Raw genomic sequence first — 55113 nt, forward strand, 5'->3', positions numbered from 1 at the left:
GCGCTGACACAGCGCCCGATGGCGATGTATCACTCTTGGGGCACCCAAAACGCATGGCTCCGCCAGATCCACGGCCATAATCCGCTTTATCTGCCAACCAAGCTCTGGGAGAAACATGGGTTTAGCGAAGGCGATTGGGCGTGTGTCACCTCTGCCCATGGCGAGATTACCGTGCCGGTGGCCCATATGGCAGCACTCAATGAGAACACGGTCTGGACTTGGAACGCTATCGGCAAGCGCAAGGGCGCTTGGGCGCTCTCTGACGATGCCCCCGAGGCGACGCGCGGCTTCCTGCTCAACCATCTCATCCACGAGCTTTTGCCACCCAAGGGTGATGGCCTCAGATGGTCCAACTCTGACCCGATCACCGGACAGGCGGCGTGGTTCGACCTGCGCGTCAAGATCGCCAAGGCCGCCGCGCCATCAGAGGCGCAGCCCGCCTTTGCCCCGATCAAATCGCCGGTCGGACACGGCCCGGACCATCTGGAATGGAAGGTCGGGAAATGAGCGGCAAAACCCTGACATTGCTGGCCATTCTGGCCTTTGTCGCCTTCAGTGTCGGTTCGTTCATCTGGTTCATCGCCACATGGGACAAGAGCCGCGAAGAACCGGTGAGCATCCGGCCCCATATCAATGAGGAGCGCCGCGCATGACAACGCTTCCTGCATCCACCACCCGCAAACTGGGCCTTGTGATTGATCTTGACACCTGCGTCGGCTGTCACGCCTGCGTGGTGTCCTGCAAGGGCTGGAACACCGAAAACTACGGTGCGCCACTGTCGGATCAGCAGCCCTACGGTGCCGATCCGTCCGGCACCTTCTTGAACCGCGTTCACAGCTATGAGGTGCAGCCGCTGGCAACCTCTGCCATGCCGCACCCCGCCGCACAACTGATACATTTCCCCAAATCCTGCTTGCATTGCGACGATGCGCCCTGCGTCACCGTCTGCCCCACCGGGGCCAGCTACAAGCGGGTGGAGGATGGGATCGTTCTGGTCAACGAGACCGATTGCATCGGCTGTGGTCTCTGTGCCTGGGCCTGCCCCTACGGCGCGCGAGAGATGGATCAAGCCGAGGGTGTCATGAAGAAATGCACCCTTTGCGTGGATCGCATCTATAACGAGAACCTTCCAGAGGTAGACCGCGTTCCCGCCTGCGTGCGCACTTGCCCCGCCGGTGCGCGCCATTTCGGCGATTTTGCCGATCCCGAAAGCAATGTCTCAAAGCTGACCGCCGAACGCGGCGGCCTAGACCTTATGCCGGAACAGGGCACCAAACCCGTCAACAAATACCTGCCGCCGCGCCCCAAGGACCGGCTCGATCAACCCAAACCAGTGGGCGAGATCGACATTCTGGCACCGTTCCTGGCCCCCGTGATTGAGGAACCCAAGGGCTTCCTTGGCTGGCTCGACAAGACCTTGGAGAAGCTCTGATGCATCCCGCCCCTTCCGTCATCGTCTTCACCACGCTTTCAGGTTTGGGTTTCGGCCTGCTTTTCTGGCTGGGTCTTGGCCTGCCTGCGGTCACGGGCTGGGTTGCCTTTGCCTTTTTCGCCATCGGCTATGCACTGGCTGTGGGCGGGCTCATGGCTTCGACCTTTCACCTCGGGCATCCCGAACGCGCATGGAAGGCGTTTAGCCAATGGCGGTCAAGCTGGCTCAGCCGCGAAGGCGTGTGCGCGGTTGCTGCACTTGTGTTGATGGCGCTCTATGGTGCGGGGCTCGTGTTTTTCGATGAGCGCTTGGCGCTCCTCGGCTGGCTTGGTTCAGCGCTCTCGCTTGCTACCGTGTTCACGACCTCGATGATTTATGCCCAACTCAAAACCGTGCCACGCTGGAAGACCCCGCTCACCCCCGCGCTCTTGATCGCGATTTCCTTGGCTGGGGGCGCACTTCTGGCGGGACAGGTCAGCACAGCGCTCATCCTGATCCCGATTGCGGGCGTTCTGCAAATCCTCTGGTGGGTGCGGGGCGATGGTGCGTTTAAAGCCTCGGGCACGGATATGGCGACAGCAACGGGCCTCGGGCATATCGGCGCGGTCCGCGCCTTCGAGCCACCCCATACCGGGCCGAATTACCTTTTGCGTGAACTGGTCTTTCAGGTCGGGCGCAAACATGCTCTGAAACTCCGCGGCATTGCCTTTGGTCTTGGCTATGCCTCGCCTGTCCTGCTGTTGCTGGTGCCGTTCAGCCATGCATTGGCTGTGATCGCAGTCATCGCCCATGTCGCCGGGATTGCCGCCTCACGCTGGCTGTTCTTTGCCGAGGCAGAGCATGTCGTGGGCCTCTACTACGGCAAACGCTGAAACGTTGGGGCGCGGTTTTCACCCGCGCCCGACGCTCCATTCGGTGTCATCCTTTTCCTGTCGTCCTTGCCAAAACCGCCGCCAACGCACCCGGATCGCCCATGCCGCAGCAGCGAGCATCAGAAGAACCACGATCTTGACCCAAGGAATGATCCGCACATCCGGCCCCTCGACGGGCCAAATGCTGATTGCATTGGGAAAAATCGAAAAGAACTCAATCCTCCAGCCATAATGGCGCACGACGACCCATTGAGCATTCCCGGCAGCTTTCTTCGACATCATATCCGAGGCTTCGGCCTGTAGGTTCGAGGTGTCGAACTTGAAATAGGGCGGCCAGCCCCAACCCGTATCCTCGTTGCGATAGATCATCGGCTTTTCATTGGCCCGGAACGTCTGGATGAAGAACACATCACGCTCGGTCGCCGAAGGATCCTCGCCGGTATTGGCATTCGACCAGAACAGCGCATTGTCACCCGGATTGACCCGCTTTTCATAGGTATCCGTAATCCGCACCACGTCATGCTGCGGCAATGTGTAATGCAGAAACGCAATTACACCGGACCAGAACAGCCCCCAGAAAACCCATTTGACATAGACCATCGCGCGGCCCCCTTACATGAAGTTCGTCAGATATATAATGACCACCACCGCCGTCACCGGAACAATATAGACCAGCCAGATCAGCCGTTTGCGCAAAGAGCGCTCATACTGCACCATCCCAGCCTCTATATAGGTAGTCCTGTCGCCGGGACGACCCGCTTCTTCCCAATCAAGTTCCATTTTCCGCCGCCGGGCAGAGCGCGAATACCACGAAATCGCGAGATAGATCACCGTCAGGGCGATCAATCCAAAGATCAGCAACCGCATCAGTGCCACCATGGCATGCCCCTGTTTCCTCTTTGCGACCAAAGCCGCCCCTTGCATAGCGCAGAATCATGCTAGGCTGCACCCCATATGCGCCAAAACCCGAAAGGACATGCCATGTGTGACGCCTGCATCATCAACGCGGTCAAGGACAGGATGCTGTCGCGCCGTAACTTTTTCACCGCTGCAGCGGGGGCCGGTGCGGCTGCTGCCTTCTCGCCTCTCGGCGGCACGCCTGCTCTGGCGCATGGCCATGCCAAGGTCGAGGACCTGACCCATACCTATGACGCCGATTTCCCCACCTATTTCGGCGCACCCGGCATTTCGACCGAGCAGAATTTCAACTTTGCCGAAAACGGCTTTAACCTGATGACGCTGACGGTCAACGAACACACCGGCACCCATGTGGATGCGCCCCTGCATTTCTCTGCGGATGGCGCATCAGTGGATGAAATCGCTGTGGGTGATCTGGTGGCGCCGCTCTGTGTCGTGGATATCGCTGCCCGCGCCGCACAGGATGCCGATACAATGCTGACCCCCGATGACCTCAAGGCTTGGATTGCCGCCCATGGCCCGATCCCCGACGGGGCCTGCGTCGCACTCCATTCCGGCTGGGGTTCCAAGACTGGCACAGAGGCGTTTCGCGGCTTTGACGGCGAGAAACAGCACTATCCCGGCTTTCACATCGAGGCAGCGCAAATGCTGATCGAGGAAACCGGCGCCCGCTCGATTGCCAGCGATACGCTGTCACTCGATCATGGCCCATCGGCCGATTTCGCCACGCATTACGCTTGGTTGCCCACGGGCCGCTTCGGCATCGAATGTCTGGCCAATCTCGACAAGGTGCCCGCCTCTGGCGCGACCATCGTTATCGGCGCGCCCAAACATCGGGGCGGCTCTGGCGGGCCTGCCCGTATCTTTGCGCTGATCTAACCTATAAGGCCCCGGTGCGTTGGAACCGGGGCTCATTCTGACACCTTTGTGAGATGACATCTCAGGCACGGTGGTTAGGCTGACCGCAAGGTATGAGCAGGCGTAGTATGCGTTATTTGGTGGTGATCCTGTGTATGTTCTGGGCTGATCTGGCAGTCGCAACCGAGGGCGCAATTGGCCAATGTCATGCCGAGGTACCCTGTATGCTTGGGGATCGATCATATCATGTGCTCGAGCCGGATGGGTGGGACGGCAAGACACCACTGCCAGTAGTTTTGCATTTTCACGGCTGGATGCGGCAAGGCACGGTCGTGGTGAAACATCCCCGCGTCGCAGGGGCCACCCGACGCCGAGGCGTGCTGTTACTGGCCCCCAATGGCGAGGGCAAAACATGGGATTTCTGGACGTCCCAAACGGATGACGTCGCCTTTGCCACTGCCGTGATCGAGGATGCCGCCCTGCGTTATCCGATAGACCGCGAGCGTCTCTTTGTTTCTGGCTATTCCTTCGGGTCTGCAATGGCTTGGCGCTACGTGTGCGAGAACGGCAACCGCGTTGCTGCCCTGCTGGCGATATCAGGAACACTTCGGCAATCAGAAACCTGTCACCAAGCCCCGCAAGAGATTCGCCACGTGCATGGGACCGCTGATACCGTCATGGACTTTCCGTTTGGCCCCAACGGCGAGAGCACATGGCCGGTCAAACTCTGGCGGGACAGGCTGGGATGTGCCGAACCGGGTGAGGAGCGCGGAGACTGGAGCGTGACAGAGATTTTAAGCTTTCAGCGCATCGCGTGGGAGGACTGCACCGAAGGTCGCGTTCTGCTTGATGTGCATAACCGCGGCCATTTCATCCCGCGCGGCTGGATTGGCAGACAGCTGGACGAGCTTTTGGCCCTGCCATCATCCTATCCTTAAAACAGCAAAAAACGGGCACTTATGCCCGTTTTCTGTATTACGTGTCTCACAACCAGCCAGAAAAGCTGGAATGATCTTAGTTTGTGGTCGTCGTGGAGGACGAGCCGTCGCCGCCCGATGCAGCAACTGCACCCACGATGACTGCGCCCGCGACCACAGCAACCGCTGTGCCGGTGGTAATACCCAGACCCAGACCAGCGCCCGCACCTTGTGTCGAGACAAACGGATCAGCATTCGTTTTGGCCTCTTCTGCAAGCACAGGAGCAGCAGCAGAAACAGCCAGAGCGGCAGCGGCGACAAAAGTCGTAATCTTGTTCATTTTATTCTCCTATCCATTATGGACCATGACATCCCAAAAGGACTTAGGGTTGCTTATGCCATAGCTCAAGGCTCAATGGAACCTGAAATTTCGCCATGCGCCTAATCTCGCCCGTAAGAGATATAGTTGCAACGGCAAGATTAATTTTTGTGCAATTTCAGGAAAGTGCCGTGCTCATTGCAGCGATTTCCGCCTCTGCACCTTCGGCAGCAGCGGCATCACCACGCGAATCGAGCCAGAGACAATAGGCGGCCATGCGCCAGTGATAGAAGGCCGCTAGCGACTGGTAACGCTGGATGATCCCCTGCTCTGGATAGGCCGCGATAAACCTCTGGCGTTCGCTCTCTGATAACGAGGAACCGCGATAGGCCATTTGCATCGCGGGGGACAGAAACAGGGCGATATCCTCACATGGATCGCCATATGCCGGGCATTGCCAGTCTATCAATCGCCAGTCACCCGGATGTCCCACGATATTTCCGGGCACCGGATCGCCATGCAGAAAACAGGAGCGACCCAAAGGCGCAATCACGCCAGAGGGACGAAGGCTCATAAAAGATTTGGCTTTGCCCGGGGGACAGCGGGACAGGATATCTTCTGTTTGACGTAGAAGAGCGTCACTCCCATCAGGTACCGCGCGCAGATGCACAGGCCCGCCCATGCCGTGAACCCGGTGCAAAAGCGTGGCAATCTCTGCCACGCCCGTCTGCCAGGTTTGGCCAGGAACATGGTCGTAGATCACACAATGTCCCTCAGCCAAGGCAAAGTCATCCAACCATCTTGGGGCAAGGTTCAGACTGTCCAGATACCGAAGACTGGCCACCTCAGCGCTTGCATCATTGGGGAACAAGGGATTGTCAGAGCTCTTCCCAAAAAGTTTGACAACGAGAGAGAGGCCCCCGGCCTCGACCTTCCAACTCTGATTGGTGCGCCCGCCCAAAAGGCGCGTCCACAAGGCATCGGATACGGCAAACCCGCGCTGCAAGAGCGCGGCACGCAACCCGGATTGCATCATCTTTGCCGAGTCACTTTTCAAAGGTTGCCACCGTGTCGCCAAGGAAATTTACGCGAAGCTAGAAGGAAGCGGGTGATCCCACAAGAGACGGAGTTTTGAACACCTAGCAAGATAGGAATAGCCATCGCTCTGCCGTTGATGGCCACGGAACGGAATCACAACTTCTCAGGAAAGAGCCAGCCGGACACAGGAACAATGGCGCGCGTGACCACCGGGATCAGTGCAAGGCCAGCCGCTAGCCCGACTATTCCGTCCAGCCCCGCCGTCACACCCCAAGTGACAAAGCCGGGCATCGCCCCGACCGCATCTGCCGCCCATGTCGCGGCATGTTTGATCTGCTCATAGGGCAGATGCCAGCCAAGGTCATGCAAACCGTGCACAAGAATGCTCCCCCCGACCCACAGCATCGCAACCGTACCGATAGCCCCGATTCCCGCCAATACACCCGGCATAGACCGGACAATTCCACGCCCTAACGCGCGTGTTGGGGCAAAGTGCCCGGTCGTGCTGAGATGCAGGCCGACATCATCGGCCTTCACAAGCAAAGCCACGGCCCCATAAACCAAGATGGTGATGCCGATGGCCACCAAGGCCAAGGCAGCAGCCTGTATCCAAAAGGTACCAATGTCGATCTGTGACAAGGCGATGGTCATGATCTCTGCGGACAGGATGAAATCGGTTTTGATCGCCCCTTTGACACGCTGTTCTTCAAGATGCGCGGCCTCAAGGGTTTCGGCCTCCTGCGGGCCATGGTCCTTGTGTGGCACTATCAAATGCCAGACCTTCTCGGCGCCTTCGAAACACAGATAGGCACCGCCAATCATCAAAAGCGGCGTCAACATCCACGGCAGAAACGCATTCAACAAAAGCGCTGCGGGCAGTAGGATCACCAGCTTGTTGAAAAACGAGGCCCGCGCGATTTTCCAGACAATAGGCAATTCCCGCGCGGCAGGCAGACCAGTTGCATATTTCGGTGTGACAGCGGCATCGTCGATGATCACACCTGCGGCCTTTGTCCCTGCCTTGCTCGCCTGCGCCGCAACATCATCGAGTTGCGTCGCAGCCAGCTTGGCGATGGCAGCCACATCGTCGAACAAAGCCAGTAATCCGCTCATGACTTTCTCCGCCTTGGTTTGGGCCGCTCACCCTAGACCTCTAGCAAGGAAACCACCCCATATTCAACGATCTCTCGCCAAGACTTGGTTGGCACACGACGATCACCGTCGTTTTTTGAGCAAAAGATGTTGCAATAGGACGACGGGGCGCGGATATGCGCGATACACTCTACAGGGCTTGCGCGGCGCGGCGCGATGACCAATGGCAACCCGGTGGCAAGGGGTTTTAATGGGATGAAACGGCTTGGGCTTGATGCAACGGATATCCGCATTCTCAATGCCGTCCAACAGCATGGCCCCCTGAGCAAGACACGGCTGGCCGAAATTGCCAACATCTCTCCGACACCCTGTTGGGCACGGCTGGACAGGCTCAAAGCGGCTGGATTTATTCGTGGTTATCACGCTGACATTGTTCTCGAAAAGATCTGTGATTTCACCGAAGTGGTCGTGACCGTCTCGCTCACGCATCACCGCAAAGTGGATTTCGATCGGTTCGAGGGGTTCGTGCGTGGCCGGAACGAAATCACAGAATGCATCGCGACCGGCGGCGGAATGGATTATGTGATGCGGGTCATCTGCCCCAGCCTTGCGCGGTTCCAGACCGTGATGGAGGCCATGCTTGCCGCTGAGTTGGGCATCGACCGTTACATGACCTATATCGCCACGCGACGGGTCAAATCCGGTCAGCCGAACCTCGCGATTCTCACGGCCAAAGACGGCAAGTGATCGTTACGACTGCGCAGTCCATACCCGCCCAAAAATCAGGCTGTTCAGCCTGCGCGGATCGTTTTTTCAGACCAAATTGCAGCACTGAATGGCCCTAGAAGATCGCCAGTTTCAGACAGTCCGCCGCTTGTGGCGCGACGGGACAGCAAGGGCGAAAACCATGATGCAAGCAGACGACTTCGGCTTCGGCACCCAGATCCGCAAATCCCCTTATTTCGACGCCACCGTGCGGTGGGGCGCCAAGGGATTTTCGGTTTACAATCATATGTATATCCCCCGCGATTTTGGTGATCCCGAACAGAATTTCTGGAACCTCGTGAATGATGCCATCCTCTGCGATGTGGCGGTTGAGCGTCAGGTCGAAATCACGGGACCGGACGCCGCGCGCTTCGTGCAAATGCTAACCCCGCGCGACCTGTCCAAGATGGCGGTAGGCCAGTGCAAATACATCCTGATCACCAATGCGGAAGGTGGCATTCTCAACGATCCGATCCTGCTGCGTCTGGCCGAAAACCACTTTTGGATTTCGCTGGCAGATAGCGACATTCTTCTGTGGGCGCAGGGCGTGGCGGTACATTCCGGTATGGACGTCACCATTGGCGAACCTGATGTGTCGCCGCTGCAATTGCAGGGGCCGAAATCGGGCCTGATCATGCAAGAGCTTTTTGGCGAGAGCATCATGGAGTTGAAATACTACTGGCTGCGTGAGCTTGAACTGGATGGCATTCCCCTGCTTGTGTCGCGCACCGGCTGGTCAAGCGAGTTGGGCTACGAGATTTACCTGCGGGACAGCGCCCATGGCGATGCTCTGTGGGAGCGGATCATGGCGGCAGGTATGCCGTTTGGCCTCAAGCCCGGTCACACCTCTTCTATCCGCCGGATCGAGGGCGGGATGCTTTCCTATCATGCTGATGCCGACATCAAAACCAACCCCTATGAGTTGGGGCTGGACCGTCTGGTCAACGTCGATATTGAGGCCGAATTCATCGGCAAGGCCGCGCTGCGTCATATCAAGGCGCAAGGGCCGAGCCGCAAACAGATCGGCCTGATCATTGACGGCGCACCGCTCAAGGGGCCGAACACCACTTTCTGGGCGATAAATGTCGCGGGTGTGCAGGTGGGCAAGGTCACATCAGCCGTCTATTCGCCGCGTCTGGAGCGCAATATCGCACTGGCCATGGTCGCGGCAGAGCATGCCAACATCGGTGCCGAGGTCGAGGTCGTGACCAGCCAAGGGCCAGTGCGCGCCGTGATGGTGGAACGCCCCTTCTACGACCCCAACAAGAAAATTGCCGCTGCCTGAGCGCGCCCAACCAAACGAGACCTGATAGATGTCTGACCTCGCAATCGAGCTGCATTGGCAGCGCGCCGAACCTGTGCTGCACACCGGCAAATATTCCAACGCCCATACCGTGCAGTTCAACAACCACCATGATGTGCAAGTGGATGCCGCCCCGGATTGGGGCGGCGATCCCGCCCACACCAATCCTGAACAGGCGCTCGCCTCGGCGCTGTCCAGTTGCCACATGATGACCTTTCTGGCGCTCGCGGCCAAGGCGGGCTGGCCAGTCGCGAGCTATCATGACTATGCCGTGGCCCATCTGGGCAAAAATCCCAAGGGACAGATGTCGGTCACGCGCATTGATTTGCATCCGGTGGTTCGGTTCGACACCGGCTTTACTGTGGATGACACGCACTTGGCCGAAATGCAGGACCGCGCGCACCGCTACTGCTTTATCGCCAACACGCTCGCCGAAAGCGTGGAGATCAACATTCTCTGACCTCTGAAAGGACGAGACCCCATGCAGAAAAGCGACATCCTTCTTTGTGACCTCGACGGCGCAGGTATCCTGCGCCTGACGCTCAATGACGTGGGACGGCGCAATGCGCTGTCCGAGGCGATGCTGGCGGAACTGGGTCGGGTCTTTCGAGAGGCCGGGAATGATCCTGCGGTGCGGGTCATCATTTTGGCGGCAAACGGGCCCGCGTTCTGCGCGGGCCACGATCTCAAGGAAATGACGGCTGGGCGCGCCAACCCTGACCGGGGGCGCGCCTATTTCACCACGGTGATGGCACTTTGTTCCGGCGTGATGCAAGCCATCGTCACTTGCCCCAAGCCGGTGATTGCCGAGGTGACAGGCATCGCCACCGCTGCGGGATGTCAGTTGGTCGCAAGCTGCGATCTGGCGGTTGCGGCGGAAACCGCCCAATTCAGCACGCCCGGTGTGCATATCGGGCTTTTCTGCTCGACGCCGATGGTGGCCTTGTCGCGCAATGTGGCGGGCAAACATGCGATGGAACTGTTGCTCACCGGCGATATGATCCCGGCACCGCGGGCGGCGGAAATGGGCCTCATCAACCATGCGGTTTCCCCTGAGGACCTGCAGTCCGCTACGATGGCCATGGCCCGCAAGATCGCGTCGAAATCAAGCATGACCCTCGCGACCGGCAAGCGCGCCTTTTACGCACAGCGCGAGATGACCCTTTCGGATGCCTATGCCTATGCCTCTGCCGTGATGGTGGACAATATGCTGGCGCACGACGCCCAAGGGGGCATCGGTGCCTTTATCGAGAAACGCGCGCCCCAATGGCAGGATGCCTGACCCATGACACCGAACCCCTATAACTCTGATCTCGACCGCAACCCCGCAAACCACCAACCCTTGACGCCACTCAGTTTTCTGGAGCGTGCGGCGACCGTGTTCCCGGATCATACCGCGATTGTGCATGGGCCCCTGCGGCGCAGCTATGCGGCCTTCTATAACCGTTCACGCCAATTGGCCTCGGCGCTAGGCGCACATGGATTGGGGCGCGGTGATACTGTCTCGGTGATGCTGGCAAACACACCCGCGATGCTGGAATGTCATTACGGCGTGCCGATGTGCGGCGCGGTGCTGCATTCGATCAACACCCGGCTTGATGCTGGGATCATCGCGTTTCAACTTGATCACGCGATGGCGCGGGTGGTGATCGTGGACCGCGAATTCATGCCGCTGATGCAAGAGGCCCTATCGCTCGCCAAAGTCACCCCACTCCTGATCCAATATGACGATTCCGAATTCAGCGGGCCAGAAATCGCAGCCACAGCACAAGATTACGAAGCGTTCCTGTCAGCGGGCGATCCATCGTTCGACTGGCTGATGCCAGAGGATGAATGGGACGCGATTTCCATCAATTACACATCCGGCACCACCGGCGACCCCAAGGGAGTGGTGTCACATCACCGCGGGGCGTATCTTTTGGCGCAGGGCAATGCCCTGACGACGTCGATGGCCAAGCATGCGGTCTATCTCTGGACCCTGCCGATGTTTCACTGCAATGGCTGGTGTTTCCCCTGGACGCTCTCTGCCATCATCGGCACACACATTTGCCTGCGCCAAGTGCGGGCAGAACCAATCTGGGAGGCGCTTGCGCAAGAGCGGGTAACACATCTCTGCGGCGCGCCGATTGTGATGTCGCTTATGATCTCTGCCCCCGAGACGGTTAAACGTTCCTTGGATCACACGGTGCAATTCTTTACCGCTGCGGCACCACCGCCTGAAAAGCTATTGGCGGATATGAAGGATGCCGGTTTTGACGTGACCCATCTTTATGGGCTGACAGAAACCTATGGGCCTGCCGTGGTGAATGACTGGCATGACAGTTGGTCGACGTTGCCCGCCTCAGAGCAAGCCCGCCTGAAATCACGTCAGGGGGTGCGCTATCTGGCACTTGAGGGGCTCGATGTTCTGGACCCGGAGACCATGAACCCTGTGCCCCGCGACGGCACGACCATGGGCGAGGTTATGTTTCGCGGCAATGTCGTGATGAAGGGCTATTTCCGCAATCCCAAGGCCACGCAAGAGGCCTTTGCGGGGGGCTGGTTTCATTCCGGCGATCTCGGCGTGCGGCACCCGGACGGATACATCCAGCTCAAGGACCGCTCCAAGGATGTGATCATTTCAGGGGGCGAGAATATATCGTCTATCGAGGTTGAAGAGGCGCTCTATCGGCACCCGGCGGTGGCTGTTACAGCCGTTGTCGCCATGCCTCACGAAAAATGGGGAGAAACCCCTTGCGCCTTTGTCGAACTGGCTGACGGGCAGGCGGCGGATGCGGAAACCCTGCGGGCGTGGTGCCGCGATCATCTGGCACCCTACAAGGTGCCGGGGCGGTTCGTCTTTACAGAAATACCACGCACGTCGACCGGCAAGATCCAGAAATTCCTGTTGCGCACACGCGCCAAGGAAATGACGGAACCCGAGGCCGTTTAACCCTGCCTTGCGGCCTGACGCCGCGCGACACGCGCGCGGATAGCCGCGACATCGGTGATAGGTGTCGCGGCGAACAAGGCACGGGTATAGGGGTGCTGCGGATCAGCAAAAAGCGCCTCTCGGCTGCCCTGCTCGACCGCCTCACCTTTTGAGATCACCATCACATCGTCAGCAATGTATCGCACAACCGAAAGATCGTGGCTGACAAAGACGTAAGTTAGCTCAAACTCTTCCTGCAAATCCGCCAGAAGGTTGAGCACCTGTGCTTGCACCGAGAGATCAAGCGCCGACACCGGTTCATCAAGCACCAGCAGCGAAGGATTGAGCATGAGCGCGCGCGCAATCGCGATACGCTGCCGCTGCCCACCCGAAAACATATGCGGATAGCGGTTAAAATGCTCGGGCTGCAAGCCGACCTTCTTGATCATCGCCTCGGCGCGGTCGCGGCGCTCGGATGCGGGCATATCGGTGTTGATCACCAGCGGTTCCATCAGCACATTGCCGATTTTCTGGCGGGGATTGAGGCTACCGTAGGGGTTCTGAAACACCATCTGCACCTTGGAACGCAGGGCCGGGCTGGGGCGTTTGCGGGCAATATCAACGGGGTGATCGTCAATCCGCAATTCGCCGCTCGAGGGGGCATCAATCAGCGCGATAATCCGCGCGAGGGTAGACTTGCCAGAACCGCTTTCACCAACGATGGCCAGGGTCTTGCCCTTCTCGACAGCAAAGTCGATGCCATTGAGCGCGCGCACCTTGCCCGCACGGGCAAAAAGGCTGCCCGGCACTGCGTAGTCCTGAACAATGACCCGACCTTCGACAACGGGAGAGTGGGCGTCAGCGGTCATCGTGCTGCCTCCTGCGCGAAGAAGTCAGAGACAGTGGGCAGCCGGTCGCCGGTTGCATTCTCGGGCAGGGCCGAAAGCAGAGCGCGAGTATAGGGATGCTGCGGTGCCTCGAAGAGCGAAAGGACGTCAGCCTCTTCCATCTTTTTCCCCTGATATTGCACCACCACCCGGTCGGCGGTTTCGGCCACGACGCCCATGTCATGGGTGATCAGGATCAGCGCCATGCCGTAATCCTCTTGCAGTTTCATCAACAGATCGAGGATCTGTTTCTGTATTGTCACATCAAGGGCTGTTGTCGGTTCATCCGCGATCAAAAGGCGCGGGTTCGACGCAATAGCAATGGCGATCATCACCCGCTGGCATTGGCCGCCTGACATCTGATGCGGATAGGCGTTGATCTTGGTCTCGGGCTCGGGGATGCCGACGGCCCGAAAGAGATCAAGCGCACGGGCGCGGGCATCGTCCCGCGAGAGCCCAAGGTTGAGACGCAGCACCTCTTCAATCTGAAATCCCACGGTGAACGAGGGGTTGAGCGACGCCACCGGTTCTTGGAAAATCATGGTAATCTCGCGGCCAATCAGGTGGCGACGCTCCGACGCAGAGAGGTTCGAGATGTCGCGCCCGTCATAGGTCATCTCATCAGCGGTGATGGTGGCGGTATCAGGCAAGAGACCCATAACCGCCAGCATCGACACCGATTTGCCAGAGCCGCTCTCACCCACGATGGCCAATACCTCACCTCGGTCGACATGCACGTCGATCCCGTCCACGGCGGTAAAGCTACCGGTGGCGGTGGCGAATTTGACGGTCAGGTTCTTGATGTTCAAAAGTGCCATATCGTCAACTCCGCTTCAGCTTGGGGTCAAGCGCATCGCGCAGCCCGTCGCCCATCAAGTTGATGGCCAGCACCGAAACCAGAATGGCAAGGCCGGGAAAGGTAACAACCCACCACGCGCGCAATATGAACTCGCGCGCCTCTGCCAGCATGGTCCCCCATTCGGGTGCAGGTGGCTGTGCACCCATGCCGAGAAAGCCCAAAGCGGCGGAATCTAGCACCGCCGAGGAAAACGACAGCGTGGCCTGCACAATCAGCGGCCCAAGGCAATTGGGCAGGATCGTCTTAAACATCAGGCGCAGGTTACCCGCCCCCGCCACGCGAGCAGCAGTGACATATTCGCGCTTCATCTCGGTCATCACGGCAGCGCGGGTCAGGCGGGCGAAATGCGGCTGATAGACAATGGCAATCGCGATCATCGCATTGGTCAGCCCCGGCCCAAGCACTGCCACCAGCACAAGCGCCAAGAGAAGCGACGGAAAGGCAAGGATCACATCCATCATCCGCATGATGACATTGTCGATCCAACCGCCAAAAAACCCAGCCAAGAGCCCAATGATGATCCCGCCCACAAGCGCAATAGAGACCACGACAATGCCGATAAAGAGCGAATACTGCGCCCCAAAGATCAGACGCGAAAGCATATCGCGCCCAACCGCATCCGTGCCCAGCAGGAATTGCGCACTGCCGCCTTCGGCCCAGACGGGGGGCACAAGCAACGCTTCGCGGTATTGCGTGGTTGGGTCGTGCGGGGCGATAATTCCGGCAAAGACCGCTGTTAGGACCAGCAGCACGAAGACAACCAGACCGATCACAGCGCCCCGGTTCTGGCTGAAGTAGAACCAGAATTCGGCCAGCATACGGCGGCGGATTGCGGCGTCGGACAGCTTTACCGGGGCAGCAAGGTTGGATGTATCGCTCATTTCACACGAATCCTCGGGTTGATGAGGCCATAGGTCAGATCAACCAACAGGTTGACGATCATCACCAGCGCCGCGATGAGGAGAAGGCCAGACTGCACGACGGGATAGTCGCGCCGGGAAATGGAATCGATCATCCATTTCCCGATACCGGGCCACGAAAAGATAGTTTCCGTCAGGATTGCACCCGCCATCAGCACGCCAATTTGCAGGCCGATAGTCGTGACCACCGGCACCATGGCGTTGCGCAGCGCGTGAATGCCGATGACGCGGTATTGTGGCATGCCCTTTGCCCGGGCGGTGCGAACGTAATCCTCGCCCATCACTTCGAGCATGGCAGACCGGGTCTGGCGGGCGATAACCGCAAGCGGGATAGTGGCCAATACCAAAGAGGGCAGGATGAGATGGCTCAGCGCCGAGGTGAACGCCCCCTTTTGCCCCGAGAGCAGGCTGTCGATTAACATGAAGCCCGTCACATTGGGGAAATAATAAAGCAGGCTGATACGCCCCGACACCGGCGTCCAGCCCAGAATGCCCGAGAAAAAGATGATAAGCAGCAGCCCCCACCAAAAGATCGGCATGGAAAAACCCACAAGGGCAAGCGTCATGGAAATCTGATCAAACCAACTACCGCGACGGATGGCGGCAAACACGCCCACGGTGACGCCAATAACCGTGGCGATGATGATGGCGCAAAGACCCAATTCCACGGTCGCGGGAAAGAGGGTCAGGAATTCGTCCAGCACAGGCTTCTTGGTCACAAGCGAATTGCCCATATCGCCCTGCAAAAGGCGCCCGAGAAAATCGAAATACTGAAGCACAATAGGCTGGTCATAGCCCAGTTGGGCGCTGAGTTCGGCATGCCGTTCCGGGGTAACGCCACGCTCTCCGGCCATCAGCAGCACCGGATCACCGGGCAGGATACGCACAAAGCTGAAGGCAATGATCGTGATCCCGATAAAGGTCGGGACCAAGTAGAGCAGTTTGGACAGGATAAATCGGATCATGCGCCGCTTTCCTTTGAAAACGCGCGAGGGCTGTGCCCCCGCGCGTCCGGTTTCATACCAAGGCGATCTGGTTATTCGGCAATGTCGACAGTCTCAAAGGTGAAGTCGCCCAAGGGGCTCATCACAAACCCCGAAACCTTGTTCGACATCGGCACGTATTGGGTGGAATGCGCGATGGTGAACCAGGGGGCCTGATCCTTGAAGATCACTTGCGCCTGCTCGTACAGCGCAGTCCGCTCTGCCGGGTCGGCAGTGATTTTGGCATCCTTTAGCAGCTTAGAAAAATCCTCGTTGCACCAGAAGGCACGGTTGGCACCGCCTTCACCAGCAGAATCGCAGGACAAGAGCACCGACAGGAAGTTGTCGGGATCACCATTATCCCCGGTCCAGCCCAGCATCACCGCGCCGTCACGGCCTGCTTCCATCGACTTTTGCAGATACTCACCCCACTCGTAGGACACGATCTCGACCGAAACACCAACCTTGGACAGATCCTCTTGCATCAACTCCGCCGAGCGGCGGGCATTGGGCATATAGGGGCGCTGTACCGGCATGGCCCAGATTTTCATCGAGAGGTCAGTCACGCCCTCTTCCTCCAGCATCTTCTTAGAGGCCTCGGGATCATAGGGATCATCGACGATCGACTCGTTATAGGACCACATCGTTGGCGGGATCGGGTTCTTGGCGGGTGCGGCAGCCCCTTGGAACACAGCCTCAACGATAGCGTCCTTGTTGATCGCCATGTTCAGCGCCTTGCGGACGCGGGTGTTGTCAAACGGTGCGACGGTGGTGTTATAGGCCAGATAGCCCACGTTCAGACCGGCCTGCTCATCAAGTTTTAGGTTGGGATCAGCTTTGATCGTCTCAATGTCAGCAGGGGCCGGATAGGGCATCAGGTGGCATTCGCCCGCCTTCAGTTTTTGCAGGCGCACGGCCGCATCGGGGGTGATGGCAAAGACCAGATCGTCAATGATTGCCCCATCGCCCCAATAGTCGGCATTCTTGGTGTAGCGGATCACCGCGTCCTTTTGATAGGCCAAGAACTTGAACGGGCCGGTGCCGATGGGCAGGTTGTTGAGATCTTCTTTGGTGCCTGCCGCATCCAGCGTATCGGCATATTCCTTGGACACGATCGAGGCAAAGGGCATGGCGATATTGGCAAGGAACGGGGCCTCGGGCTGGTTCAGGGTGAACTTGACCGTGTAGTCGTCGATCTTTTCGATGGATTTGATCAGCTCGGGCATCGCCATCGAGGTGTAGTATTCATAGGTCACACCGGCGATATACTGGTGCCACGGATGATCGGCCGAACCCTGACGCTCGTAGGAAAAGATCACGTCATCGGCGTTAAAATCGCGGCTTGGCGTGAAGTTGTCGTTGGAGTGCCATTTGACACCCTCGCGCAGATGAAACGTGTATTCGGTCCCATCCTCGGACACATCCCAGCTTGTCGCAAGACCTGGCTCGACCTCGGTCGTACCCTTCTTGAATTCAGTCAGGCGGTTGTAGATTGGATGCGCAGAGGCATCAAAGGTGCCACCCGCAGTAAAGGGGGCGGGATCAAAACCCTCGGGCGAGGCTTCGGAGCAGTAAACAAAGGTTTTGGCCTCAGACATCGTGGCGGTCAGCGCCAGTGCCGAAGCGCAGAGCAGTAGGTGTTTCACGGGTTATTCTCCTTGTTGGATTTGGAAAGGTGCGCCGGTTAACCCGGCTGATACCTGCGCGACATGCTGTGGCGTCGTTCAGGGGATGTCAGGTTGTTGGGTCTCCGCGCCTGTGCGCGGCACATAGGAAGAAGGGGTTGCCCCATGCAGCATCTTGCCTGTCCATAGCAGGCGCGCCCAACGTTCGCTAACGTTGGACCAAGAATGCGGGTGCTGACCGAGGTAATGCATACTATCGCCGGTCCGCAGTAGAAACTGTTGACCGTTCACCACTTGCAGCACCTCACCATCGAGCACGAAAATCAACTCTTCGCCGGAATGTTGCACGGTTTCAGATTCGTAGCCGGGCGGGACATTGAGGATAAACGATGTGAGCTCATGCCCCGGAAATTCGGCGCCGATCTGTTCGTAGATGATCGAGGTGCCCGAAATTGAAAACTGCGGGCGCGTCTCTGCGCGTGTCACGCTATCTGCCTGTCGCGGGGTCGCGATAAAGTGGTCGATGCTGACATCGAGCGCCGCCGCAATCTCGGCTAGGGTGCCCAAGGTGGGCACCGCATTATCGCGCTCGATTTGGCTAAGATAGCTCACAGATACTCCACATCCGTTGCTGAGATCCTGCAAGGTCATCGACATGAGCTGCCGGCGTTTTCTTATGCGGCGCCCCAAGGCGAGCGGCGCGCCGGCAGGTGTATGAGTCATCGGCATCCTTGGGTCAGAAGGCTTTCGTGAGGCCCACATCAGACGAAATGGAAAAGCATTGCAACAAAAATTTTTCCATCTGGAAAATTTTTTGTCACCGAAGCGGACCTATATTGCCCCGCACGCATAGGATGTTTCCACCTGATCACCCAACCAATGGGCGCACGATCAAATCACGTGGCATGTTGGAAAACACCTCTGGACCTTGGGGCCGTAGGATCACGATTTCCTCAAGCCGCAGCCCAAAGCGACCCTCGAGATAGATGCCCGGCTCGATGGAAAAGACATTGCCAACCGAAAGCGGCGTCTCAGACGTCGCGGTAATGTAGGGAGGCTCGTGGATATCGATGCCAAGCCCGTGACCAGTGCGGTGCAAGAAACGGTCGCCATATCCAGCGGCGGTGATCACATCGCGCGCCGCCTTGTCGACGTCACGCGCCAATGCGCCGGGGCGCGCCGCAGCGAGAGCGGCCCGCACAGCCTGATCCACCACCGCGAATACCTCAGTATAGGTGGCATCGGGCGTTCCAAAATAGCCGCATCGCGTCATATCAGATGGATACCCATTGAGACGGCAGCCCGTATCGAGCAACACGGGCATGTCGCGCTCCAACCGCGTCGCGCCGGGCGTATGGTGCGGAAAGGACCCCGATGGGCCAAAGCAGACCGAGCAGAATTCCAGCGTCGCGCCATTCGCCCCATAGAAATCCTGAATAATCTGAACCAACTCGCGCTCGGTCATGCCCAAGCGGAGCGCATCAAAAGCGGCCTCAACCGCCCGATCATTGAGCAGGTGCGCAGCCTTGATCGCGTCGAATTCTGCGGCGTCTTTGCAGGCTCGCAGCGCACCGACCGTATCGTCGGTAAAACGTCGGTTCGGGGCCTGAAGATGATCCAGCAGCAACAGCGAAAAATCCGTACGCATGGTTTCATCGAGCACGACCGATAGGCCCGGGCGGTTTGCCTGACAGGCGCTCAGGATGTCTTGGAGCGCCGCATGCGGACCTTCGTCATCCCGCCACAAATGAAATGGTAAATCCGTTGATTGCCGCGCTGAGGCGGCATTGAGTGAGGGCATGAGAAACCCGGCATAATCGCGCGTGACCAACAGCATCACGGGCCGCTCGTCGCCATGCGGATGCACGCCCGAGAGCCATGCCATATGGCTCGACGGTCCAAGTGCCACAAGATCAGTCCCCGTAGCTTCCATACGGGTGCGTAGGTCTGCAAGGCGGGATTGGAGACGGGGAAAGGCGGTCATGACGGCTCCTGCCGATTAAAGGTTCCGGTCGACAGGTGGAGTCGCGGACACCATGCCCGGCGAATCGTCGCGGTTGACCTTGACCATAGAAGACAATTTGAGGCCTCACACCCGTCTTCTGGGGGCGATCACTGAAGGCGGGCGCGCAATTTGTCTGTGCAAACTTCCATCAGCAGAACAATCACAAAGATCGCCAGAATGATCATCGAGGCATTGCGATACTGAAAAAGATCAAAGGCAACCTTGAGTTCCTGACCAATGCCCCCTGCCCCGACCAGCCCCAACACGACGGAAGAACGGACCGCCTTTTCCAATGCAAACAGCGAGGAGTTGATCAGTGACGGCATGATATCGGGCAGGATGGCCCCGATCAGGATCGACGGTCTGTTTGCACCGATGGCCGCGAGCGCCTCTTGCGGCTCCTTCTCGGCATCCTCCATCGCCTCGGCAAAGAAACGCCCGCAAAACCCGATGGTATCGACCATGATGGTCATCGTGCCCGCCACAGCCCCAAGCCCGATCGAAGCCACGAAGATTAGCGCCCAGACCAGATCAGGCACCGTGCGCAAAAACGAGATGCCCGCCTTGACCAAAACATTGCCGCGCCCGAGCGGGGACACACCCCGCGCTGCGCACCACGCAATAGGCAGGCTGAGGGCAATACCGATGGCCGCGCCGACCAAGGCAATCTGAAAGGTTTCGACCATCCTCACCGCGATACGCGCCAGAAAATCCGGTTCTGTGTTGGGTGGCAGCATCCGCCCGACCAAGTTTGCCATACCGGGCAACCCGTCAGCCAGCTGCTTGGGCGAGGGGGCGACTTGCCCCATGGAGGCAAGGAGGATCGCCGCAAGTGCGACGATCAAGACAAAGTTCAGCGTTGAAAACCGTCGAAACCTGTCAGGGGCCTGAACCCGGCGATCAATCATCGAACGTGTCCTTGAGATCAGCAGGCGCAACCTTGGTCACGGGTCGGTCAAAGAATACCTTTCCGCGCTTTAGCGCGACAATCCGGTCAGCATAATCCATGGCATGCGCCATATCATGCGAGGTATAAATCAACGTAATGCCCTGCGTGCGGCACAGATGGGTAAAAAGCTCCATCACGTTGTGGCCGGACAGCGGATCAAGGCTGGCTGCTGGTTCATCGGCAATCAGCAGCCGCGGTCTGCGCACAATCGCGCGGGCGATGGCAACACGCTGTTGCTGTCCACCTGAGAGGGCATCCGCACGGTGCAACGCCTTATGCTCTAGATCAACATCTGCAAGCGCCTGCATGGCGCGGTTGCGCCACTCGAGCGGCGCAAGGCTATGAGAAAAAGCGCGCCAACTTCCCGGCTCGCCGAACAGGCCATGGATCACATTCGACAGCACAGAGCGGCGTCGCACGAGGCAATGTTTCTGAAAAACAAAGCCGGTCTGACGCCGCATGCGCAATCGCTGAGCACGCCCTGCCTCTGGGCCGACCGGATGACCAAAACAGCTAAGCGTACCATCAGAAATCGAATGTAGCCCAATCAAGCTCTTGAGGAGGGTGGATTTCCCCGAACCGTTGGCACCGATCAGGGCGACACGCTCGCCCTCTTGGATTTCGAGATCAATTCCCTGAAGCACGGTTGCGCGCGTGTCATAGGCCTTGGTCAAGCCACGCGCGACGATCAGCGGTGCGACATCAGCCGCACGACCCTCGGGCGCGCTTGTCGTGGTCCGCTCTAGAACCTGCATCATCAGTCTCCGGAGTGCGTAAGGTCGTGGGCACACACCCCGGCCTTGTGGAATGAAGCCCTGTCAGTTTCCGACAAAGGATTTGGTATCCACGCCAATGGTGCCATACATCGAGCGGACATAGTCATAGTCGCTGTCCTGCACATTGGTCAGAAAGAACCCACCCTTGAATTTCTGGTTGTCCTCTCCGGTCAGGATCGCCGACATCAACTCTTCTGCGTGGTCCACAAACGCTGATTTGACGGCGGCAACAGCGTCCGCGTCGATGCCAGACCGTGCAACAAGAATATCATTGGGCAGATCTCGACCACGGGCGACGACGGTAAAGGACACATCTGGAAAGGCTTCGCGAATGCGACCAAGGTGGCTTTCGTTCATGCCGACCGCCGCAACATCCCCCCGGATCAGCGCCTCGATCGCCGTGTTACGGGAAATGATCTGTGGCTGGTAATCCTTGTTATACACAAGACCGAAATCAGCCAGAACCTGCGCAGGCCCAAGGTGCTGCGATGTCGAACCGACAGACCCAAAGGTCACGACCTTATACTTGAGGTCCTGCACCGATTTGATCGGCCCGTCCGAAAGGGTGACGATCTGCGCAAAGTAATTCGGGCGCTGCCATGCGGTTACGATCTGTGCATCCGTCAACTCCTTGATGACGACATATTCAGCCGGGCCAGTTAGAACCAGATCCACCTGTTCCTGATTGAGCGCTTCTACGGCCGCAGTGCGCGAACTGACCGGGAAAAGCTCGATTTCCTGTCCTGTCATCTCTTCGAGTTTTGCCTCGAACGCACCAAACTCCTGTTGCAGGGCTTCGAGCCCCTCAATGTCAGTCACGGCGAATTTCAGCGGCTCTGCAAAGGCAGGCAAAGTGCTGGCAAGGGATACCGCAGCAGCGGCGAGCAGGGAACGGATCATGAGAGGTCTCCGGTGGGTTCGGGGCAAATCAGGGTTGCTGTGTATACAGGATCGTCACACAACCGAGGCATACGGGATTCGGTTGACACTTTCGTGACATGGAGATTTGCGACGACATGACGAATAACTGGACACTCACCGGCGGTCAGATGCTCTTGGGCGGAACTTTTGCGGCGCAGCCCCTGCATGTGACCAACGGTCGGATCACGCAAGAACCGGCACCAGAGGCCGAATCCTACAACGCAGCCGGCCGGTTGATCCTGCCCGGTATCATTGACCTGCACGGCGATGGGTTCGAGGCCCTGGTTCAGCCGCGTCCGGGGGTGCATTTTCCCTACGATCTTGCGTATCGCGAGGCGGATGCGCAGCTCATCTCCAACGGCATCACAACCGCCTATCACGGGCTGACGGTGTCGTGGGAGCCGGGATTGCGTGACATAGAGATCACGCGCGCCCTCCTATCGGCGCTGGAGCGCGTCGCGCCGACGCTCGACTGCGACACTCGGCTGAATATCCGGTGGGAGACTTTTGCACTCGACCATATAGACGAAGTTCTGGGTTGGTTGGCACGGCGGTCGGGCGACATCCTATCGCTCAATGATCACACAAGTGCCAATCACAAGCTGAGCGAGGAGAGCGCCAAACTCAAGCGGGTGGCGGTGCGCATGGGCCTTGCGCCCACCGATGCCAAGGCTGCGATTAAGGCGGTTCTCGCCCGTCGGGATGAGGTGCCCGAAGCGATAGATCGGATATGCGCAGAGGCCGTCCGACTGGGCCGCCCGGTGCTGTCGCATGATGATCTGACGCAAGAGGATCGTCGCACGGGACGCGCGCGCGGCGTGACATTGGCAGAGTTCCCGATGACCCAAGAGGCGGCGCAAGAGGCGCGCATCGCGGATGAGCCAGTGATCCTGGGCGGCCCCAACGCGCTGCGCGGCGAAAGTCACAATGGCGCACTCTGTGCGACCGAGGCGGTTCGGGCAGGTCTTTGCACGGTATTGGCGTCTGACTATTATTATCCCGCACCATTTCATGCCGTTTGGCGGCTGCACGATGCTGATGTTCTGCCACTTGCACAGGCTTGGGCGTTGGTCTCGGCCAATCCTGCTGCGGCTGTCGGGCTGCGGGACCGCGGCACATTGGACGTTGGCAAACGAGCGGATATCCTTGTGGTAAACCCGGACACACGTAGGATCGAGGCGGTGTTCGTCCAAGGTAGAAAGGTGTTAGCCCGTGGCTGACCTGTCTGATCTCTCACGCGCCGAGGCCGGACTCGCGGCGCTTGCGTGCACGGCCTATGATGCCCGGTCCACACGCCCAATCTGGCTGCAAATCTATGATCGTCTGGCTCAAGCGATTGAGGGGGCTGTCGTGACCCCCGGCAGCCGCCTACCCGGTGAAGTCCAGCTGGCCGATATGTTTCAGGTTAACCGTGTCACCATGCGCCGCGCTCTGGCGCTCTTGCAAAGCGAGGGCAAATTGCAGGCGCGTAAGGGTGTAGGCATTTTCGTACGACAGGTGCCACGCGCCTTTGTGATCCGCAACGATATGCGCTTTGCCGACTCGCTGATTGATTGCGACGCCGAGGTGACATCGCGCACCCTCCGATTGGAACGCGCCCACCCCAGCCCCGAGGCCGCGCGTCTCTTTGATCTGGAACCAACCGATCGGGTGATCGTGTTGCACCGGATGCGCCTTCTGGACGGCGCGCCGATCTATTTCACGCGCAAGGAATTACCCGCACACCGCTTCCCGGAGTTTGAGAAGATCTACCAAATCGGCCAATCGGTCAGCGCGGTTTACAAAGCGGCAGGCATCCCTTGGTTTCGCCGCGCCGAAACCCGCGTAAGCGGTGGGTTCGCGCAACCCGATGAGGCCGAAATCTTGTGCCTGAACGAAAACACCCCGGTGCAATATGTCACCGCCATTAACCGCGCCCCGGATGGAACGGCAATCGAGTTCAACAGGGGCTGCTGGCCAATGACCGGCGTGGAATTCGTGTTTCAGTCACCCATCGAGTGAACCGCGCGCGACGTGCCGCGCACGATGCATTCAAGCGGACAACGGATGCGGAAGTGATCTTCGCTTGCTCCGGTGATCAGGTCTGTGAACCGCTCACCTGCAATTTCGCCGATGCTGCGGGCGGGAATACGGATGGTGGTCAGGCCTGGCTCCATCTCGCTTGAGCCTTTGAAATCGCCGATTCCGATCACCGAGAGATCTTCGGGAACCCGCAAGCCACAGCTTTGCGCGCCATAGATCACCCCTTGGGCAATCACGTCATTGCCACACAAAAGCGCAGTGGGACGATGGGCGCGGCGCAAGAGATCCTGCGCCACCTGCTTGGCCTGCGCAATGCTATAGGGTGCCTCCCATTGCCAATCCGCAATCAGCGGCACGCCGGCCGCCAAGAGCCGGTCACGCGCGCCAGAGAGCCGGGCACTTGCACGGTCATTGCCCTCGGGGCGGGGGAAAACCAACCCGATATCCCGATGACCAAGGCTGAGAAGATGATCAGCAGCACTGCGTCCCGCCTCGTGGTTGTCTGCCCCGACACAGGGCAAGGCTGAATCAGCAGCGTAGTTCCAAAGCGCCATCGCCGGGGTGCGATGGTGCTCCAAAAGTCGCAGGCTGGCATCTGAGTGTTCCAACCCAACAAGAGCAATGCCATCGACGCGATGCTCCATCAGTTTGCGCATCATCGCATATTCACGATCAAGGTCATAGGAATGCGACGCGATGAGCAGGGTGAAACCCGCCCGGTCGATAGAATCGGAAAAGGATTGAATCACCTCGGCAAAGATTGCGTGATCAATTGTCGGCACAATCAAACCGATGGTCGCGTTACGCCGTCCGTGCATCGACTGCGCTGCGCGATTGCGGATATAGCCCAGCTTTTCCACCGCACGGGTGATGCGTTTGCGGGTAGCTGGGCTGACAAGGCTGGGATGATTGAAACTGCGTGACACGGTCGATGGCGACACGCGCGCAGCCTTTGCAACAGCCACAATATCCACTTTTTCATTATATTTATCAGACACCTAAACCACCATTTCGGGGATTTTATGAAAACATTTGTATTACTATTTTCATCACTTACCGTAGAAGATCAACCGGCGTTTTCGTCGGAGACCGCAACGGGAGGTGCGCGTTGGAATTCATCTACTACTTCGGAGAGGTCTTTACGCCTATGGCCTTCATGCTGCTTTTGGGCGGCACGATCGGCGGGCTGATCCTCGGGGCCACTCCGGGCCTCTCGCCGACCATGGCGGTAGCCTTGCTCATTCCGTTCACCTTTCGACTTGAGCCAGCTCATGGTCTCATTCTGCTTGGGGCGGCCTATACCTCAACCGTTGCGGGCGGTGCGGTCAGTGCCATCCTGCTCAAGATCCCCGGTGCGCCCGCCAATATCGCAACGACACTGGACGGGCATACAATGGCTACGCAGGGCCGTGGGGCAGAAGCGTTGCAACTTTCGTTTTTATCCTCGGCGGCGGGCGGCATTTTTGGTGTTCTACTGCTGATCTTTCTCACGCCGATGCTGGCGAAATGGGCGCTCGCCTTTGGGCCATCGCATCTCTTTTGGCTGGCCATACTCGGCGTGACCGTGATCGGCACGCTGGATACCAACTCGGTCGTCAAAGGGCTGCTTTCGGGCTGCATGGGCATGTGGCTCGCGACCATCGGCTTTGACGATATCATGGGCGCACAGCGCTTTATCGTTCACCCTTCGCTGGCAGGTGGGATCAGCATTGTGCCCGCGCTGATCGGGCTCTTTGCCATTCCACAGGTGCTGGCGATGTTCGCGAGAGGGCGACAGCCAGCCGGGAGCGATGTGATCGCTGTACAAAAACACCCCATCGGCAAGGCAATGCGTGAAGTCATCCGCCGTTGGCGCGCGCTGAGCATCGGGACAGCTATCGGGTCTATAATCGGCCTCATTCCGGGTATCGGAGGACAGATTGCCGGGCTGGTGGCCTATGATCAGGCCAAGAAGTTTAGCCCGGAGCGGCAGAAGTTCGGCAAGGGTCACTCTGAAGGCGTGATCGCCGCAGAAAGCGCCAACAACGCGATGGTCGGACCATCGCTGGTGCCACTCCTGACGCTCTCCGTGCCCGGTAGCCCGACAGCGGCGGTGCTCTTGGGGGGCTTGCTTATCCACGGGATTTTTCCGGGTAGCGACCTTTTCGACAATCACCCGGATGTGGCCTGGACCTTTATCAACTCGATGCTCATCGGGCAGGTGTTGATGTGCATCTTTGGCCTTTACGTGGCAGGTCTTGCCGCGCGGGTGGCGCAGGTGCCGCAATATGTCATGGCCGCAGTGGTGCTGGGATTGGCTGTCTTTGGCTCTTACTCAGTTCAAAACTCGATGGGCGATGTCTATGTGATGGCCGCATTGGGCATTGGCATGTTCTTTCTAGAGCGGTTCGGCTTTACCGCCGCACCGCTTGTGCTGGGTCTTATTCTGGGACCAATCGCCGAGGCCAATTTCACGCAAGGTTCGATGATCGCCGACGCGACCGATGGACGGTTCAGTTACTTCTTTGGCGGAACGCTGAATATCGCGCTGATCCTGATCGTGATCGCCTCTGTCGCCTATTCGGCCTGGATGGAGGTTCTGCAACGTCGTCAGGACCGCGCCGATCAGACCAAGGAGGCAAAGGCATGAGACAGTGGCAACATGTCATCCCGTCCGGGGCTATCGCCGCACTTGGCCTCTGGGTCTGCTATGTCAGCTTTACGCAGCAACCGGCACAGGCGTTCCTGTTTCCAAGGCTGATTTCAAGCGTTTTTGTCGTGCTGGCACTCTGGACATTTGGTCGTGCGGTTATGGGCCTGTCGCGCGCCGGAACAGGAATTGGCCGCACGATGTTTCTCAACATCCTGCCGGGGCTGGTCGTGGCAAGTGTCTATATCTTCTGGGCCGCTGAAACGCTCGGATTTTACAGCGGCAGCGCACTGGCCTTCTTTGCACTGCTCAGCCTCTACGATCCCGCCCCGCATCGCGAAATCAAAAGCTGGATGCGCCGGGCGGTAATCACATCGGGGTTCATTCTCGTGATGTATCTGCTCTTTGCAAAGCTGCTCAGCGTGTTCACGCCACGCGGCCTGTTTTTCTAGAACTGCCGGAGCGATCCGGAAAATCAAAACCAAGGGAGGAGAAGACCATGACCAAGATACTCAAAGGGTTGGCAACGGCCCTATTGCTCGCGGCGTCCCCCGCCGTGGCACAGGACTATCCAGACCGCCCCGTGATGATGATGGTGAGTTATGGTGCCGGGGGAGCCACCGATTTTCAGGCCCGAATCGTGACGATGACGGCGGGAAATGAAGACACGCTTGGCCAACCTATCGCCATCATAAACAAACCCGGCGCAGGCGGGCGTGTCGGCTGGAATTGGCTGGCAACGCAGGCAGAGGCGGATGGTTACGCGCTTGGCGTTTACAACATCCCGCATTTCATCGCGCAGTCCATCGAAGGTGGGGTCGAATACAGCGCCGACAGTTTTGAGCCGATTGCCAATTGGGGTGCTGATCCGGCAGTTTTCATCGTGGGCGCCGACAGTGAATTCAACTCGATGCAAGACGTGGTGGCCTGGGCCAAAGAGAACCCTGGCAAACTGACCTTTTCGGGGGCAGGCCTGTTTGTGGGGCACCATATCGCAGCGCTCCAACTCGAAGCAGCCGCCGAGGTCAAACTGGCCTATATTCCCAACAATTCTGGCGGTGCCGGTGCCATGAAGGCCGTGATCGCCGGAGAGGTCATGGGCGGCATCAACAACCTGTCGGACGCCTTTCGTGCCGCCGATGCGGGCAGTGTGAAGATTTTGGGTGTATTCGACACCGAGCGCAGCAGCTTCCTGCCCGATGTGCCCACCTTGCAAGAGGCGGGCTATGACATCGACGATTCCAGCGTGAACTATCGTGGCATCATGGCCCCCAAAGGCACCCCTCAAGAGGCAATAGACAAGCTGGCTGCCGTGATGCCAGCCATGTTCGCCGATCCCAATGTCATGAAACAAATGGAGGCGGGCGGATCGCCGATCAAGATCATGACGCGGCAAGAGGTGATCGAGATGTGGGCTGCCCGTCAGAAGACACTCGAGAAACTCTTGGCCGGGCTTTGATCCCGACGCAAAGCCTACCTAAGCAGGGCAGCCCCCGGCATGCCCTGCATCCACCCCAATAAGGAACACCAAATGAGCGCTGAAGGTGATATCGCCGCTGTCGAAAACGTTATGGCCAAGGCTCGGGCCGCGCAAAGTTCCTATGAGGCGGGCGGGTCGCAAGAGCGCTATGACCGCGCCGCGCAAGCCGCAGCCTGGGCGATCATGGAACCGACCCGCAACCGTGCCTTGGCGGAATTGTCAGTGGCCACCACCGGCATCGGCAATGTGCCGGACAAGATCACCAAAAACCACCGCAAGACGCTTGGGCTCATGCGCGACATTTCCGGGGTTAAGACCTTCGGTGTGATCCGTGACGATCCGACAACAGGGATTACTGAAATCGCGCGTCCCATCGGGGTCGTCGGTGCCGTGGTGCCCTCGACCAATCCGGGGGCCACCCCGGCCAACAACATCATCAATGCGCTCAAATGTGGCAATGCCATAGTGCTGTCGCCCTCACCCAAAGGGGTGCCGACCTGCGAGCGCTTGCTAGAGCATATCCATGCCGAGTTTGCCAAGATCGGGGCAAACCCCGATCTGGTGCAGATGGTGCCCGCTCCGGGCTCCAAGGCCAAAACACAGCGGATGCTGGAATTGTCCGATCTGGTGGTTGTGACCGGAAGTCAGGACAATGTGCGCCGCGCCTATACCTGCGGCACGCCTGCAATTGGCGTCGGAGCTGGCAATGTATGTGTCATCGTGGATGAAACCGCCGATCTGACGGCAGCGGCAGCCAAGATTGCAGCCTCCAAGACGTTTGACAACGCAACCTCCTGTTCCTCGGAAAATGCGGTGGTGGTGGTGGATGCGGTCTATGACGCCTTTGTCGCAGCTTTGGCACGCGAAGGCGGCGCATTGATCCCCGAAAGCAATTCGCATGAAATCGTTGCGCGTCTCTGGCCCGATGGCCATCTCAACCGCGCAGTGATTGCACAGGACGCCCCCCGCATGATTGAGGCGCTTGGCCTTTCGGGGCGGGTACCAGAGGGAACCCGCTTTGTTGCGGTGGAAACACGGGATATCGGGCCCGATCACCCCCTTTCGGGCGAGAAGCTGAGCCTTGTTCTCGCGCTGTATCGCGCCTCGGATTTCGAAGATGCGGCCACTCTTGTTGAGCGCATCCTTACCCATCAGGGAGCGGGTCATTCCGTTGGCCTGCACAGCGCTGATGACAGCCGCGCACGCCATCTTGGGGCCACGCTGCCCACCTGCCGGGTGATCGTCAATCAGGCGCATTGCTTTGCAACAGGTGGTGCCTTTAACAACGGCATGCCCTTCTCACTCTCGATGGGCTGTGGAGGCTGGGGCGGCAATTCCATCGACGACAACCTCAACTGGCGACATTTCCTGCAAACCACCAAGATCGTGCGTGAAATCCCCCCAAGAGAGCCGACACTCGACGAGATTTTCGCTGATTACTGGCGGGTGGCAGGCCAATGAGGCTGTGCCGCGACACACCGCCCGAGGGCACGCTACGGGACTGGGTCGATGCCCGCGCCGAGGCGGGCGGCCCGGCACTGTCCTTTCCTGATGAAGGCACGGCGCTGGATTGGCCCGGTCTGCGTGACCGGGCCCGCGCCATCGCTGGCATGTTGACCACACAGGGCATCGCCAAGGGCGAAAGCGTTGCGATCATGCAGCCCAACGGACAGGCGGCGATCGAAGCGATCTATGGTGCCCTCTACGGCGGATTTCGCGCCACGATGATAAACCTCGTCGCCGGGGCAGAGGCGATTGGCTATGCGCTCGACCACTCCGGGGCGCGGGTGGCTCTGGTGCATCCCTCCCAACAGGCGGTATTCCAGAGCGTCAATCCCGGCGGGCGCATTGCCGCCCTCAGCCTGACTGCGGCCGCGCCAGACACTGTCCTGCATCCCGTCACACCCGACGACCACGCCTTGCTTATGTATACTTCGGGTACGACCGGGCGCCCCAAAGGGGTCGTGCACACCCAAGCCAGCCTTTTGGCCGGGGGATGGACCACCGCCATCGCCCATAATCTCGGGCCAGAGGATACTGGGCTATGTGTCTTGCCTGTCTATCATATCAACGGCCTCTGCGTATCGGTGATGGGATCGCTTGTGTCGGGGGGACAGTTGGCCATGTGCGCCCGGTTCTCTGCAAGCCGGTTCTGGGCGCAGGCAGCCGAGACACGGGCCACTTGGTTTTCGGTCGTGCCCACCATTGTATCGCATCTGTTGCATGGGGAAACAGGACCAGACCCAGAGACGCGCAAACGGCTTCGGTTCGGGCGCTCTGCCTCCTCTCCGCTTCCGGTCGAGGTACATACGGCTTTTGAAGCTCGGTTCGATGTGCCCATTGTCGAGACGATGGGCCTCACAGAGACGGCGGCGCAAATCCTGTCAAACCCCCTTCCACCCGGCACGCGCAAGATTGGCTCTCCGGGTATCGCCTATGGCAATCAGGCCGAGGTCGCGGGCCCGGATATGCGCCCGCTTCCCCCCGGGCAAGAGGGTGAAATCATCGTCAAAGGCCCCAATGTGATGCTGGAATACCTCCGCAATTCCGAGGCCACGCGCACCAGTTTCACACCCGATGGCTGGCTGCGCACAGGCGATTTGGGGCGCAAAGACGCAGAGGGATATTTCTTCGTTACCGGACGCCTCAAGGAGTTGATCATCAAGGGCGGTGAAAATATTGCGCCGCGTGAAATCGACGAGGTGCTCTATGCGCATCCCGATGTGGTCGAGGCGGCGGCCTTCTCTTGTCCTTGCCCGCGCTACGGCGAGCGGGTCGAGGCGGCAGTCGCCCTAAGGCCCGGCTCGACACTGACGGCTGAGACCCTTTTGACACTGTGCAAAGACCGGCTTGGGGCATTCAAAAGCCCGGATCACATATATTTTCTTGGCGAGTTACCCAAAGGGCCGTCGGGCAAAATTCAACGTGTCAGGCTCAAGGACTTGTTGGCCGGAGACCTCGAACCCAACCCATAAATTTGGACGGCCCACGGTCACGCACGGGGCGCGTCAACAGGGGAAATGCGCAGCGCGCGCAAAGCGTTCAAAATGACGGCAACATCAATCGCCTCTTGCAACAGGGCACCCTGCACCGGGCTGAGATAGCCAAAGGCCGCGGCGATCATGCCAAGCACCGATAGGCCGATCCCGGCAACAACGCTTTCCACTGCGATCCGGCGAGCCGCGCGGGCAATCTCGATCCCCGGCACCAGCCGGTCGATACGATCCACCAGAAGCACCACATCTGCCGCCTCGGCAGATGCGGCCGCACCCCGCGCCCCCATGGCGACGCCCACATCGGCGGCGCTGAGCGCCGGCGCGTCATTAACGCCATCCCCCACCATCATCACCGGGCCGCGCTTGCGCTCGGAAAGAACAAGCAGCACCTTTTGATCAGGCGTGAGACCCGCCCGCAACCCATCTAGCCCAAGCCCCTCGGTCACACGCTCGGCCACATCGGCGCGGTCGCCTGTTGCAAGCAGAATACGCTCAACCCCTTCTCGCCGCAGCCTGTCGAGCATCGCGCCCGTGCCTTCGCGCAGCGGATCGGACATCACCAGATGCCCGGCCAAACGTCCGTCAATCGCAACCGCGACAAGAACAGCCCCAGCGGCCATGCTGGACGGGCCCCCCGATTGCCCCGCGATGCGCGACGCAACAAAGCCATCCCCACCCACAATAACCCGGCACCCCGCGACATGGCCCATGAGCCCTTCACCGGGCAGTTCCACCACCTCTGAGGGCACAGGCAAGCTGAGACCGCGCGCCTTTGCCGCCGCAACGATGGCCTGCGCCACAGGATGTTTCGACGCCTGATCTAGCGCTGCGGCCATCCGCAGGATTTCATCCTCGCTCTTGTCACTGTGACAGGCGATGGACACGATTTGCGGGCGACCATCCGTCAGGGTGCCGGTTTTATCCAGGATCAGCGTGTGGATACGTGCCATTATCTCAAGCGGTCCCGCACCCTTGATCAGCACCCCGAAATGCGCAGCACGAGAGAGGCCCGCCACCAGTGCCACCGGCACAGCAAGAATTAACGGACAAGGCGTGGCCACAACCAGAACTGCGACCGCCCGGATCGGATCCCCGGTGAACCACCACGCGGCAAAGGCAATTGCAACCGTCACCACAAGAAACCCAAGCGACCAGCGGTCCGCCAGCCGGGACATCGGCGCCTTGGATGCCTGTGCCTCGGCAACCAACCGGACGATCCCGGCATAGGTGCTGTCTTTGGCGGGGCGCAAGACTATGAGGTCAAAGGCCTCGCCTGCATTGGTCGCGCCGCTCATGGTCTCGGCCCCGCGCACAAGCCGCACCGGCAGGGATTCGCCCGTCAGCGCCGATGTGTCAACAAAACCAGTCTCTGACGCCAGAGTGCCATCAACCGGCACCACATCCCCCTGCCGGATCAACAGCCTGTCACCCGGTATGATCTCGTCCAGAGGTATATCCTCTAGCCCACCGCTTCGGTGTCTCGTCGCTGTGCGCGGAACGCGGGACAGCAAAGCGTGCATTTCTCGCCGCGCACGGCCTTCTGCAAAGGACTCTAGAAATGTGCCGCCCGAATACATCACCGCGACGACCGCGGCTGCCAATGTCTCGCCAAAGGCAAGCGCCGCCGACATAGAAAGCGCGGCAACGATATCGAGCCCGACCTCACCCCGGCGCAAACTGCGGAGGATCTCGATGACAAGTGCGACGAGCGCGGGCGCAACCCCGGCAATCCAGAGGAATTTGGCCAAGCGGACCTCGCCCATAAAATAGAGCGCAAGCCCCAACAGCAGACCGGCCACCGCCAGCAGCAGAAGCACGATCTTGAGGCGGTCAGATCCGGTTTGTTCCATGCGACCGTGCTCTCCATGGTCACGCACAGGTTTCGCGTGATCCGCATCATCGCGCAGGCGCGACTAAGGGTCGAGTCCGCGTTTTACCGCAGGCTAACCAGCTTCGCGCCGGTGCGGATGCGCCTCAAAACGCAAAAGGCCCATCCCCATGGCGAAGCGGCAGTTCTGTCCAGACGCCGCCGGGGCCCGTATCGATCAGCCCGCAACCGGTAGGACCTGTCATAAAGCCGACTGGCGCCTCCTGACGCAGGTCCAGTGCAAATGCACTGCAACAGGATGGTGCCGTCACGACCGGATGCCGCCCTAAAAGACCATGATAAACACCGTGCACATGCCCCGACAAAACCCAGATCGGAGCTTGAGGCCGGTCCAGAACAAGGCGCAGGGCGTCGGGGTTTTCAAGCCCTATGGCATCCATGAACCGGATACCCGTGCGGAGCGGCGGATGATGCAATGCCACCACCACCTGCCTTCCGCCCGTCTCTGCAAGCGCTTGGTCAAGGAACGCAAGACTTTCGGCCCGCAAGATGCCGCCGCCCTTGCCCTCTATCAACGTATCAAGACCAATGACGCGCGTGTCTGCGATATCTGCAACCCAGTCGATCAGGCCGGTCGGCCTTATTTCGGGCAGGTCGGAAAACGCAGCTCTGAACGTCTCTCGACCATCGTGATTGCCGGGCACCACAAGCAACCTGTGTCCCAGTCGCTCGAGCTCCCGGCGCGCAATCGCGTAGCTCTCGGCGCTGCCATCCTCACTGAGATCGCCAGTGACAAGGATCGCATCTAGCGGCCCAATCGCATCTAGCCGTGTGCGGAGCGTGTCCACAGCCTCTTGCAGCAAGCGGCCCGTGTCGAGCCGACCAGAGACCAACTGCCCCTCGGGGACGACATGAAGATCGGACAGATGGAGAAACCGCGCCATGTTTACTTGATCCCTGTGCGCAAAAAGGCCTGTACGAACTGGCGTTGAAAGACAAGGAATGCCACCAGCAAGGGGGCCACTGACAGGATTGTCGCTGCGGAAATCACGCTGATATTCACCCCATTCTCAGGTGCGCCAAAGATCGACAACCCCACGGTCAGAGGCCGAGTATCCGGCGAGTTGGTGACAATCAGCGGCCAGAGAAAATTGTTCCAATGGGTCGAGACCGAGACCAGTGCATAGGCAAGGTAAGTGGGCCGCGCGAGGGGCACATAGACCCGCCACAAGATGCCGAACCAGCCGCAGCCCTCGACACGTGCCGCCTCATGCAGCTCAATAGGCACACCCTTAAAGGCCTGCCGCATCAGAAAGATACCAAAGGCAGATGCCATATAGGGCATGCCCACCCCAAGGATCGTGTCGAACAGACCAAGCCGCGAAACCATCACATAATTCTCGACGATCAACACCTCTGGCAGGATGAAGAGCTGCATCAAGACCAGAAGAAACACCACATCCCGCCCTGGAAACCGCACCTGTGCAAAGGCGAACCCGGCCAATGTCGTGACAAAAAACTGTCCGATCAGGATGACCGTCACCAAAAGAAATGTGTTGAGGAAATACTTCAGCCACGGCGCACCCGCCCAAGCGGTGCGAAAGTTGTCCAGAGTCCATGGCGCGGTCAGGTTGAAATTGACCGCATCCGAGGTTGTGTGAAACGCCGCCCAAAAAGCGAAGACCAGCGGCGAGATCCAGATCACGGCCAGCAAAAGCGCGCCAAAAGTCTCAAGATGTCGGGACAGGACGCTCATTGGTAATGTGTCCGCTTATCAAGAATGGTGAACTTGATCCCCGCCACGATGCCAAGAACGAGCAAAATAAGAATAGTCATCGCCGCCGCCTGCGGCGCATCGAAAAAGGCGAACGCCATTTCCCAGATGTAATAGAGGATCAGCTTCGAGGCGTCGTTTGGGCCGCCCTTGGTCAGAATAAAGAGGTGGTCGATCAGCTTGACCGAGTTGATCAGAGCGTTGACCATGATGAAAAGCGTAGTCGGCATCAAAAGCGGCAGCACGATCCGGCGCGTATAGGTAAAGCGACTGGCCCCTTCGATATCAGCAGCTTCCTTGAGGTCTTCGGGGATGGTCTGAAGCGCGGCAAGGTAGAAGATCATAAAGAACCCCGCCTCCTTCCAGATCGTCACGATAATCACCGCCCAAAGCGCAGTTTCCGGCTGGCCCAGCCAATTGACCGACGGCAAGCCAAAGAGCGCCCCAATTTGATCCAGAACGCCCAATCCCGGCGTGTAAAAGAAGAGCCACAGGTTTGCGGCGGCAATCATCGGTAGCACGGTCGGCGTGAAATAGGCGGTACGCACGAATCCGCGTGCCGGGATCTTGGAATTGGCCCAAAGCGCCATGCCAAGAGCAATCGCTATGGAAATCGGAATTGTTGCGCCAGCATAGATCAGGTTGTTCGTCACCACCTTCCAAAAAGTCGGATCGGCGAAAAGATCCATGTAATTCTCTGTGCCTACGAATTCACTGGGTTTGCGCCGCGTTTCGCGGCTGAACAGGCTTGTCCACAACGTCGCCATAGAGGGATAAAACGCAAAAGCCGTAAGCAGGATTGCGGCGGGGGATAGCAAAAGCCATCCGTATATCGCCTGTCTGCGGCGTTCTATATTCACGTGCTGCCCCATGTTCGGCCTTTTATACAGTCAATGTCGACGCCAGACCCAAGCCCGACGCCGACAAAAGGATCACCGGGCGACAAATTACCGGTAGTCTTTCAACAGCCGCTCGGCAGCCTCCTGCGCCTCGGCCAGTGCATCGGCGGGCGATTTGCCGCCCGTCAAGGCCGCCTGAATGGCGTTATTGAGCCCATCACGCACGCGCGCCGTCTCGAAAGTTGAGAATTCGGCAATCGCGTTCTCAAGCTGATTGCGCGCAACCAGAGCCGGTGGGAACTCTGCGGTATAGGCCTTGAGCGCCTCCGTTTCGTAGGACGCAGGCGACACGCCCATATAACCGGTGGCAATCGACCATTCGGCCGCCTGTTCGGGTGCAGTCATGAACGCGATCAGTTTGAGGGCTGCGGCGCGCTCTTCTGCGGTTGTGTCCTCGAAGACATAGAAATTGCCACCGCCGGTGGGCGAGCCGGGCCGCACATTCGCCGGAAGCACCGACACCCCGAAATCAAAGCTGGCTTCGTTCTTGACCGCCGTCAGGTTACCGGTGGAATGCCACATCATTGCGGTCTGCCCTTCAAGAAAGGCCTGACGCAATGTGCCCCATTCAACTGTGCCAGTCGGCATGATGCCATGCTCGGTCGAGAGTGATTTCCAGAACTCCAGCGTTTCGACGACTGCCGGGTCGTCAAAATAGGTTTCCAGCCCGTCGCCGGACATCAGCTCCTTGCCGTTCTGGATGGCGAGCGCCTGAAACATCCAATAGGGATAGCCGGTCGAGGGGATCATCAGCCCATAGGTGCCATCCTTGGTCAAGGCCTTGCCCATGCTCACCATCTCGTCCCAGCTGGCCGGCGGGGCCTCTGGATCAAGACCTGCAGCGCGGAACATGTCCTTGTTGTAATAGGCCACGATGGTCGAGCGTTGGAACGGGATGCCCCATGTCTTGCCCTCGATCCGGCCATTGGCCATCAGCGCGGGATAAAAGCTATCGAGCCATCCTTGGTCAACGCCTTCGATATCCTCAAAGGCCACAATCTGGCCCTGCTCGATCAGGTCATAGGCGTCGATGGAAAACATCACCGCCAATTGCGCAGACTCCCCCGAGGCAATGGCCGAGAGCGCACGGACGCGCGTGTCGTCGTAATTGCCCGAATAGATCGCGTTGACCTTGATATCCGGATTGGCCTCTTCGAACTTGGCGACGATGCCATCAACAACCTCGGTCAGCGCGCCGCCAACCGCAATCGGGTAATACATCGTCAATTCGGTTTGCGCAGCCACCGGCGCGGCAGTCAATGTCGCCAACGCGGTGGCCAGAGTGATCTTTCTGATGGTGTTCATGATGTCCTCCCAAGAATTAAACACGGTATTTCCAACGTGACCTCACGCCGTCACGCCATTCGGATGCCGAAGTCTGTTTCCTTCTGTGTCGAAGAAGTGCAGATCCTCATCGGCAAAATCTATGTCGAGCACGTCTCCGGCTGGGATGTTCCGCAATCCCGGCATCGCGATCACCAACCCATTCGCACCGGGATGTGTCAGCCCTACGAAGGTCTCTGACCCGAGGAATTCACATTCGGAGACGCGGCATTTCAGGCGCCCCTTGCCCGGACCGGCCAAACGCAAACTTTCTGCGCGCAGGCCAATTTTATCAGCCCCCTCAAAACCGGGCAGCGTCGCGCTATCAATCAATGCCATCGGCGGAGAGCCGACAAATTCGGCGACGAATGTATTGGCAGGGCGGTAATACAGGTCCTCGGGTGCGCCGGTTTGCTGGATGCGCCCGTCCTTCATCAACACGACGATATCGGCCATGCTCATGGCTTCGGTCTGATCATGGGTCACATAGATGACGGTGATACCCAGATCGACCTGTAGTTTCTTGATATCCTTACGCACGGACGCCCGCAGCTTGGCATCAAGGTTCGACAGAGGTTCATCCATCAAGCAAAGCGGCTGGTTCGCCACAATGGCACGGGCAAGCGCCACGCGCTGCCGCTGGCCCCCGGACAACTCACCCGGCTTACGTGCCTCGTACCCCAACAATCCGGTAATCTCGAGGGCGCGTTGCAACTTTTCCCGCCGCTCAGCCGCAGGCACCCGGCGCACCTTGAGCCCGAAAACCACATTCTCCGCGACACTGAGATGTGGAAAGAGCGCGTAGGACTGAAACACCATCGACAGATTTCGCTCAGACGGTGCGGCCGTGGTCACGTCCCGTCCATCAATCAAGATCTGCCCCTCATCCGGCAGTTCCAGCCCCGAGAGCAGGCGCAAAGTGGTCGACTTTCCGCAACCAGATGGCCCAAGCAGGGCCACAAACGATCCGCGCGGGATCGACAAGGAAACCCGCTCGACGCCAAGCTGCCCCTTCCAACGCTTTGCGACCTCTCGCACGTCTACAAACGCATCCGACATCAGCCAATGTCCTCTGCAAATGTGATCCGGCCTCCCAAACGCTCGACCAGTTGGTCAAACGGCGCGGCTGGCGCGCGGTCGCAGATTATATGGTCGATCTGGGCAATATTGCCGCCAACGGCGGGGGCCAGACGCCCGAATTTGCTACGATCTATCACAAGGATGGATGTTCGCGCGTTCTGCCACATGCGGTCGGTGGCCCGCACCTCGGCTTGATGGAACTCCAGCAACTCGCCCTCCGCTCCGATGCCCGCCGTTCCAAAGAGGGCGAATTCGGCGCGGTAACGACCAAAGAACTCGACCACCTCCTCGCCGACAAAATCGCGGTCTGGCAACCGGAGTTCCCCACCCGGAACGATGATGCGATTGGAAATCTCTTCGCTCAGCGCCATGGCAGCGCTGAGGTTGTTGGTGACGACGGTCAATTCCCTTTTACGATGCAGCGCCCGCGCCACGCTGAGCACGGTAGAGCCGATGGAGATAAAGACCGTTGCCCCATTGGGGATCATCGCCGCCGCCGCATTGGCAATAGCGCGCTTTCCTACAAGATTGGTGCCCGCCCGCTGGTCAAACGGTGTATTGCGGCGGCCCTCGGCAAGCTCGATGCGCCCATGCGCGCGGTGGAGGGTTTCACCATCACAAAGCAGATCAAGATCGCGCCGGATCGTCTGCATCGAGACGCCGAACATGTCGGCGAGGGCGCCCACACTCACGCCTCCCTGTTCTTGAACAACCTGTTGAATAAGGTCGTGTCGCCGACTTTTCTTGGACGCCATCTGAGTTTCCATAACTTTGCGCGATTGTTGGTCACGAAATGCAACAAAGCAACATTTTTTTGCTTGGTTTTCCTCTAGTCTCAGGGCCAAAACCTTAAGATCATCACAGCAATCGCAAATACTATCCAAATTAAACCTTTTTACAGGCTTAACTCGAAAATATGACACCTATGTGAAATGTCGCTTTGTTGTTTTGGACTTTCAATTTCTTCTCGGCAATGTAAGTTTTCCTGAGCTGGGTCTATTCTGCGGCCTTGCGGCACACGCAGTTCGACCAAGTCGGAGGCTTCACCAAACTGATGGACACTGTCGCGACTATTTTCGACCGCTACGAGGCCGTGCGCCACCGCTTGCCAAGGGTTCACTCGCCAACACGGACGCGGGAAATCAGCTCTCTGCATGACATCGCAGCACAAGCAGATGCCTTTGTCTTTGACGCTTACGGTGTGCTGAATATCGGCGAGGCGGCCATACCCGGCGCCGCGCAACGTTTGAGAGAGTTGAGAGAAATCGGATGCCAGATTCGCATTCTCTCCAACGCGGCCAGCTACACCCATGCCGGCGCCATGACCAAGTTTCAAAATCTGGGCATGGGGGTCAGGGATCACGAGATCATCACCAGCCGAGATGCCACATTGGCGCATCTGGATGACAGGCTTTGGGGATGTATCGCCGCGCCACAGGACAATCTGTCCGATATTTCCGCCCCTACCCGGCGACTGGTGGATGATCCCATCAGCTATGATCAGGTCGAAGGCTTTGTTTTTCTCTCTACCGAGGTCTGGTCGCTGGATCGCCAAGCGCTGCTCGAAACCGCACTGTTAAAGCGCCCGAGGCCAGTGATCATCGCCAACGCCGATCTGGTTGCCCCGCGCGAACACGGCTTTTCGCTAGAGCCCGGTTATTTCGGGCATCAACTTGCGGATCGCGGCATTCCAGACGTGCGGTTCTTTGGCAAACCGTTTCCTGCCGTCTACGAAATGGTTGAGGCGTCCTTGCCTAGCCTACCGCGCAATCGAATTGTCATGTGCGGCGACACGCTTCACACAGATATTCTGGGGGCTGCGGCGCGGGATTGGCAAACGGTCCTTGTGGAACAAGACGGCCTCTTCTCTGGTCAGGACACCAGCGTCTATCTCAGTCAAGCGACCCTTTTCCCAACGTGGCGCCTGTCCCGCATCTGAGACAGGCGCGCCGCACGTGGCTGCAACGGCAAGACACTATTGCGCGTAGTCCGAACCTTCAGCGTCCAAAATGGCCTTGAGTTCCGACAGATGCCGATCTGCCTGGCCCGGGTAATCATCAAGTTCCTGCGCCGTCTTTTCCGCAACCGCATCCGACAGAACCCGCAGGGGGCGCCCGGTTTGCAACGCCCGGATATAAGTCTCGGCGGCACGCTCGAAATAATAGAGGCGGTTGAACGTGTCCGCGACACTATCGCCAATCACCATCACCCCGTGGTTGCCCATGATCAGCACCTTCTTCTTGGGGTCGGTCAAAAGCCGTGCACAGCGCGCGCCCTCATCCTCGAACGCCAGCCCGCCATAGCCCTCATCGACCACATGCCGGTTATAAAACGTGGCACAGTTCTGGTCGATGGGCGGCAGGCGGCTATCGGCAAGGCTGGCCAACACAGTGGCATGAATAGAATGCACATGCATGGCGCAGCGGGCATGGGCGCAGTGCCGGTGCAACCCCCCATGCAGGCCCCAGGCGGTGGGATCAGGCGCATTTGGCCCCTCTAGCGTTTCGGGATCATTGGCATCCACAACGATCAGATCGCTGGCGCGGATACGGGCGAAATGCATCTGGTTGGGGTTCATCAGGAACCGCGTGCCATCATCATTGATCGAGAGGCTAAAATGATTGGCAACCGCTTCGTGCATGTTCAGGCGCGCGGTCCAACGAAAGGCCGCGGCAAGATCCACGCGCTCTTGCCAGTGGTCCATGTTGGGGCGCAGGTTTGTCACATTCATTTCGCTTTCCTTTCAATCTCGGTCAGGGGCCGTGAGGCGACCCACGCATAACCATTGGGGCACAGGATGCAGCATTCGCGCAGCCCGTGGGGTTTGTTGGTGGGCGGTTGCAGGATCATGCCGCCTGCACCTTCGGCGCGGGCGGCAACCGTGTCGGGATCGCTGTCGAAAAGGTGCAAAGACGCCCCGGCCCCGCGCGGCGGGCTCTCAGGCACAAGGCCAAGGATCGGGTTGGCGGCGTAGGTATGATCGGCATGCAGTTGCATCACCTGATCGCCATAGACCATGATCGCAAAATCCGCGCTCAGACGGTGGGCCGCCATGCCGAAAACGCTGACAAGAAAAGCCGCCTCAACCCGCACATCGCGCACCAAGAGGTTGAGGCCAAGCCCGCGCAGGCTGGCCCCGAATTCCTCAGGCGTAATCGTTTCGTAATCCATGGCCTCAGCTTGATCATGCCCCCGGCACGTGTCAACCTGAGAGCATGCTGCAGGAGACACGCATGAGCATCAGCACCCCCGACAAGATCGCCCCAGAGGCGTTCACAGAGGCGCGCGCGGCGGTGGATCGGCTTTGTCAGCTTTATGCGGCAAGCACAGAGTTTCTCTGCACAGCCTTTGCAAAGGCTTTGGCCGGGCACCTGCCGATGGGCCGGGTGCGCGCCTATTATCCCGAAATACGTTTGACCACGACGACCTATGCCAAGGTCGACAGTCGGCTCAGCTTTGGCCATGTCTCGAACCCCGGCACCTATGCCGCAACGATCACGCGCCCCATCCTGTTCCGCGCCTATCTGGAGCAACAACTGGGCCTCTTGATGGACAATCACGGTGTCGGGGTCATGATCGGCCTCTCTGACACGCCTATTCCTGTGCATTTCGCGGTGGCGGGGGATGCAAACCTCAGCGTGCCACAAGAAGGTGCCGCAGAGTTCACCCTGCGCGATTACTTTGACGTGCCGGATCTGGCGACCACCAATGACGATATCGTCAATGGCACATGGCTGCCGGGGCTGGACGGGGCAGCCCCTTTGGCACCGTTCACTGCGCAGCGGGTGGATTATTCGCTGGCACGCCTCACGCATTACACGGCAACCGATCCCTGCCATTTCCAGAATTACGTGCTCTTCACCAACTATCAATTCTATGTCTCGGAATTCGAGACCTACGCCCGGCGCATGCTGGGGGACGCGAGCAGCGGCTATTCGGCTTTTGTCAGCACCGGAAATGCCGAGATCACCGGGCCAGATGATATCCTACCTGCGCCCGAACGATTGCCGCAGATGCCAGCCTATCACCTCAAGCGGGCGGATGGGTCGGGGATCACCTTGGTCAATATTGGGGTGGGTCCATCCAACGCAAAGACCGCGACCGATCATATCGCCGTGCTGCGCCCGCATGCTTGGGTGATGGTCGGCCATTGCGCGGGGCTGCGCAATTCGCAATCCTTGGGCGATTTCGTGCTGGCCCATGCCTATCTGCGCGAAGATCGCGTGCTTGACGCTGATCTGCCCGCATGGGTGCCCATCCCCGCGCTTGCCGAAATACAGATCGCACTGCAAGAGGCGGTGGCCGCCGAGACGCAGCTTGAGGGGTTCGACCTCAAGCGCGTCATGCGCACCGGCACAGTCGCCAGCGTAGACAACCGCAACTGGGAACTGCGCGAGCAATCCGGACCAGTGCAACGCCTCAGCCAGTCGCGCGCCGTCGCGCTGGACATGGAGAGCGCCACGATTGCCGCCAACGGGTTCCGCTTCCGTGTGCCCTATGGCACGCTGCTTTGCGTTTCGGACAAGCCGTTACAGGGCGAATTGAAGCTGCCCGGCATGGCCTCGGATTTTTACAAATCCCAAGTTTCACGTCACCTCATGATTGGGATTCGCGCCATGGAATCATTGCGCCGCATGCCCCTTGAACGCATCCACAGCCGCAAATTGCGCAGTTTTGAAGAGACAGCTTTCCTCTGACCCGACGGAAATCCGCACAAAATCCAGCAAAAGGGCTTGCTTTTGCCCACTAGCCGTTGTGTTTAGCCACATCATGGCGTTTAATCACGCGCATGAGGCCCAAGGGACGGGCAGTTGTAAGGAGACCATAAAATGGCAAAACCCATGACCAAGACCCAACTCGTCGCCGCTCTGGCCGATGATATGGGCAGTGACAAGAAGACCGCTGGCGCAGCTCTGGACGCCGTGATCGCGATCATCACCCGTGAAGTATCCGCCGGCGGTGCCGTGACCCTGCCCGGCATCGGCAAGATTTATTGCCGTGAGCGCCCCGAGCGTATGGTGCGCAACCCCGCGACAGGCGAGCAGATGAAGAAAGAGGCCGACAAGGTGGTCAAGATGACCATTGCAAAGGCACTCAAGGACAGCGTGAACGGCTGATTTGCGGCCCGCTGGCGCAGCATTCGCAACGCCAGCCTGCACCAGAGATCAAAAGGGCCGCCCAATGGGGCGGCTTTTTATTTGTCTCGATCGTTGAACCGGGTCACGCGACCTTGAGGACGATTTTGCCGATGTGCCCGCTCGACTCCATCCGCGCATGCGCAGCAGCAGCCTTGGCCAGCGGATATTCGGAATCCATTACAGGCGCGATTTTACCCGCCTCCAGCAGCGGCCAGACATGGGTGCGCAGGCTTTCGGCAATCCGCGCCTTGGCGAGATCGCTTTGCGGGCGCAGGGTGCTGCCGGTGATCGTCAGGCGACGCATCATCACCTGAGAGAAATTCAGCTCGATCTTGGGGCCTTGGAGAAAGGCGATCTGCACGAGGCGTCCATCATCGGCAAGCGCCTTGACGTTGCGGGGCAGGTAATCGCCGCCAACCATGTCAAGGATCAGATCTGCGCCGCCCTCGGCAGACAACACCTCGGTGAAATCCTCTTCGCGGTAGTTGATCGCGCGTTCGGCCCCAAGATCCATGCAGACCTTGCATTTCTCGGCGGAGCCTGCCGTGGTAAACACCCGCGCGCCGAAGGTGTGGGCGAGTTGAATGGCCGTGGTGCCGATCCCAGATGAACCGCCATGCACAAGAAACCGCTCGCCCCCCTTGAGTGCGCCGCGCTGAAACACGTTAGACCAGACGGTGAAGAAGGTTTCCGGCAGACAGGCGGCCTGTTCGAGGCTAAGACCATGCGGCACCGGCAAGCAATGCGCTGCGGGCGTGGCCACATATTCGGCATAGCCGCCACCGGGCAATAGCGCGCAGACCTGATCGCCAAGCGTCCAATGCGTGACGCCCGCACCAAGCGCCACGATTTCCCCTGCCCCTTCAAGCCCCGGAAGGTCAGAGGCCGTGGGCGGCGGCGCATAGAGCCCGGCACGCTGCAAGGCATCCGGGCGGTTGACACCGGCATAGGCCAGCCGGATCACGACTTCGCCTGCGCGTGGCGCGGGAATGGGGCGAGTGGTCAGTTGCAATACTTCGGGGCCACCCGCCTGCGTGATTTCGACGGCCTGCATCGTCTTGGTCATTCATCTGTCCTTATATTCAGTTCGGGCCATTCCAGCGGCCCGGCATACCCGTCTGCGCGCCCGGCTGCGGCGCACGGATACGGCTCAAAAAACTGAGCGGTCCCGCCATGAGGCCCGACACCAAACGGTTGTCACGGGCCTGCGCCTTGAGCTTTTCGATCTGCATCACACCCTCGATGCGGCGATCAAGAAATTCCCACGTGCGGGTTTGGCCGTCACTGTCGTCACCCAACCAATAAAGAACGGTCGCGCCATAGACACCCGAGAGCGTTGCGCGTTTGGTGTACCAATTCACATCCTGCGATGTGTCCCCAAGAGCGGTCCAGATGTGATCAGCCGTTTGCCAGAGGGCGCGCGCACCATCGGCAGCATAGGGCGGCAAGGAAAAGAGGGTCATCCCCCGACGTACCAATTCGCGATCCTCGACCGCCTCAAGGCGGACACGCACGGCAAACGCCACGCGATCCCGAAAACGCAGGGTGCTCAGGTCGGTCTCGGCCAGTCGTTTAAGCATCGCGGCATCGCCTGCCGCATGATAGGCAAGCGCCAAATCGACCGCGCCGCGCGGACAAATCGCGGACACAAGGCCGGGGGCAATCCCAGCATCCTCAGCGGCAAGACGCAGGGTGGTTTCGCTCCAGCCATCGAAGGGCACATGGAGCGCTGCGGCATCCAGCAAACGGGTCATCAGATCGGGTTCGGACATCGAAAATCCTCCTTGCGGCGCACCCTAGACAAATCCAAGATGCTTTGCTATACGGCGCCTTCCTGCAATCTATTGCAACTTTAACTTAGGAAGGTGGTGACACCACATGCAGGTTAGTGTTCGCGACAACAATGTCGATCAGGCGCTCCGCGCTCTGAAGAAAAAACTGCAGCGCGAAGGCGTTTTTCGTGAAATGAAGCTCAAGCAACATTTCGAAAAGCCGTCCGAGAAGAAAGCGCGCGAGAAGGCCGAAGCAATTCGCCGTGCCCGGAAACTGGCGCGCAAGAAAGCGCAGCGCGAAGGCATGCTCTAAGAGCGCTCTCCGCAGGTTTTTGCGGCACGTTTGACGACCCCCGGGCAGATGCTTCGGGGGTTTGTCGTTTTTGGGGCTTAGCCCCATCAGCCCAAGGGCCGGTCGCCTATAGATTTCAGCCAGAAACAGGCCGCGGTCAGCTCAGTTGGCAGAGCGGTGCATCCTGACGGATCGAGGTGACAAAACGCCCCTCGGCGGTGTCGCGGATCGCATAGCCATACCCGCGCAGGCGGTGCTTCCATTCCCGCTCGGAAACGGCGAGATGACGCTCGCGCATCACGAGATTGCGGATTTCGGTGCTGCTTTCATTCTGGTTCAGGTTCATTGTTTCTATCCCTGTTAAAATTTGCCTCTGAATTTAGGGATAGGTGACGGATGTGGCGGTAATCGTGCCGGATTATGGCAGGGTCGGGGAATTATCGCGACAGGGTCAACGTGCCACGGCATCCACGCCGGGCAGTTGCGCCGCATGATCGCGCCGCGCTGCGGCCGCCGCGATGAGCGCACGAAAGATGCCCATTTGCCGATGCGCATAAAAAAGATGCTCGGGGTGCCATTGCACGCCCAAGGCAAAGGGTTCCTTGACCCGCTCGACAGCCTGAATCATGCCAGCACTATCCCGCGCAGCGATGCGCAGACCGTCCCCCAAGCGATTAACGGCCTGGGTATGCAGGGCGTTCACCTTCATCGGTTGGGTGCCCGCAAGCTGTGCCAGACGGGTGCCGGCGGTAATCCGAACGGTCTTACGCGGCAGCACGGTGCGGATGTGATCGCTGGCGGCATAGGTCTCATACGCGTCTTGATGCAATGTGCCCCCAAGAGCGATGTTGAGCATCTGACTACCCCGGCAGATACCCAAAACCGGCTTGTCATGCGCAAAGGCGGCCAAGACCAGCCCACGTTCCAGCGCGTCCCGGTCGGGATCTAGTCGCGCGGATTTAACCAGCCGCCCGCCATAGAGATCCGGCGAGATGTCATCGCCACCGCCGATGATGAGCCCATCCACCAACTCTATGTCAGCCGCGCGGCCCGCTTGCCACCGCAGGGCGCGCCCCCCCGCCAACCACACATTAAGCGCGATAAGCGGAAAGATACGCCACCCTGACCGGCGCGAAACTGTGACCCCGATCACGGGGCGGCGTGCGGTCATACTCGATCAAGCCCCGCCGATTGCAGGATACGACCTGCGCGATTGGCCCAGCTTTGACGCGACAGCGTGAGCAGGCCGTGATCGTCCTGCCAGGCCTGCGACAGGCGCTTGAGCAGCGCGGTATCGGCGGCCACCCGTTCCACAGTCAACCAGCGTTGCCATTCATCGGCAATCGACCAAGCGGCCTCGTCTATCCGGCAGTCGGGCAAACGAAAATGAAAGGTCGGGCGTGCCGATGTCTTGTCGGAAATGGCCGCCTTGATCCGATCCGCGTCGAAATGCGCAAAGAGGGGCAGCATATCAAGACCGCGATTGCGGCTTGGCGTCAGTTCGAGATAGCTGCCGATCACCCTCTCATGCGCGGCCTCTGGCCCCATTTCGATCAGCGCACGGGTAAAATCAATCGGGTATGGGTCTGTAAAGGGTAAGAGACGGCGGGCCTCGTCAATAGGATTGGCGGCGCGCAGCCAGTCCTCGATCAGCGCATAGGCAAGCAAAGGGCGAACCGTGTCGGCATCAGCATCGCTGGCCATCTCAATGTTCAGATGCAGGCCAAACCCAAAGAACCAGCCCGCGCCGCTGCCCAAAGCCCCTGCATCCCGAAGCGTCATCCGCAAATCATCAAGGCGGGCAAGGCCATCCATATCAAGCGGTTTGGTGACGATTTCCACCGGCACCACTTCGCGCCCCAGATCTAGCGCCAGATCGCGCAGTTTGCTGTGTTCCGCGTTGCGCAGAAAGATGTCGAGATAGATGTCGATCTGTCCGATCTGGCTATTCTCAACCCGCCAGATATGGCTGTCCACCTGTTGCGCCGTGCCCCCCAGTTTGGATGCACACAGGTCCGCCACGCGCGATTCCGGCAAGCCGCCAAGCTCGATTTCGACACCGACAAGGCGGGGATCACCCGTAGCGTTCAATGGCTGCGGCAGGGGGGCAAAGGCGGTCATTGGGCTAAAGCCCTGCCTCGGCCTCGATCTGCGCGCGGGATTTGCGGGAGCGTTCGGTGGCGGATTTCAACTGGCCGCAGGCGGCCATGATATCCTCGCCACGGGGCGTTCGGATCGGGCTGGCATACCCAGCCTTGTAGATGATGTCGGCAAAGCGTTCGATCCGCTCCCAATCGCTGCGTTGATACGGGCTGCCGGGCCACTCGTTGAATGGGATAAGGTTGATCTTGGCCGGAATGCCCTTGATCAGTTGAACAAGGCGGCGGGCATCGGCATCACTGTCATTGACACCTTTGAGCATGACATATTCAAAGGTGATCCGCTCGGAATTGCTCAGGCGCGGATATTCGCGCAGCGTGTCCAGCAGCGTGGCGATGTTCCATCGCTTGTTGATCGGCACCAGAGTATCGCGCACCTCATCCGTAGTGGCGTGAAAGCTGACAGCCAGCAAACATCCGATTTCCTCAGCCGTCTTGGCGATCTCGGGCACAACACCAGAGGTCGAGAGCGTGATACGACGGCGTGACAGGGAAATCCCTTCACCATCCATGGCGATTTTCATGGCATCGCGCACATTGTCGAAATTATAGAGCGGCTCGCCCATGCCCATCAGGACAATATTGCTGATAAGGCGGGGCCGCTCGCCTGCAGGCTCGCCCGGTTTGGGCCATTCGTTCAAGTCATCACGCGCCAGCATCACCTGACCGATGATCTCACCCGCCGTCAGGTTGCGCACCAGTTTCTGCGTGCCGGTGTGGCAAAACGAACAGGTGAGCGTGCAGCCCACCTGAGAGGAAATGCACAACGTGCCGCGATCGGTTTCGGGGATATAGACCACCTCGACCTCATGGCCGCCCGCGATCCTTACCAGATACTTGCGCGTACCATCGGCACTGACCTGCTTGCTCACGACTTCCGGGATTGTCACCACAAAGTTTTCGGCCAATTGGGCACGATAGGCTTTGGCCAGATTGGTCATGGCATGAAAATCACGTACACCCCATTGATAGATCCACTGCCAGATCTGATTGACCCGCATCTTGGCCTGCTTTTCGGGCGTGCCATGCGCGATCAGCACCTCACGCAGCGCATCGCGCGTTAACCCCACCAGGTTGATCGGCCCGTCGGGCAGCTTGCGGGGGATGGTCAGCACATCCTGTGTAATGGGGGCAGTTTGGGTCATGGGCCTGTCGCGGTTCGGGCTGGGATATGATCCCATATAGGATTCGCGCACGGATTCCAAAGGGTTTGGCGGAGCGCGCCGCCAAACCATGCGTCATGTGTGATCTGTTGGGGCCTTACCCCTCGGCGTGTTGCCCCGCCATGACACAGAGCAGCTCAAACATGATCGACGCACCTAGAAATGCCGTGCCGCCAGAGGCGTCAAACGGTGGCGACACTTCGACCAGATCGGCACCGATGATGTTGACCCCGTGCAGCCCGCGCACGACCTGCAATGCCTGATAGCTGTTCGGCCCCCCACCTCGGGCGTGCCGGTGCCGGGGGCAAAGGTTGGGTCAACAAAGTCGATGTCATAGCTGACGTAGGTGTCACCATCGCCTGCAATTTCACGCGCCTCGGCCATCACATCTTCGGGGCCACGGGCGTGAAATTCCTCGATCAGGATCAGGCGTATACCCTCAGCCGCGGCGAAATCGCGATCTTCGGTGTCATACATCGTGCCGCGCAGGCCGATCATCACGACGCGTTTTGGATCAAGCAGCCCCTCTTCGACTGCGCGACGGAACGGCGTGCCATGAGTATACATCGTGCCACCGAAATAGGAGTGATAGAGGTCTGTATGGCTGTCGAAATGGATCATGCCCACAGGCGCGCGGCGGGCCAGCGACCGCAGCACCGGCAGGGTCGTGAGGTGATCCCCGCCTGCGGTCAACGGTATGATCCCCGCACCGGTGACCGTATCGTAGAACTCGGAAATCCGGCGCATACTGTCGATGATATCCGCAGGGTTTGGCCCCACATCCCCCAGATCGGCGCAATTCACCGCCTCGAACGGGCGCATGCCGGATGTCGGATGCTGCGCGCGGATCATGGTCGAGGCATCGCGCAATTGGCGAGGGCCATGGCGGGGGCCGGGCCGGTTGGTGGTGCCGCTATCCCAGGGCACGCCGATCAGGCCAATTTGCACATCCTTGTAGCGCTCATGCCCGTTGGGCACATAGGGCAGCCGCATGAATGTGGGCACACCGGCAAAGCGCGGCAGCTCAAACCCGGAAATCGGGTGAAAGAAGGGATCAGAGGTCATGACAGTCCTTTCAGGCGTTTGCGAGAGGTGACGGGGCCGCCCCCCTGCGCGGTGATGCGGGCAATGGCATCCGCTATGGGTTCATAGGCAACGGCCATGTGATGCGCGTTGGCATGGAGGAGCGTGGCGGGATCAGACACCCATGCGACATGCCCACGCCAGAAGAGGAGGTCGCCGCGTTGGAGGGGGGCGGATTCAGACAAAGGCGCGCCAAGGCTTTGCTCTTGCGGTCCGCTGTCGCCCGGGCAGGCAATGCCACACGCAAGACACCCCGCCTGCACCAACCCCGAACAATCAATTCCAAAGCTGGAATTTCCACCCCAGAGATAGGGCGTGCCCAGCAGGGTTTCGGCCACGGTGACAGGATCAGGGTCGAGCACGTCCAGCGATGACAGATGGGCGTGCGGGACGTATCCCTGCGGCGTTTCGGCAAATCGGCCTTGTTGGGAAAGCACCTGAAGCCGCGCACCATGGCTAAGGCTGAAGCGCTCGCGGGTCTTGAAATCCGGCGCGGGATAGAGATGCGTGGCGCGGGCGCTGACGCGGTGGGTAACTGTCCCCTCAGTCAGCGCCGAGTCAGGCACAAAACCCGAATAGCCGTCGCGGATGGCTGTAACCTCTGCCCATTCATCAGCGATCGACTGCACCGTGACACCCTCACCCATCAGAAGTTGTCGATCGCGCGGGCCGTCGGGGCCGCGCAATAGGTCAACGAGAGGCAAGGCAATCAAGCAGGGTGTGGTCACAGCCCCAGCACCTCTGGCAGCGCCTCCAAAAGCGCGCGCGCGCCCATGCCGACGCCTCCCTTGGGGCGTGCGGGGGCGGCGGAGGGCGTCCAGCCGTAGATGTCGAAATGGCTGTAGTTCAGCCCACCCGCAAAGCGGCGCAGGAAAAGCGCAGCGGTGATCGAGCCTGCAAATCCGCCCGAGGGCGCGTTGTCAAGATCAGCGATGCCCGGCTCGATCATCGCCTCATAAGGCGTGTGAAACGGCAAGCGCCAAACCGGATCGGCCACGCGCGCGGCGGCGGCCTCGAGTGCCCCGGCAAAGCGGGGATCGTCAGTGTAATAGGGCGCAAGGTCCGGCCCAAGCGCCACGCGCGCTGCCCCGGTGAGGGTGGCCATGGAGATCATCAGATCGGGTGCATCCTCGGCCCCATAGGATAGCGCATCGGCCAGCACCAGCCGCCCCTCGGCATCGGTGTTGTTGACCTCGACCGTCAGACCATTGCGCGCGGTCAGGATGTCGCCGGGGCGAAACGCATTGCCGGCCACCGCGTTTTCCACCGCCGGAATGAGCACACGCAACTGCACCGGCAAGCCGAGCGCCATGATCATATGCGCCAGCCCCAGCACCGTAGCAGCCCCGCCCATGTCCTTTTTCATCAGGCCCATGGAAGAGCCGGGCTTGAGATTGAGCCCGCCCGTGTCGAAACAAACGCCTTTGCCCACAAGCGTCAGTTTAGGCCCCGTCTTGCCCCACCGCATTTCCATGAGGCGCGGGGCCACAGCCGAGGCGCGCCCAACCGTGTGGATCAGCGGAAAGTTCTGGGCAAGCAGATCTTCGCCCCGCACGCAGGTCACGCGCGCGCCCTGCTGATCGGCGATGGCGGCACATGCCGCCTCAAGCGCATCGGGGCCAAGATCATTCGCGGGGGTATTGATGAGGTCGCGGGTCAGCGCCTCGCCCGCCGCGATGATTTCCAACCGTGCCGCATCGACGCCTTCGGGCGCAACAAGCCTTGCCTTGGCCGGGGATTGGTCGCGATAGCGCTCATAGGCATAGTGCGACAAGAGCCAGCCAAGCGCCTCGGTCTCGGCCTGATCCTCGGGCAGGCCTGCAACGCGGTAGGTGCCCGCAGGCAAGGCCGCGGCAATCCCGGCAAGATGAAACCGCCCCCGTGCGCGCGACGTCGCCGATCCGTAACCGCCCAAACCCATGGCAATCCCACCCGCCGCATCGGGCACAACCAGCACGCGCCCAAGGGCACCCGTGAACCCCATGGCGCGCACCCATGCCGCAACTTCGGGCGTTTGCCCTGCAAGCCACCCCTCAAGGGCCTCCTCAGCTACAAGATGCAGCGGCAGGGCGGGCGTGTCGGGAGCAGCGAATCTGAGGCTCATTCTGGCAGACCTTTTGGCAGGAGTATTGCGCGCCAGCCTAGCCACGATTACGCCGCCTGCAACCCGTCAATTGATCCCGCTAATTGAGCGGGTCCGCCATATCCCAGATTTCGCAGAGTGAGCCTTCGCCAATCCGCAAAAGCCGTGCAAAGGTCGCGGCAAGTGCGTTGGCATCGCCCGCGTCGATAGAACCCGTCACATCCCCCGCCACCCGTGCCAGGTGCAGCATGCCGATTTGATCCGCAATTGCGATCAGGCTACGCACACATTTACGCAGATCGGCCATTTGCCCCTCGCGGTAAAGCCGCTCAGCATGCGTGAGCCGCGCCGCCAGTTCCTCAAGCGCACGGCACACGACATCCTCGGCATTCCTATCGCCCAGTTGCAAATAGAGGGCCGCAAGCCGATGCGCGTCGAGCCGCACCTGCTCTTGTTGTTTCAGCAATGTCACCTGTTCCACATTCTCACCCACGTTGTCATGTTCACTCTGCCCCCACGGCGCGGGCAGAATGACATTGTCGCGGTTCCCAAATGGTTTCCGGCAGCGCAAATTGTCCCTCGAATTCGAGGCGAATCCCGACTATTGACCAGTCGATTGCCCAAACCCCGGGAGAGACCATGGAACACGCCCGCCCCCTGCCCGCTTATCTGGTGCACCGCTTTCATGGCTGGAAGGCCACAAGCTATACCGAGAACCAGTCGTGGTATCGGCATCTGGCGCAGCAGGGTCAGCACCCGCGCGCCATGGTGATTTCGTGTTGCGACAGCCGGGTGCACGTGACCTCGATCTTTGGCGCAGATCAGGGAGAGTTCTTTATTCATCGCAATATCGCCAACCTTGTCCCGCCCTATGTGAGTGATGGCGCCCAGCACGGTACTTCGGCGGCAGTGGAATATGCGGTGACAGCGCTCAAGGTGGCGCATGTGATCGTGATTGGTCATTCCGCCTGCGGCGGGGTCAAGGGATGTCTTGATATGTGCTCGGGCCATGCGCCGGAACTGGACAAGCAGACCAGCTTTGTCGGTCGGTGGCTTGACATCCTGCGGCCAGGCTATGAGCGGGTCAAGGATATGGCTGACGCCGATGCCCAGATGAATGCGCTGGAAAAGCAGGCGGTGGTGATCTCGCTTGAGAACCTGATGACGTTTCCGTTTGTCGCCAAAGCCGTGTCAGAGGGCGTGCTGACGCTGCATGGGCTCTGGCATGAAATAGGTTCTGGTGCACTGGAGCAATATAGCGGCAATCAGGATGCCTTTGTGCCACTCTGAGCGCATAGCCTCGTACGCCTCTCTGGGATCAGCCAAAGAAAAGATTATGAGTATTTGATCCAAGAAGAAGCCCGGCGCGCTCGAACAAGGCGCGCCGGGCTTTTTACTATGGTCAGGCTGCCGCCGCCTGTCCACCAAAGCGCCCATAAAAACTCTGGGTCTTGTCGGCCATCTCACGCAGCAATTTGGGGGTTGCGAAACGCGGGCCGAATTGCTCGGCCAACTGATCGCACCGCTCTGCGGCATAGGGCGTGCCAATGATGTCGAGCCAAGCAAACGGTCCACCCGACCACGGCGCAAAACCCCAAGCGAGGATCGCCCCCACATCGCCTTCGCGGATGTCCTCAAGAACACCCTCCTCAAGCGCGCGAACCGCTTCGAGCACCTGAGCGAACATCAAACGCTGCTGAACCTCGTGCAGGTCAGGCTGTTCGGCGGCGCGGGGGTATTGGGCGGCCAGCCCCGGCCAATACCCTAGACGCTTGCCCTTGTCGTCATAGTCAAAGAAGCCAGCCTTGGATTTGCGCCCCAGACGCCCCTCGCCCTCCATGTAAAAGATGACCTCATCCACGGCGGCATCCGGATAGGCGTCGCCCATCGCGGCCTTGGTGGCGCGGGCAATCTTGGCACCCAGATCAATCGAGGTCTCATCGACCAGTTGCAGCGGCCCCACCGGAAAGCCAAGCTGCCGCGCGGCATTGTCGATAAGCGCGGGCGCCACACCTTCGGCCACCATGCGTAGACCCTCGTTGATATAGGGAATGATGCAGCGGTTGCAGTAAAAGAAGCGGGCATCATTGACCACGATCGGCGTCTTGCGGATTTGCCGGACATAGTCGAGCGCCTTGGCGACGGCGCGGGGGCCGGTTTTCTGACCTTTGATGATCTCGACCAGCATCATCTTTTCCACCGGCGAGAAGAAATGTATGCCAATGAAATTCTCAGCATTGTCAGACGCCTTGGCCAGTTCCGAAATCGGCAGGGTCGAGGTGTTGGTGGCAAAGATACAGTCCTCACCCACAACCTTGAGCACCTCTTTGGTGACTGCGGCCTTGACGGCAGGGTCCTCGAACACCGCCTCGATGATCAAATCGCACCCTTTGAGCGCTGCGTAATCCGTAGTGGCGGTGATAAGATCAAGCGTCGCCGCCTTCTTCTCGGCTGTGGCCTTGCCGCGCTTGATCCCCTGATCCATGAAATCGGCGGTGTAGGATTTGCCCTTGTCCGCGGCCTCCTGTTTCTGGTCGATCAGGACCACTTGCATGCCCGCCATGGCAGAGACAAGCGCGATGCCCGCGCCCATCATGCCGGCCCCCATGACGCCAACTTTCTTCACGCGCTGATCGGGCACATCGGGGCGGTTGGCACCCTTTTCCAACGCTTCCTTGTTGATGAAGAGCGAGCGGATCATCGCACTGGACGAGGGGTTCATCAGCACATTGACGAACCAGCGCGCCTCGATCTTGAGAGCGGTGTCAAAGGGCACGAGCGCGCCTTCATAAACCGCAGAGAGCAGCGCCTTGGCCGCCGGAAACGCGCCTTGGGTCTTGCCATTGACCATGGCAGAGGCCCCGACAAAGGTCATGAAGCCCGCCGGGTGATAGGGCGCGCCGCCGGGCATTTTATAGCCCTTGTCATCCCAGGGTTTGACGATTTCGGGATTGCTCAGCACCCATTCGCGGGCCTTTTCGATCAGGTGATCGGCGGGCACCACCTCATCCACCACACCGGCGGCTTTGGCTTTTTTCGGGT

The 55113-nt window shown here is 59.5% G+C and carries 58 protein-coding genes and 1 pseudogene (2 of these 59 only partly in view); 23 read left to right on the forward strand and 36 right to left on the reverse strand.

Annotation, left to right across the window (positions count from 1 at the left end):
• The 4 genes in view from ACLGGT_RS04765 to ACLGGT_RS04780 are tightly spaced (each overlapping or abutting the next) and all read left to right on the forward strand, a layout consistent with a single transcriptional unit that may run on beyond the window.
• Positions 1-507 carry the 3' end of a molybdopterin oxidoreductase family protein gene (locus ACLGGT_RS04765; protein WP_437195158.1) on the forward strand. 2313 nt of this gene lie to the left of the window's left edge, so only the last 507 of its 2820 coding nucleotides appear in the window; its start codon lies beyond the left edge, outside the window; its stop codon occupies positions 505-507.
• On the forward strand, positions 504-653 hold the full coding sequence (locus tag ACLGGT_RS04770) for a hypothetical protein (protein WP_198133556.1): 150 nt from the start codon (positions 504-506) through the stop codon (positions 651-653). Before ACLGGT_RS04765 ends, ACLGGT_RS04770 begins: the two co-directional genes overlap by 4 nt.
• Positions 650-1432, forward strand: coding sequence for a 4Fe-4S dicluster domain-containing protein (locus tag ACLGGT_RS04775; RefSeq protein WP_151977956.1), 783 nt, complete (start codon positions 650-652; stop codon positions 1430-1432). The genes ACLGGT_RS04770 and ACLGGT_RS04775 overlap by 4 nt, the downstream gene beginning before the upstream one ends.
• On the forward strand, positions 1432-2304 hold the full coding sequence (locus tag ACLGGT_RS04780) for a dimethyl sulfoxide reductase anchor subunit family protein (protein ID WP_437195159.1): 873 nt from the start codon (positions 1432-1434) through the stop codon (positions 2302-2304). Before ACLGGT_RS04775 ends, ACLGGT_RS04780 begins: the two co-directional genes overlap by 1 nt.
• Positions 2305-2322: 18 nt before the next feature.
• Here the strand turns inward: ACLGGT_RS04780 and ACLGGT_RS04785 are convergent, their stop codons facing one another.
• On the reverse strand, positions 2323-2904 hold the full coding sequence (locus ACLGGT_RS04785; RefSeq protein ID WP_008279552.1) for a DUF1523 family protein: 582 nt from the start codon (positions 2902-2904) through the stop codon (positions 2323-2325).
• A 12-nt stretch (positions 2905-2916) separates the two neighbouring features.
• Positions 2917-3183, reverse strand: coding sequence for a hypothetical protein (locus ACLGGT_RS04790; protein ID WP_037296811.1), 267 nt, complete (start codon positions 3181-3183; stop codon positions 2917-2919).
• 102 nt (positions 3184-3285) lie between these two features.
• On the opposite strand from ACLGGT_RS04790, the gene ACLGGT_RS04795 reads away from it, so the two are divergent.
• Positions 3286-4101, forward strand: a complete 816-nt coding sequence (locus ACLGGT_RS04795) for a cyclase family protein (RefSeq protein ID WP_081507458.1) — start codon at positions 3286-3288, stop codon at positions 4099-4101.
• A gap of 107 nt (positions 4102-4208) precedes the next feature.
• Positions 4209-5018, forward strand: a complete 810-nt coding sequence (locus ACLGGT_RS04800; protein WP_008279555.1) for an alpha/beta hydrolase family esterase — start codon at positions 4209-4211, stop codon at positions 5016-5018.
• A gap of 76 nt (positions 5019-5094) precedes the next feature.
• Here the strand turns inward: ACLGGT_RS04800 and ACLGGT_RS04805 are convergent, their stop codons facing one another.
• From ACLGGT_RS04805 to ACLGGT_RS04815, 3 genes are all read right to left on the reverse strand, one after another.
• On the reverse strand, positions 5095-5337 hold the full coding sequence (locus tag ACLGGT_RS04805; protein WP_008279556.1) for a hypothetical protein: 243 nt from the start codon (positions 5335-5337) through the stop codon (positions 5095-5097).
• Between the two features lie 157 nt (positions 5338-5494).
• Entirely contained in the window at positions 5495-6373 is an 879-nt protein-coding gene (locus ACLGGT_RS04810) for a phosphotransferase (RefSeq protein WP_437195160.1), read from the reverse strand.
• Positions 6374-6507: 134 nt separating this feature from the next.
• Positions 6508-7467 carry a DUF808 domain-containing protein gene (locus tag ACLGGT_RS04815; RefSeq protein ID WP_437195162.1) on the reverse strand — a complete coding sequence of 320 codons (960 nt, stop codon included), beginning with the start codon at positions 7465-7467 and terminating at the stop codon, positions 6508-6510.
• A gap of 234 nt (positions 7468-7701) precedes the next feature.
• Here ACLGGT_RS04815 and ACLGGT_RS04820 point away from each other — a divergent pair, with 234 nt between their 5' ends.
• From ACLGGT_RS04820 to ACLGGT_RS04840, 5 genes are all read left to right on the forward strand, one after another.
• Positions 7702-8193, forward strand: a complete 492-nt coding sequence (locus ACLGGT_RS04820; RefSeq protein WP_037296997.1) for an Lrp/AsnC family transcriptional regulator — start codon at positions 7702-7704, stop codon at positions 8191-8193.
• A gap of 160 nt (positions 8194-8353) precedes the next feature.
• Positions 8354-9496, forward strand: coding sequence for a glycine cleavage T C-terminal barrel domain-containing protein (locus ACLGGT_RS04825; protein WP_219435744.1), 1143 nt, complete (start codon positions 8354-8356; stop codon positions 9494-9496).
• A 28-nt stretch (positions 9497-9524) separates the two neighbouring features.
• On the forward strand, positions 9525-9974 hold the full coding sequence (locus tag ACLGGT_RS04830) for an OsmC family protein (protein ID WP_081507453.1): 450 nt from the start codon (positions 9525-9527) through the stop codon (positions 9972-9974).
• 21 nt (positions 9975-9995) lie between these two features.
• On the forward strand, positions 9996-10796 hold the full coding sequence (locus tag ACLGGT_RS04835; protein ID WP_437195163.1) for an enoyl-CoA hydratase: 801 nt from the start codon (positions 9996-9998) through the stop codon (positions 10794-10796).
• A 3-nt stretch (positions 10797-10799) separates the two neighbouring features.
• Positions 10800-12446 (forward strand): acyl-CoA synthetase, encoded by a 1647-nt coding sequence (locus ACLGGT_RS04840; RefSeq protein WP_437195164.1) that lies wholly within the window; start codon positions 10800-10802, stop codon positions 12444-12446.
• Here the strand turns inward: ACLGGT_RS04840 and ACLGGT_RS04845 are convergent.
• From ACLGGT_RS04845 to ACLGGT_RS04890, 10 genes are all read right to left on the reverse strand, one after another.
• Positions 12443-13294: an ATP-binding cassette domain-containing protein gene (locus ACLGGT_RS04845; protein WP_437195165.1), complete on the reverse strand. Its 852-nt coding sequence runs from the start codon at positions 13292-13294 to the stop codon at positions 12443-12445. The two genes, ACLGGT_RS04840 and ACLGGT_RS04845, sit on opposite strands and share 4 nt — an antisense overlap.
• Positions 13291-14130: an ABC transporter ATP-binding protein gene (locus ACLGGT_RS04850; RefSeq protein ID WP_008279565.1), complete on the reverse strand. Its 840-nt coding sequence runs from the start codon at positions 14128-14130 to the stop codon at positions 13291-13293. The genes ACLGGT_RS04845 and ACLGGT_RS04850 overlap by 4 nt, the downstream gene beginning before the upstream one ends.
• Before the next feature lie 4 nt (positions 14131-14134).
• The gene (locus tag ACLGGT_RS04855; RefSeq protein WP_008279566.1) at positions 14135-15052 is read right to left on the reverse strand and encodes an ABC transporter permease subunit; all 918 of its coding nucleotides are present in this window, start codon (positions 15050-15052) and stop codon (positions 14135-14137) included.
• Positions 15049-16056, reverse strand: coding sequence for an ABC transporter permease subunit (locus tag ACLGGT_RS04860; RefSeq protein ID WP_008279567.1), 1008 nt, complete (start codon positions 16054-16056; stop codon positions 15049-15051). The genes ACLGGT_RS04855 and ACLGGT_RS04860 overlap by 4 nt, the downstream gene beginning before the upstream one ends.
• Before the next feature lie 71 nt (positions 16057-16127).
• Positions 16128-17672: an ABC transporter substrate-binding protein gene (locus ACLGGT_RS04865; RefSeq protein ID WP_437197396.1), complete on the reverse strand. Its 1545-nt coding sequence runs from the start codon at positions 17670-17672 to the stop codon at positions 16128-16130.
• 126 nt (positions 17673-17798) lie between these two features.
• Positions 17799-18428: a helix-turn-helix domain-containing protein gene (locus tag ACLGGT_RS04870; RefSeq protein WP_008279569.1), complete on the reverse strand. Its 630-nt coding sequence runs from the start codon at positions 18426-18428 to the stop codon at positions 17799-17801.
• A 139-nt stretch (positions 18429-18567) separates the two neighbouring features.
• The gene (locus ACLGGT_RS04875; protein ID WP_437195166.1) at positions 18568-19683 is read right to left on the reverse strand and encodes a M24 family metallopeptidase; all 1116 of its coding nucleotides are present in this window, start codon (positions 19681-19683) and stop codon (positions 18568-18570) included.
• Between the two features lie 128 nt (positions 19684-19811).
• Positions 19812-20612, reverse strand: coding sequence for a phosphonate ABC transporter, permease protein PhnE (gene phnE, locus ACLGGT_RS04880; protein WP_437195167.1), 801 nt, complete (start codon positions 20610-20612; stop codon positions 19812-19814).
• Positions 20605-21408, reverse strand: coding sequence for a phosphonate ABC transporter ATP-binding protein (locus ACLGGT_RS04885; protein ID WP_081507448.1), 804 nt, complete (start codon positions 21406-21408; stop codon positions 20605-20607). The genes phnE and ACLGGT_RS04885 overlap by 8 nt, the downstream gene beginning before the upstream one ends.
• A gap of 63 nt (positions 21409-21471) precedes the next feature.
• Entirely contained in the window at positions 21472-22329 is an 858-nt protein-coding gene (locus ACLGGT_RS04890) for a PhnD/SsuA/transferrin family substrate-binding protein (protein ID WP_437195168.1), read from the reverse strand.
• A gap of 116 nt (positions 22330-22445) precedes the next feature.
• Between ACLGGT_RS04890 and ACLGGT_RS04895 the strand changes: the two genes are divergently transcribed.
• On the forward strand, positions 22446-23570 hold the full coding sequence (locus tag ACLGGT_RS04895; protein WP_437195169.1) for an alpha-D-ribose 1-methylphosphonate 5-triphosphate diphosphatase: 1125 nt from the start codon (positions 22446-22448) through the stop codon (positions 23568-23570).
• Positions 23563-24351: a GntR family transcriptional regulator gene (locus ACLGGT_RS04900; protein WP_219435752.1), complete on the forward strand. Its 789-nt coding sequence runs from the start codon at positions 23563-23565 to the stop codon at positions 24349-24351. The genes ACLGGT_RS04895 and ACLGGT_RS04900 overlap by 8 nt, the downstream gene beginning before the upstream one ends.
• On the opposite strand, the gene ACLGGT_RS04905 is transcribed toward ACLGGT_RS04900, so the two are convergent.
• Positions 24333-25370, reverse strand: coding sequence for a LacI family DNA-binding transcriptional regulator (locus tag ACLGGT_RS04905; RefSeq protein ID WP_008279577.1), 1038 nt, complete (start codon positions 25368-25370; stop codon positions 24333-24335). The two genes, ACLGGT_RS04900 and ACLGGT_RS04905, sit on opposite strands and share 19 nt — an antisense overlap.
• 110 nt (positions 25371-25480) lie before the next feature.
• Between ACLGGT_RS04905 and ACLGGT_RS04910 the strand changes: the two genes are divergently transcribed.
• Genes ACLGGT_RS04910 through ACLGGT_RS04930 form a run of 5 tightly spaced genes read left to right on the forward strand, consistent with a single transcriptional unit; the run spans position 25481 to position 31456 of the window.
• The gene (locus tag ACLGGT_RS04910) at positions 25481-27001 is read left to right on the forward strand and encodes a tripartite tricarboxylate transporter permease (protein ID WP_151977920.1); all 1521 of its coding nucleotides are present in this window, start codon (positions 25481-25483) and stop codon (positions 26999-27001) included.
• A complete protein-coding gene (locus ACLGGT_RS04915) occupies positions 26998-27453 on the forward strand; it encodes a tripartite tricarboxylate transporter TctB family protein (protein WP_151977918.1) in 456 nt (151 codons plus the stop codon). The genes ACLGGT_RS04910 and ACLGGT_RS04915 overlap by 4 nt, the downstream gene beginning before the upstream one ends.
• A 47-nt stretch (positions 27454-27500) precedes the next feature.
• Complete coding sequence (locus tag ACLGGT_RS04920; RefSeq protein WP_421999663.1) at positions 27501-28460, forward strand: tripartite tricarboxylate transporter substrate binding protein; 960 nt, start codon at positions 27501-27503, stop codon at positions 28458-28460.
• Between the two features lie 39 nt (positions 28461-28499).
• Positions 28500-29942: an acylating sulfoacetaldehyde dehydrogenase gene (gene sauS, locus ACLGGT_RS04925; RefSeq protein ID WP_437195170.1), complete on the forward strand. Its 1443-nt coding sequence runs from the start codon at positions 28500-28502 to the stop codon at positions 29940-29942.
• The gene (locus ACLGGT_RS04930) at positions 29939-31456 is read left to right on the forward strand and encodes an AMP-binding protein (RefSeq protein WP_437195171.1); all 1518 of its coding nucleotides are present in this window, start codon (positions 29939-29941) and stop codon (positions 31454-31456) included. The genes sauS and ACLGGT_RS04930 overlap by 4 nt, the downstream gene beginning before the upstream one ends.
• Before the next feature lie 17 nt (positions 31457-31473).
• On the opposite strand, the gene ACLGGT_RS04935 is transcribed toward ACLGGT_RS04930, so the two are convergent.
• From ACLGGT_RS04935 to ACLGGT_RS04965, 7 genes are all read right to left on the reverse strand, one after another.
• Entirely contained in the window at positions 31474-33327 is a 1854-nt protein-coding gene (locus ACLGGT_RS04935) for a heavy metal translocating P-type ATPase (RefSeq protein WP_437195172.1), read from the reverse strand.
• A 124-nt stretch (positions 33328-33451) separates the two neighbouring features.
• Positions 33452-34249, reverse strand: coding sequence for a phosphodiesterase (locus tag ACLGGT_RS04940; protein WP_437195173.1), 798 nt, complete (start codon positions 34247-34249; stop codon positions 33452-33454).
• Between the two features lie 2 nt (positions 34250-34251).
• Complete coding sequence (locus ACLGGT_RS04945) at positions 34252-35061, reverse strand: carbohydrate ABC transporter permease (protein ID WP_008279586.1); 810 nt, start codon at positions 35059-35061, stop codon at positions 34252-34254.
• Positions 35058-35951 (reverse strand): carbohydrate ABC transporter permease, encoded by an 894-nt coding sequence (locus tag ACLGGT_RS04950; RefSeq protein WP_437195174.1) that lies wholly within the window; start codon positions 35949-35951, stop codon positions 35058-35060. The genes ACLGGT_RS04945 and ACLGGT_RS04950 overlap by 4 nt, the downstream gene beginning before the upstream one ends.
• Positions 35952-36026: 75 nt before the next feature.
• Positions 36027-37283: an ABC transporter substrate-binding protein gene (locus ACLGGT_RS04955; RefSeq protein ID WP_008279588.1), complete on the reverse strand. Its 1257-nt coding sequence runs from the start codon at positions 37281-37283 to the stop codon at positions 36027-36029.
• 42 nt (positions 37284-37325) lie between these two features.
• Positions 37326-38363 (reverse strand): ABC transporter ATP-binding protein, encoded by a 1038-nt coding sequence (locus ACLGGT_RS04960; RefSeq protein WP_151977904.1) that lies wholly within the window; start codon positions 38361-38363, stop codon positions 37326-37328.
• A complete protein-coding gene (locus tag ACLGGT_RS04965; RefSeq protein WP_037297008.1) occupies positions 38360-39136 on the reverse strand; it encodes a DeoR/GlpR family DNA-binding transcription regulator in 777 nt (258 codons plus the stop codon). The genes ACLGGT_RS04960 and ACLGGT_RS04965 overlap by 4 nt, the downstream gene beginning before the upstream one ends.
• A 299-nt stretch (positions 39137-39435) precedes the next feature.
• Between ACLGGT_RS04965 and ACLGGT_RS04970 the strand changes: the two genes are divergently transcribed.
• The gene (locus ACLGGT_RS04970; protein WP_081507437.1) at positions 39436-40320 is read left to right on the forward strand and encodes an HAD-IIA family hydrolase; all 885 of its coding nucleotides are present in this window, start codon (positions 39436-39438) and stop codon (positions 40318-40320) included.
• A gap of 36 nt (positions 40321-40356) precedes the next feature.
• On the opposite strand, the gene ACLGGT_RS04975 is transcribed toward ACLGGT_RS04970, so the two are convergent.
• A complete protein-coding gene (locus tag ACLGGT_RS04975) occupies positions 40357-41112 on the reverse strand; it encodes a class II aldolase and adducin N-terminal domain-containing protein (RefSeq protein WP_008279593.1) in 756 nt (251 codons plus the stop codon).
• Complete coding sequence (locus ACLGGT_RS04980) at positions 41109-41552, reverse strand: VOC family protein (protein ID WP_081507436.1); 444 nt, start codon at positions 41550-41552, stop codon at positions 41109-41111. Before ACLGGT_RS04980 ends, ACLGGT_RS04975 begins: the two co-directional genes overlap by 4 nt.
• Before the next feature lie 62 nt (positions 41553-41614).
• Here ACLGGT_RS04980 and ACLGGT_RS04985 point away from each other — a divergent pair, with 62 nt between their 5' ends.
• Together ACLGGT_RS04985 and ACLGGT_RS04990 are read left to right on the forward strand one after the other, a co-directional pair.
• Positions 41615-43078, forward strand: coding sequence for an AMP nucleosidase (locus tag ACLGGT_RS04985; RefSeq protein ID WP_437195175.1), 1464 nt, complete (start codon positions 41615-41617; stop codon positions 43076-43078).
• A gap of 132 nt (positions 43079-43210) precedes the next feature.
• The gene (locus ACLGGT_RS04990) at positions 43211-43498 is read left to right on the forward strand and encodes an HU family DNA-binding protein (protein ID WP_037270194.1); all 288 of its coding nucleotides are present in this window, start codon (positions 43211-43213) and stop codon (positions 43496-43498) included.
• A 103-nt stretch (positions 43499-43601) separates the two neighbouring features.
• Here the strand turns inward: ACLGGT_RS04990 and ACLGGT_RS04995 are convergent, their stop codons facing one another.
• The gene (locus tag ACLGGT_RS04995) at positions 43602-44585 is read right to left on the reverse strand and encodes an NAD(P)H-quinone oxidoreductase (protein WP_421999646.1); all 984 of its coding nucleotides are present in this window, start codon (positions 44583-44585) and stop codon (positions 43602-43604) included.
• A gap of 16 nt (positions 44586-44601) precedes the next feature.
• Positions 44602-45291 (reverse strand): COQ9 family protein, encoded by a 690-nt coding sequence (locus ACLGGT_RS05000; RefSeq protein ID WP_437195176.1) that lies wholly within the window; start codon positions 45289-45291, stop codon positions 44602-44604.
• Positions 45292-45397: 106 nt separating this feature from the next.
• On the opposite strand from ACLGGT_RS05000, the gene rpsU reads away from it, so the two are divergent.
• Positions 45398-45604 carry a 30S ribosomal protein S21 gene (rpsU, locus tag ACLGGT_RS05005; protein ID WP_008207378.1) on the forward strand — a complete coding sequence of 69 codons (207 nt, stop codon included), beginning with the start codon at positions 45398-45400 and terminating at the stop codon, positions 45602-45604.
• A 136-nt stretch (positions 45605-45740) separates the two neighbouring features.
• Here the strand turns inward: rpsU and ACLGGT_RS05010 are convergent, their stop codons facing one another.
• The 8 genes and pseudogenes from ACLGGT_RS05010 to ACLGGT_RS05045 all read right to left on the reverse strand — a co-directional run bounded on the left by ACLGGT_RS05010 (position 45741) and on the right by ACLGGT_RS05045 (position 52552).
• On the reverse strand, positions 45741-45929 hold the full coding sequence (locus ACLGGT_RS05010) for a hypothetical protein (RefSeq protein ID WP_008279599.1): 189 nt from the start codon (positions 45927-45929) through the stop codon (positions 45741-45743).
• A 105-nt stretch (positions 45930-46034) separates the two neighbouring features.
• Positions 46035-46754 (reverse strand): gamma-glutamyl-gamma-aminobutyrate hydrolase family protein, encoded by a 720-nt coding sequence (locus ACLGGT_RS05015; RefSeq protein WP_008279600.1) that lies wholly within the window; start codon positions 46752-46754, stop codon positions 46035-46037.
• Positions 46751-47704: an amidoligase family protein gene (locus tag ACLGGT_RS05020; RefSeq protein WP_437195177.1), complete on the reverse strand. Its 954-nt coding sequence runs from the start codon at positions 47702-47704 to the stop codon at positions 46751-46753. The genes ACLGGT_RS05015 and ACLGGT_RS05020 overlap by 4 nt, the downstream gene beginning before the upstream one ends.
• Before the next feature lie 4 nt (positions 47705-47708).
• On the reverse strand, positions 47709-48887 hold the full coding sequence (gene rlmN, locus ACLGGT_RS05025; protein WP_008279602.1) for a 23S rRNA (adenine(2503)-C(2))-methyltransferase RlmN: 1179 nt from the start codon (positions 48885-48887) through the stop codon (positions 47709-47711).
• Between the two features lie 115 nt (positions 48888-49002).
• Positions 49003-49898 (reverse strand): annotated as a pseudogene (gene speB, locus ACLGGT_RS05030) (agmatinase).
• Positions 49899-49966: 68 nt separating this feature from the next.
• Positions 49967-50716: a C40 family peptidase gene (locus tag ACLGGT_RS05035; RefSeq protein WP_437195178.1), complete on the reverse strand. Its 750-nt coding sequence runs from the start codon at positions 50714-50716 to the stop codon at positions 49967-49969.
• Positions 50713-52092 carry a leucyl aminopeptidase family protein gene (locus tag ACLGGT_RS05040; RefSeq protein ID WP_437195179.1) on the reverse strand — a complete coding sequence of 460 codons (1380 nt, stop codon included), beginning with the start codon at positions 52090-52092 and terminating at the stop codon, positions 50713-50715. Before ACLGGT_RS05040 ends, ACLGGT_RS05035 begins: the two co-directional genes overlap by 4 nt.
• 79 nt (positions 52093-52171) lie before the next feature.
• The gene (locus ACLGGT_RS05045; protein ID WP_219435785.1) at positions 52172-52552 is read right to left on the reverse strand and encodes a hypothetical protein; all 381 of its coding nucleotides are present in this window, start codon (positions 52550-52552) and stop codon (positions 52172-52174) included.
• A gap of 158 nt (positions 52553-52710) precedes the next feature.
• Here ACLGGT_RS05045 and ACLGGT_RS05050 point away from each other — a divergent pair, with 158 nt between their 5' ends.
• The gene (locus ACLGGT_RS05050) at positions 52711-53361 is read left to right on the forward strand and encodes a carbonic anhydrase (protein WP_437195181.1); all 651 of its coding nucleotides are present in this window, start codon (positions 52711-52713) and stop codon (positions 53359-53361) included.
• A 112-nt stretch (positions 53362-53473) separates the two neighbouring features.
• Here ACLGGT_RS05050 and ACLGGT_RS05055 read toward each other — a convergent pair whose 3' ends face one another.
• Positions 53474-55113: the 3' portion of a 3-hydroxyacyl-CoA dehydrogenase NAD-binding domain-containing protein gene (locus ACLGGT_RS05055; RefSeq protein WP_375554672.1), read on the reverse strand. Its footprint extends 559 nt past the window's final position; the window shows 1640 of its 2199 coding nt (coding positions 560-2199); the start codon falls outside the window, past its right edge; it ends in the stop codon at positions 53474-53476.

Origin of the sequence: Roseovarius sp. MS2 (genome assembly GCF_051447875.1) — a bacterium.
GTDB classification, from domain to species: domain Bacteria; phylum Pseudomonadota; class Alphaproteobacteria; order Rhodobacterales; family Rhodobacteraceae; genus Roseovarius; species Roseovarius mucosus_A.

Excerpts from the sequence above, each read along its gene's own strand:
- ACLGGT_RS04770 (WP_198133556.1), top strand. The coding sequence starts at position 504 with ATGAGCGGCAAAACCCTGACATTGCTGGCCATTCTGGCCTTTGTCGCC.
- ACLGGT_RS04775 (WP_151977956.1), top strand. The coding sequence starts at position 650 with ATGACAACGCTTCCTGCATCCACCACCCGCAAACTGGGCCTTGTGATT.
- ACLGGT_RS04780 (WP_437195159.1), top strand. The coding sequence starts at position 1,432 with ATGCATCCCGCCCCTTCCGTCATCGTCTTCACCACGCTTTCAGGTTTG.
- ACLGGT_RS04785 (WP_008279552.1), bottom strand. The coding sequence starts at position 2,904 with ATGGTCTATGTCAAATGGGTTTTCTGGGGGCTGTTCTGGTCCGGTGTA.
- ACLGGT_RS04790 (WP_037296811.1), bottom strand. The coding sequence starts at position 3,183 with ATGGTGGCACTGATGCGGTTGCTGATCTTTGGATTGATCGCCCTGACG.
- ACLGGT_RS04795 (WP_081507458.1), top strand. The coding sequence starts at position 3,286 with ATGTGTGACGCCTGCATCATCAACGCGGTCAAGGACAGGATGCTGTCG.
- ACLGGT_RS04800 (WP_008279555.1), top strand. The coding sequence starts at position 4,209 with ATGCGTTATTTGGTGGTGATCCTGTGTATGTTCTGGGCTGATCTGGCA.
- ACLGGT_RS04805 (WP_008279556.1), bottom strand. The coding sequence starts at position 5,337 with ATGAACAAGATTACGACTTTTGTCGCCGCTGCCGCTCTGGCTGTTTCT.
- ACLGGT_RS04815 (WP_437195162.1), bottom strand. The coding sequence starts at position 7,467 with ATGAGCGGATTACTGGCTTTGTTCGACGATGTGGCTGCCATCGCCAAG.
- ACLGGT_RS04820 (WP_037296997.1), top strand. The coding sequence starts at position 7,702 with ATGAAACGGCTTGGGCTTGATGCAACGGATATCCGCATTCTCAATGCC.
- ACLGGT_RS04825 (WP_219435744.1), top strand. The coding sequence starts at position 8,354 with ATGATGCAAGCAGACGACTTCGGCTTCGGCACCCAGATCCGCAAATCC.
- ACLGGT_RS04830 (WP_081507453.1), top strand. The coding sequence starts at position 9,525 with ATGTCTGACCTCGCAATCGAGCTGCATTGGCAGCGCGCCGAACCTGTG.
- ACLGGT_RS04835 (WP_437195163.1), top strand. The coding sequence starts at position 9,996 with ATGCAGAAAAGCGACATCCTTCTTTGTGACCTCGACGGCGCAGGTATC.
- ACLGGT_RS04840 (WP_437195164.1), top strand. The coding sequence starts at position 10,800 with ATGACACCGAACCCCTATAACTCTGATCTCGACCGCAACCCCGCAAAC.
- ACLGGT_RS04845 (WP_437195165.1), bottom strand. The coding sequence starts at position 13,294 with ATGACCGCTGACGCCCACTCTCCCGTTGTCGAAGGTCGGGTCATTGTT.
- ACLGGT_RS04850 (WP_008279565.1), bottom strand. The coding sequence starts at position 14,130 with ATGGCACTTTTGAACATCAAGAACCTGACCGTCAAATTCGCCACCGCC.
- ACLGGT_RS04855 (WP_008279566.1), bottom strand. The coding sequence starts at position 15,052 with ATGAGCGATACATCCAACCTTGCTGCCCCGGTAAAGCTGTCCGACGCC.
- ACLGGT_RS04860 (WP_008279567.1), bottom strand. The coding sequence starts at position 16,056 with ATGATCCGATTTATCCTGTCCAAACTGCTCTACTTGGTCCCGACCTTT.
- ACLGGT_RS04865 (WP_437197396.1), bottom strand. The coding sequence starts at position 17,672 with ATGTCTGAGGCCAAAACCTTTGTTTACTGCTCCGAAGCCTCGCCCGAG.
- ACLGGT_RS04870 (WP_008279569.1), bottom strand. The coding sequence starts at position 18,428 with ATGCCGATGACTCATACACCTGCCGGCGCGCCGCTCGCCTTGGGGCGC.
- ACLGGT_RS04875 (WP_437195166.1), bottom strand. The coding sequence starts at position 19,683 with ATGACCGCCTTTCCCCGTCTCCAATCCCGCCTTGCAGACCTACGCACC.
- phnE (WP_437195167.1), bottom strand. The coding sequence starts at position 20,612 with ATGATTGATCGCCGGGTTCAGGCCCCTGACAGGTTTCGACGGTTTTCA.
- ACLGGT_RS04885 (WP_081507448.1), bottom strand. The coding sequence starts at position 21,408 with ATGCAGGTTCTAGAGCGGACCACGACAAGCGCGCCCGAGGGTCGTGCG.
- ACLGGT_RS04890 (WP_437195168.1), bottom strand. The coding sequence starts at position 22,329 with ATGATCCGTTCCCTGCTCGCCGCTGCTGCGGTATCCCTTGCCAGCACT.
- ACLGGT_RS04895 (WP_437195169.1), top strand. The coding sequence starts at position 22,446 with ATGACGAATAACTGGACACTCACCGGCGGTCAGATGCTCTTGGGCGGA.
- ACLGGT_RS04915 (WP_151977918.1), top strand. The coding sequence starts at position 26,998 with ATGAGACAGTGGCAACATGTCATCCCGTCCGGGGCTATCGCCGCACTT.
- ACLGGT_RS04920 (WP_421999663.1), top strand. The coding sequence starts at position 27,501 with ATGACCAAGATACTCAAAGGGTTGGCAACGGCCCTATTGCTCGCGGCG.
- sauS (WP_437195170.1), top strand. The coding sequence starts at position 28,500 with ATGCCCTGCATCCACCCCAATAAGGAACACCAAATGAGCGCTGAAGGT.
- ACLGGT_RS04930 (WP_437195171.1), top strand. The coding sequence starts at position 29,939 with ATGAGGCTGTGCCGCGACACACCGCCCGAGGGCACGCTACGGGACTGG.
- ACLGGT_RS04935 (WP_437195172.1), bottom strand. The coding sequence starts at position 33,327 with ATGGAACAAACCGGATCTGACCGCCTCAAGATCGTGCTTCTGCTGCTG.
- ACLGGT_RS04940 (WP_437195173.1), bottom strand. The coding sequence starts at position 34,249 with ATGGCGCGGTTTCTCCATCTGTCCGATCTTCATGTCGTCCCCGAGGGG.
- ACLGGT_RS04945 (WP_008279586.1), bottom strand. The coding sequence starts at position 35,061 with ATGAGCGTCCTGTCCCGACATCTTGAGACTTTTGGCGCGCTTTTGCTG.
- ACLGGT_RS04950 (WP_437195174.1), bottom strand. The coding sequence starts at position 35,951 with ATGGGGCAGCACGTGAATATAGAACGCCGCAGACAGGCGATATACGGA.
- ACLGGT_RS04955 (WP_008279588.1), bottom strand. The coding sequence starts at position 37,283 with ATGAACACCATCAGAAAGATCACTCTGGCCACCGCGTTGGCGACATTG.
- ACLGGT_RS04965 (WP_037297008.1), bottom strand. The coding sequence starts at position 39,136 with ATGGCGTCCAAGAAAAGTCGGCGACACGACCTTATTCAACAGGTTGTT.
- ACLGGT_RS04970 (WP_081507437.1), top strand. The coding sequence starts at position 39,436 with ATGGACACTGTCGCGACTATTTTCGACCGCTACGAGGCCGTGCGCCAC.
- ACLGGT_RS04975 (WP_008279593.1), bottom strand. The coding sequence starts at position 41,112 with ATGAATGTGACAAACCTGCGCCCCAACATGGACCACTGGCAAGAGCGC.
- ACLGGT_RS04980 (WP_081507436.1), bottom strand. The coding sequence starts at position 41,552 with ATGGATTACGAAACGATTACGCCTGAGGAATTCGGGGCCAGCCTGCGC.
- ACLGGT_RS04985 (WP_437195175.1), top strand. The coding sequence starts at position 41,615 with ATGAGCATCAGCACCCCCGACAAGATCGCCCCAGAGGCGTTCACAGAG.
- ACLGGT_RS04990 (WP_037270194.1), top strand. The coding sequence starts at position 43,211 with ATGGCAAAACCCATGACCAAGACCCAACTCGTCGCCGCTCTGGCCGAT.
- ACLGGT_RS04995 (WP_421999646.1), bottom strand. The coding sequence starts at position 44,585 with ATGACCAAGACGATGCAGGCCGTCGAAATCACGCAGGCGGGTGGCCCC.
- ACLGGT_RS05000 (WP_437195176.1), bottom strand. The coding sequence starts at position 45,291 with ATGTCCGAACCCGATCTGATGACCCGTTTGCTGGATGCCGCAGCGCTC.
- rpsU (WP_008207378.1), top strand. The coding sequence starts at position 45,398 with ATGCAGGTTAGTGTTCGCGACAACAATGTCGATCAGGCGCTCCGCGCT.
- ACLGGT_RS05010 (WP_008279599.1), bottom strand. The coding sequence starts at position 45,929 with ATGAACCTGAACCAGAATGAAAGCAGCACCGAAATCCGCAATCTCGTG.
- ACLGGT_RS05015 (WP_008279600.1), bottom strand. The coding sequence starts at position 46,754 with ATGACCGCACGCCGCCCCGTGATCGGGGTCACAGTTTCGCGCCGGTCA.
- ACLGGT_RS05020 (WP_437195177.1), bottom strand. The coding sequence starts at position 47,704 with ATGACCGCCTTTGCCCCCCTGCCGCAGCCATTGAACGCTACGGGTGAT.
- rlmN (WP_008279602.1), bottom strand. The coding sequence starts at position 48,887 with ATGACCCAAACTGCCCCCATTACACAGGATGTGCTGACCATCCCCCGC.
- ACLGGT_RS05040 (WP_437195179.1), bottom strand. The coding sequence starts at position 52,092 with ATGAGCCTCAGATTCGCTGCTCCCGACACGCCCGCCCTGCCGCTGCAT.
- ACLGGT_RS05050 (WP_437195181.1), top strand. The coding sequence starts at position 52,711 with ATGGAACACGCCCGCCCCCTGCCCGCTTATCTGGTGCACCGCTTTCAT.